The sequence below is a fragment of the Streptomyces sp. NPDC057424 genome (assembly GCF_042803315.1).
Classification (GTDB): Bacteria; Actinomycetota; Actinomycetes; order Streptomycetales; family Streptomycetaceae; genus Streptomyces.
The window spans coordinates 1-57,671 of sequence record NZ_JBHVCP010000003.1; the positions used below are offsets into that span (position 1 = coordinate 1).

31 protein-coding genes (1 of these 31 running past the window's edge) are annotated in these 57,671 nt (G+C 72.2%); 20 read left to right on the top strand and 11 right to left on the bottom strand.

Annotated features, from left to right (window positions below; all coding sequences use genetic code 11):
* Positions 1 to 116 precede the first annotated feature (116 nt).
* Entirely contained in the window at positions 117 to 938 is an 822-nt protein-coding gene (locus ACFU3E_RS04025) for a cytochrome c oxidase assembly protein (protein WP_384151620.1), read from the bottom strand.
* A gap of 11 nt (positions 939 to 949) precedes the next feature.
* Positions 950 to 1,513, bottom strand: a complete 564-nt coding sequence (locus ACFU3E_RS04030; protein WP_384151623.1) for a DUF2243 domain-containing protein — start codon at positions 1,511 to 1,513, stop codon at positions 950 to 952.
* Between the two features lie 541 nt (positions 1,514 to 2,054).
* Here ACFU3E_RS04030 and ACFU3E_RS04035 point away from each other — a divergent pair.
* The 11 genes from ACFU3E_RS04035 to ACFU3E_RS04085 all read left to right on the top strand — a co-directional run bounded on the left by ACFU3E_RS04035 (position 2,055) and on the right by ACFU3E_RS04085 (position 17,211).
* Complete coding sequence (locus tag ACFU3E_RS04035; protein ID WP_384151626.1) at positions 2,055 to 2,405, top strand: NADH-quinone oxidoreductase subunit A; 351 nt, start codon at positions 2,055 to 2,057, stop codon at positions 2,403 to 2,405.
* Entirely contained in the window at positions 2,396 to 3,826 is a 1,431-nt protein-coding gene (locus ACFU3E_RS04040) for a hypothetical protein (protein ID WP_384151629.1), read from the top strand. The genes ACFU3E_RS04035 and ACFU3E_RS04040 overlap by 10 nt, the downstream gene beginning before the upstream one ends.
* Positions 3,819 to 4,742 carry an NADH-quinone oxidoreductase subunit H gene (locus ACFU3E_RS04045; protein ID WP_384151632.1) on the top strand — a complete coding sequence of 308 codons (924 nt, stop codon included), beginning with the start codon at positions 3,819 to 3,821 and terminating at the stop codon, positions 4,740 to 4,742. Before ACFU3E_RS04040 ends, ACFU3E_RS04045 begins: the two co-directional genes overlap by 8 nt.
* A 14-nt stretch (positions 4,743 to 4,756) precedes the next feature.
* Entirely contained in the window at positions 4,757 to 5,326 is a 570-nt protein-coding gene (locus tag ACFU3E_RS04050) for an NADH-quinone oxidoreductase subunit J (RefSeq protein WP_384151636.1), read from the top strand.
* A complete protein-coding gene (locus tag ACFU3E_RS04055) occupies positions 5,323 to 5,628 on the top strand; it encodes an NADH-quinone oxidoreductase subunit NuoK (protein WP_384151640.1) in 306 nt (101 codons plus the stop codon). The genes ACFU3E_RS04050 and ACFU3E_RS04055 overlap by 4 nt, the downstream gene beginning before the upstream one ends.
* Positions 5,625 to 7,574, top strand: a complete 1,950-nt coding sequence (locus ACFU3E_RS04060) for a proton-conducting transporter membrane subunit (RefSeq protein ID WP_384151643.1) — start codon at positions 5,625 to 5,627, stop codon at positions 7,572 to 7,574. The genes ACFU3E_RS04055 and ACFU3E_RS04060 overlap by 4 nt, the downstream gene beginning before the upstream one ends.
* A gap of 5 nt (positions 7,575 to 7,579) precedes the next feature.
* Positions 7,580 to 9,085: a NuoM family protein gene (locus ACFU3E_RS04065; protein ID WP_384151646.1), complete on the top strand. Its 1,506-nt coding sequence runs from the start codon at positions 7,580 to 7,582 to the stop codon at positions 9,083 to 9,085.
* Positions 9,082 to 10,506: an NADH-quinone oxidoreductase subunit N gene (locus tag ACFU3E_RS04070; protein WP_384151649.1), complete on the top strand. Its 1,425-nt coding sequence runs from the start codon at positions 9,082 to 9,084 to the stop codon at positions 10,504 to 10,506. The genes ACFU3E_RS04065 and ACFU3E_RS04070 overlap by 4 nt, the downstream gene beginning before the upstream one ends.
* A gap of 182 nt (positions 10,507 to 10,688) precedes the next feature.
* Positions 10,689 to 12,347, top strand: a complete 1,659-nt coding sequence (betA, locus tag ACFU3E_RS04075) for a choline dehydrogenase (protein ID WP_384151652.1) — start codon at positions 10,689 to 10,691, stop codon at positions 12,345 to 12,347.
* Between the two features lie 4 nt (positions 12,348 to 12,351).
* The gene (betT, locus tag ACFU3E_RS04080; protein ID WP_384151655.1) at positions 12,352 to 14,487 is read left to right on the top strand and encodes a choline BCCT transporter BetT; all 2,136 of its coding nucleotides are present in this window, start codon (positions 12,352 to 12,354) and stop codon (positions 14,485 to 14,487) included.
* Positions 14,488 to 14,898: 411 nt separating this feature from the next.
* Positions 14,899 to 17,211 carry an ATP-binding cassette domain-containing protein gene (locus ACFU3E_RS04085; RefSeq protein WP_384151658.1) on the top strand — a complete coding sequence of 771 codons (2,313 nt, stop codon included), beginning with the start codon at positions 14,899 to 14,901 and terminating at the stop codon, positions 17,209 to 17,211.
* 33 nt (positions 17,212 to 17,244) lie between these two features.
* Here ACFU3E_RS04085 and ACFU3E_RS04090 read toward each other — a convergent pair whose 3' ends face one another.
* Complete coding sequence (locus ACFU3E_RS04090) at positions 17,245 to 18,015, bottom strand: thioesterase II family protein (RefSeq protein WP_384151661.1); 771 nt, start codon at positions 18,013 to 18,015, stop codon at positions 17,245 to 17,247.
* 266 nt (positions 18,016 to 18,281) lie between these two features.
* On the opposite strand from ACFU3E_RS04090, the gene ACFU3E_RS04095 reads away from it, so the two are divergent.
* The 3 genes from ACFU3E_RS04095 (at position 18,282) to ACFU3E_RS04105 (ending at position 20,876) form a co-directional block, all read left to right on the top strand.
* Entirely contained in the window at positions 18,282 to 18,926 is a 645-nt protein-coding gene (locus tag ACFU3E_RS04095) for a DUF6875 domain-containing protein (protein ID WP_384151664.1), read from the top strand.
* Positions 18,904 to 19,764 carry a tryptophan 2,3-dioxygenase gene (locus ACFU3E_RS04100; RefSeq protein ID WP_384151667.1) on the top strand — a complete coding sequence of 287 codons (861 nt, stop codon included), beginning with the start codon at positions 18,904 to 18,906 and terminating at the stop codon, positions 19,762 to 19,764. Before ACFU3E_RS04095 ends, ACFU3E_RS04100 begins: the two co-directional genes overlap by 23 nt.
* A 71-nt stretch (positions 19,765 to 19,835) precedes the next feature.
* Complete coding sequence (locus tag ACFU3E_RS04105; RefSeq protein ID WP_384151670.1) at positions 19,836 to 20,876, top strand: methyltransferase; 1,041 nt, start codon at positions 19,836 to 19,838, stop codon at positions 20,874 to 20,876.
* Between the two features lie 53 nt (positions 20,877 to 20,929).
* Here the strand turns inward: ACFU3E_RS04105 and ACFU3E_RS04110 are convergent, their stop codons facing one another.
* The 4 genes from ACFU3E_RS04110 to ACFU3E_RS04125 all read right to left on the bottom strand — a co-directional run bounded on the left by ACFU3E_RS04110 (position 20,930) and on the right by ACFU3E_RS04125 (position 43,754).
* The gene (locus ACFU3E_RS04110) at positions 20,930 to 21,571 is read right to left on the bottom strand and encodes an LmbU family transcriptional regulator (protein ID WP_384151673.1); all 642 of its coding nucleotides are present in this window, start codon (positions 21,569 to 21,571) and stop codon (positions 20,930 to 20,932) included.
* A gap of 549 nt (positions 21,572 to 22,120) precedes the next feature.
* Positions 22,121 to 23,002 carry a siderophore-interacting protein gene (locus ACFU3E_RS04115; protein ID WP_384151676.1) on the bottom strand — a complete coding sequence of 294 codons (882 nt, stop codon included), beginning with the start codon at positions 23,000 to 23,002 and terminating at the stop codon, positions 22,121 to 22,123.
* 149 nt (positions 23,003 to 23,151) lie between these two features.
* The gene (locus tag ACFU3E_RS04120) at positions 23,152 to 35,886 is read right to left on the bottom strand and encodes an amino acid adenylation domain-containing protein (RefSeq protein ID WP_384151679.1); all 12,735 of its coding nucleotides are present in this window, start codon (positions 35,884 to 35,886) and stop codon (positions 23,152 to 23,154) included.
* Positions 35,886 to 43,754: an amino acid adenylation domain-containing protein gene (locus ACFU3E_RS04125; protein ID WP_384151682.1), complete on the bottom strand. Its 7,869-nt coding sequence runs from the start codon at positions 43,752 to 43,754 to the stop codon at positions 35,886 to 35,888. The genes ACFU3E_RS04120 and ACFU3E_RS04125 overlap by 1 nt, the downstream gene beginning before the upstream one ends.
* Before the next feature lie 254 nt (positions 43,755 to 44,008).
* Between ACFU3E_RS04125 and ACFU3E_RS04130 the strand changes: the two genes are divergently transcribed.
* From ACFU3E_RS04130 to ACFU3E_RS04150, 5 genes are all read left to right on the top strand, one after another.
* A complete protein-coding gene (locus ACFU3E_RS04130; RefSeq protein WP_384151684.1) occupies positions 44,009 to 45,376 on the top strand; it encodes a class I adenylate-forming enzyme family protein in 1,368 nt (455 codons plus the stop codon).
* Between the two features lie 22 nt (positions 45,377 to 45,398).
* Entirely contained in the window at positions 45,399 to 45,644 is a 246-nt protein-coding gene (locus tag ACFU3E_RS04135; RefSeq protein ID WP_384151688.1) for an acyl carrier protein, read from the top strand.
* A 165-nt stretch (positions 45,645 to 45,809) separates the two neighbouring features.
* Positions 45,810 to 46,724 carry an ABC transporter ATP-binding protein gene (locus ACFU3E_RS04140; RefSeq protein WP_384152247.1) on the top strand — a complete coding sequence of 305 codons (915 nt, stop codon included), beginning with the start codon at positions 45,810 to 45,812 and terminating at the stop codon, positions 46,722 to 46,724.
* Positions 46,721 to 47,569 (top strand): ABC transporter permease, encoded by an 849-nt coding sequence (locus tag ACFU3E_RS04145; RefSeq protein WP_384151691.1) that lies wholly within the window; start codon positions 46,721 to 46,723, stop codon positions 47,567 to 47,569. Before ACFU3E_RS04140 ends, ACFU3E_RS04145 begins: the two co-directional genes overlap by 4 nt.
* A gap of 112 nt (positions 47,570 to 47,681) precedes the next feature.
* Positions 47,682 to 48,503, top strand: a complete 822-nt coding sequence (locus ACFU3E_RS04150; RefSeq protein WP_384151694.1) for a TetR/AcrR family transcriptional regulator — start codon at positions 47,682 to 47,684, stop codon at positions 48,501 to 48,503.
* Between the two features lie 78 nt (positions 48,504 to 48,581).
* Here ACFU3E_RS04150 and ACFU3E_RS04155 read toward each other — a convergent pair whose 3' ends face one another.
* The 4 genes from ACFU3E_RS04155 to ACFU3E_RS04170 all read right to left on the bottom strand — a co-directional run bounded on the left by ACFU3E_RS04155 (position 48,582) and on the right by ACFU3E_RS04170 (position 52,826).
* On the bottom strand, positions 48,582 to 49,697 hold the full coding sequence (locus tag ACFU3E_RS04155; RefSeq protein WP_384151698.1) for an SIS domain-containing protein: 1,116 nt from the start codon (positions 49,695 to 49,697) through the stop codon (positions 48,582 to 48,584).
* Positions 49,698 to 49,732: 35 nt separating this feature from the next.
* On the bottom strand, positions 49,733 to 50,476 hold the full coding sequence (locus ACFU3E_RS04160; RefSeq protein WP_384151701.1) for an SDR family NAD(P)-dependent oxidoreductase: 744 nt from the start codon (positions 50,474 to 50,476) through the stop codon (positions 49,733 to 49,735).
* A gap of 63 nt (positions 50,477 to 50,539) precedes the next feature.
* The gene (locus ACFU3E_RS04165; protein ID WP_384151704.1) at positions 50,540 to 51,772 is read right to left on the bottom strand and encodes a cytochrome P450; all 1,233 of its coding nucleotides are present in this window, start codon (positions 51,770 to 51,772) and stop codon (positions 50,540 to 50,542) included.
* 100 nt (positions 51,773 to 51,872) lie between these two features.
* Positions 51,873 to 52,826, bottom strand: a complete 954-nt coding sequence (locus ACFU3E_RS04170; RefSeq protein WP_384151707.1) for a chlorinating enzyme — start codon at positions 52,824 to 52,826, stop codon at positions 51,873 to 51,875.
* Positions 52,827 to 53,279: 453 nt separating this feature from the next.
* Here ACFU3E_RS04170 and ACFU3E_RS04175 point away from each other — a divergent pair, with 453 nt between their 5' ends.
* Positions 53,280 to 57,671, top strand: the 5' portion of a protein-coding gene (locus ACFU3E_RS04175; protein WP_384151710.1) for an amino acid adenylation domain-containing protein. The gene runs 3,411 nt beyond the window's last position; only the first 4,392 of its 7,803 coding nucleotides appear in the window; it begins with the start codon at positions 53,280 to 53,282; its stop codon lies beyond the right edge, outside the window.

The window sequence follows — 57,671 nt, forward strand, 5'->3', positions numbered from 1 at the left end:
CCAAGCACCTCGACGTCGGCGACCGCCGCGAACTGTACGTCCACACCCGCCCGGCAGGCCGGCGCGAAGCCGGCCAGACCGAATAGGCGTCACCTCCGGCATCCGGAACGCTCGTGTCACGGTGCGGACGTCTGCCGCTCGGCAAAGGCGCTGCGGGGTGACTGGCGGCGCCGTTCGGGGTGCCAGGTGGCGACCAGGGCGGCGGCCAGCAGCAGTTCGGCGATGTCACCGCCGTAGTACATGATCTCCGCGCCTGCCTGCACCTGGTAGATCGGTGCGTGGATGTCGACCCAGAAGCCGCCGTACATCAACTGGGAGATCACCGCGTGCGCCGCGATCGCGACGCCGAGGTACACCAGCCGGGCTCGCACTCCAGGACGGGAGGGGGCGGGGTCGGGGCCGGCGATGACGTGGGCGAACAGGCATCCGGACAGCAGGAAGTGTGCGTGCAGCAGCCAGTGGGCTGCGGGGTCGCCGGCGGTCGCGTTGTAGAGGGGGGTGAAGTAGAGGACCGCGAGGCTGCCCGTGGACAGCGCCAGCGCGACCGCGGGGTGGACGATCACGCGGACGGGCGGGCTGTGCAGCAGGCCGGTCAGCTGCCGTCCCCGGACCGCGGGCAGGGTGCGCAACAGGAGGGTGACAGGCGCCGCGAGGACGAGCGCGAGCGGCGTGTACATGCCGATGAGCATGTGCTGGACCATGTGGCCGCGGAAGTCCTCGTGCGCGAAGCCGGCCACGGGCGGTAGCAGCGCGACGCCGAGCAGGACGGTTCCGGTCAGGAAGCCGGTGGTCCGCCACCGGCTCCAGCCCAGGGCCGGGTTGCGGAGGCGTGCCCGGCGTGCGAGCAGCAGATAGGCGCCGGCAGCGGTCAGGAGGACGAGCGCGGGCGGGAGCGTCTCCGGGAGGCTGCTGCCCGCGTCGTGCCCGTGTGCGGGCATGTCGTGGTCCATCAGGCTTGCCGGTTCTCACTCCGCCCTGCCGGGGCGTTCGGGTCGAAGGGCCGGCCGCTGCGCTGGAGCAGGTAGCCGCCGGCGACCAGCAGGGCGCCCAGGACGAGGAAGCCGATGTCCCACCAGACTTGGCCGTCTCCGGCGTAGACGTGGTGGATACCCAGGATGTGGTGGTCCAGGGCGCCTTCGACGAGGTTGAACAGGCCCCAGCCGACGAACATCCATCCCCACAGCACCCGGGAGGTCCACACCCGCATCCGGTTGTGGGTGACCCGCGCGTACAGGATGGCGAGCCCGAGGAGGACCGACAGCCAGCACACGGTGTGGAAGACGCCGTCCCACAGTGTGTTCATCTCCAGGCCGGAGACGGTGTGCGGGTCGTAGTACTTCACCCCGATGTGGTCCTGGTTGGTGCTGGAGAGCATGTGGTGCCACTGCAGCAGCTGATGCAGCAGGATGCCGTCGACGAACCCGCCCATCCCCACCCCGAGCACGATGCCCGGCAACTGGATACTCCTCGGCTGTGAGAGGCCGACCTGCGCGTCGCCCATCGTCGTGGCCATCGCTTGTCTCCGCTCCTGCTTCTGCACTCTGCCGGACGTTGCCTCAGCCGCAGGTTGCCCTCCCTGCGGCATCTGACGCGTGCGGATCCTCCGTCCGGCCCCGTCGGCGCGCAGTTCCAGACAGCCGGCGCGCGGGGACAGGTGCCTCCCGGCCCTGGGTGACCTCATGCTCTGCCGGGCCCGCCCGCTGCCGCTCGTCGGCTGTGCACCGGCGAAAGGGTCCCGGCGTCCGTGCCAGGATCCTGACCGAACGGGCTCACCCTTCGGGAGGTGGTCCACCAGCCCTCCCGCGCGGCGGACCCGCATCAGGCGCCGCAGCCGTGATGCTCGGACGGATCGCAGGTGAGGCGGCCGGGTGGGCGCTGACCACCGTCGGCTCATGGTCCTCCGGAATGCTCATGCCCCCTGCGGGTACGCGGCGGATCACTGTGGAGCGAAGGGAGCGGCCGGAGATGGCATGGGCGGAGGACGCGCAGAGCGACAGTTCGGCGAGGTGCGTGACGCCTCACGTGACAGGTGCCGTCGTGGCTGGTGAACTCGGGTGAGTGGCTTCACCGCTGCGCTGTCCCTGCTGGGCGTGGCCGTGGTGGCTGTCGTCGGTGTGTATGGAGCTGCCTGGGCGCTCCGGATCTCGCAAGCCCCCTTGTCCGTACAGCCGTTCGGGTCGGGTCTGGAGCCCGTCGAGCACGCGGTGAGCCGGTTCCATGTGCGCTGGTACACGGTGACGATGCTCTTCCTCGCCTTCGACATGGAGATGGTCTTCATGTACCCGTGGACGCTCGTGATCTCCGTGATGGGGCCCAGCGCGGTGATCGAGATGTTCGTCTTCCTCGCCGTCCTGCTCGCCGGGGTCGTCTACGCGTGGCGGGAGGGGGCGCTGCGATGGACCTGACAGCCCTTCTGATGCGTGCGGCTGCGGCCCGGCCGCGCGTGCTGCTGGTGACCACGCCGGGCGGGACGGCGGTGCGGATGGCCGCCGAGAGCGAGTTGCGGTCGCGGGACTGGCCGCGGGCCTCCACTCCTGCCGGGGCGGACTTGCTGGTCGTCGCCGGCCCTGACTGCTCGCGGCTGCAGTCGGCGCTGGAGCGGCTGTGGCAGGACATGCCGCAGCCGCGTGCCCGCGTGCGGGTCACGACGGCTGACGAAGTGCCCTCGTCGCTCGATGCCGGCCGCGCCTGGCTGAGCTCGTTCGACCGTCAGCGCGCCGACGCCCGCCGGGCCGCCCGTGAAGACGAGCACCGAGAACCCGAGCAGCCCGGTGACATGGGCGCGGACGGCGAGGCACAGGAGGAACAAGCCGAGCCCGGTCGAGGGGGGAACGACAGCGGCCCTCGGGGCGGCGAGCACGGAGGGCACCGTGAAGACGGCTCCGGGGGCGGTGGTCATGGCGGGGAGCCCAGGAACGGAGACGCCAACCACGAAGGTCACCCAGGCGGCCACGAGGAACACGCGGGTCACGGTGGCGGCCATGGCGGCCACGAGGAGCACACCGGCCATGGCGGCCACGGGAGTGGGGAGATGGAGATGCCGGGCGGGCTGCCGATGGCCGAGCGGGGTGAGGACCGCGACGGCCTGACGCTGGACCGTCTGCACGTGCCGCTGGGCCCGATTCTGGCTGACTGGCCCGCGGGACTGACCATCCGTGTGGTGCTGCAGGGTGACGTCATCCAGCAGGCCGACCTCGACGACGTGCCCGTCGGCAGGTTGGCTGATCCCTTCTGGAGCCGACCGTGGATCCGGGCCGCGGCAGGCGAACCGGTGGCCATGAGGGAGGCCGCCCGTCGGCGGGCTGCGGCGCATCTGGACAGTCTGGGCCGGCTGCTGTCGGTGGCGGGCTGGCCCGCCGAAGCGGTGACGGCCCGGCGCCTGCGCGACGACCTGCTCGAGGAGGCGCCCGCTTCGGTGGTCCTGCCCCGAGTGGAGCGCTTCGCCCGGCGGGTCGGACGGTCACGGACCCTGTACTGGCTGACGCGCGGCATCGGCCCGGTGAGCGTTGCCGACGCGCGGGCCGCGGGTGTGAGCGGACCGGCTGCCCGGGCGGGCGGGGACGTGCCGGCCCGCTACCGGCAGTGGCTCACCGATGTCCTGCACGACGTACGGAAGTTGGGCAGCACAACCTCTCTCGACCCGGTGGCACAGGAGAGTCCGCGGGGCCGGTGGGACGCCGAGCGCCGGCCGTCGGCCGCCCTGGCCGGGCTGCTTCCCCGGCTGCTGGTGGGGGCCGAGCTGGGCGCGGCACGTCTCGTCGTCGCCAGTCTCGACCCGGACCCGGACGAACTGGCCGCCTGCTCGCCGGAGGTGGCCCGTGGTTGAGGCGGGGGCGTGGTGGACGCTGCTGGCCGCCCCGGCGATGCTGCTCGGCTTCGCGGTGCTGGCGGTGGCCGGCAACGCGGCGCTGGACGCCCGTGGCGCCGGTCGGCCGGTCACCCCGAGTACCGCGGTACGGCCGCTGCTCGCCGTGCCGCGGGCTCTGGTGTCGCAGCCACGGCGGCTGCCCGCGCAGGACCGGCTGCTGTGGCGGGCGGGCGTGGTCACCGTGCCGGTGGCCGCGGTGCTGGCCACGCTGGTCATCCCGTTCGGTGACCACGTCGTCGCCGACCTGTCGGTCGGGGTGGTGTGGTTCAACGCCATGGAGGTGCTGACCTGGGCCGGACTGTGGCTGGCCGGCTGGGGCCCCAACGCGGCGTTCTCCCTGATCGGCGGCTACCGCTTCCTCGCCCAGGGCCTGGCCTACGAGTTGCCGCTGATGTTCGCGCTGATCTCGGCCGGCGCCGGTGCCCAGTCGCTGCGGGTCGCGGATATCGCCGGTGCCCAGCACGGCCTGTGGTACGCGGTGTGGATGCCCTTCGCCTTCGTCGTCTACCTGGCCGGTGTGCTCGCCTTCAGCTTTCTGGGTCCGTTCGCCTATCCGGCCGGCCGTGACGTCGCCGGCGGTGTGCTGGGGGAGACGTCCGGGGTGGACCGGCTGCTGCTGCAGGCCGGGCGGTGGCTGTGGCTGGCGGCCGGAGCGGCGATGGCGGTGCCGCTGTTCCTGGGCGGCGGTGCCGGGCCGGGGCTGCCGGCCTGGGCCTGGTCGCTGGTCAAGACGCTGCTGGTGCTGGGGCTGCTGGTGGGGGTGCTGCGACGGCTGCCGATGATCCGCGCCGACCGGTATGTGGAGCTGGCCTGGGTGTTTCTCCTCCCGCTGGCCATCGTCCAGGCGCTGGTGCCGGCGCTCGTCAATCTCTAGGAAGGGAAAGCTCCATGGGCACGATGGGCACGGTGCTGTGGTCGGTGCTGGGGATCCTCGCCCTGGTCTTCGGTGTTCTGGTGTTCACGCTGGACTCGATGGCCCGGGTCACCTTCGCCCTGCTGGCGTCGCTGGTCTGCGTGGGGGGCGTGGTGACCGTGTTGGGGCTGCCGTACCTGGGTGTGGTCATCGTGCTGATGATGGTCATGGAGATGGTGATCATGGCCGTGTTCATGATCGCTTACATGATGAATCCGGCCGGTCTGATGCCGATGTCGATGCTGCACAACAGGCGCGGTGCGCTGGCCGTCAGTGGCGCCGTCTTCGCCGCCCTGGTGGTCGGGATCTTCCTGGTGCCCTGGCCGGACCGCACGGGTGACCGGCCGAAGGACACCACCTTCCAGCTCGGCATGGCCCTGATGGAAGAGCAGATGCTGACCATGGTCACCCTCGGATTCGTACTGCTGGCCACCATGGTCGGTGCCACCGTGCTCGCCACCCGGCGAGGCCGCTACGACCGCTTCGGCGACGACCTGGATCAGCGCCCCGCCGGGGACCCGGCCGGTGGGGGAGTGGGCCGGTGACGTTCGAACTTCTGCTGGTCCTCGCCGCGGGACTGTTCTGCACCGGCCTGTTCGGCGCGCTCTCCCAGCAGTCCATCGTCATGATCATGATGGGCATCGAGCTGATGATCGGCGGGATCATCGTCGCCGCCGCCGACTTCTGGCACTTCCTCGCACCGGCCTCGGCGGGCGGCCAGGTGGTGATCGTGGCCGCCGTGGTGGCGATGGCCGTCGAGATGGCCATGGGGTTCGCCGTGACGACCGCCATCTACCGCGCCCGCCAGGTCGACATGACCGACATGGCCGAAGAGCTGAAGGGATGAACGGCTTGGTCTGGCTGCTGATCGCGCTTCCCCTGGGCGGGGGAGTGGTGCTCGCGCTGGCGGGACCCCGCTGCCGGCACCTGGTTCCCGTAATCGGTGTGGTGGTGGCCGTGGCGACGCTGGGCGTGGCCGTGACCGCCGCGGTGAGCCGGCCGACAGCAAGCGCTCCGCTGTTCGCCGGGATGCGGGCCGGGCTGGCGGTGGATGGTCTGTCCGCGATGATGGTGGTCACCGTCGCCGCCGTCACGACGGCCGTCCTCGCCTTCGCCGTGGGTGAGTTCGCCGCTGACGAGAACCCGGGTCGCTTCTTCGGGCTGATGCTGGTCTTCGCCGGCGCCATGCTTGTCACCGTCACGGCGACCACGCTGCCGCTGCTGCTGATGGCCTGGGAGGTGATGGGCGCCACCAGCTGGGCACTGATCGGCTACTGGTGGCAGCAGCCCGAGCGGGCGAAGGCCGCCGACGTCGCGTTCGTCACCACCCGCACCGCCGACCTCGGCCTCTATCTGGCCGCCGGTGCCGCCCTGGCCGCCGGCATCGGCTCACTGAGCCTGGACGCCCTCTCGCACGCGAGTTCGCCGTGGCTGCACCTGATCACGGCGGGCGTCGTCGTGGCCGCCCTGGGCAAGTCCGCACAACTGCCGTTCTCCTTCTGGCTGTCGCGGGCCATGGAGGGCCCGAGCCCGGTCTCCGCGCTGCTGCACTCGGCGACGATGGTCGCCGCCGGCGCCTACCTGCTGCTGCGCCTTCACCCGCTGCTGGCCGTCACCGGCTGGGGCGGCCCGCTGGTCGCCTGGACCGGCGCCCTCACCGCCCTGGCCCTGGGGGTGGTCGCCGTGGCCCAGACCGATCTCAAGCAACTCCTCGCGGCGTCCACCTCCGCACAGGTCGGCTTCATGGTGCTGGCCGCCGGCAGCGGCGGAGTCGCCGCCGGTACCACCCAGCTGGTCGCGCACGCCGCCACCAAGTCGAGCCTGTTCCTTGCCGCAGGCGCCTGGCTGACGGCGCTGGGCACCAAACGGCTGCCCGCCCTGCGCGGCGCGGCCGGCTCCTACCGGCTGGTCGGCGTGGCCTTCACCGTCGGTGCGCTCACCCTGGCCGGTCTGCCACCGCTGTCGCTGTGGGCGGCCAAGGACGAGGTGCTCGCCGCCGCCCGCGCCGAGGGAACCGGGCTCTACACCGTGGGGCTGGCGGCGGCGGCCGTGGCGGCCGTCTACAGCGTCAAGGCCGTCTGGTACGTCACCCGCCCCCTGCCCGAGGACCCGGCGACCGGATACGACACCGAGCGGCACGGCACCCGGCGCGTCGCCGGCACGACGCGGTTGCCCCTGCTCGCTCTCACCCTGGCCGCGGCCGTCCTGGGCGTGCTGGCCCTGCCCGGCCCCGCATCCTGGCTGAAGCGTCTGGTCGGTGCCACGGGGGAGCCGTCCCCCGAGCCGTGGGAGCTGGGCCTTTCCGCCGCTGTCGCGCTCGCCGCCGCCGGCCTGGCCTGGTGGCGGATGTCGCGCCCGGCGTCCGTGCCCGGCGCCGCCGCGCGATGGGCGCAAGGCTGGCTGCATCTGGAGCGAGCCGCGCAGGCCGTCGTGGTCCGTCCCGTGCTGGGCCTGGCGCGGGCGCTGGCCGTCTTCGACGACCGCGTCGTCGACGGTGCCGTGCGGCACACGGTCCGCGGCGGTCTCGCGGCGGCCCGCTTCGCCTGCCGCCTGGACGACGGCGTCGTCGACGGTGCCGTGCGCGGGACCGCCCGCGGGGGTCTCGGCGCCGCCCGGCTCGCAGGCCGCCTGGATGACGGCGGCATCGACTCGGCCGTCCGCGCGGTCGCCTCGGGCGCCCGGAACCTGGGCCGATGGGCGCGCCGTCCGCAGACCGGACTGCTCCACCAGTACTACGCGCAGGCCGCCGTCGGCTTCGCCGTGCTGGTCCTGATCATCCTGTTGGTGAGGTAATCCCTGTGCTGAGTGTCGTCACCTTCCTGCCGCTGCTGGTGTGCGCGGCGCTGCTGCTCCTGCCACGCGTCCTGCCCGACCGGGTGTACGTCTGGACCTGGATCGCCACCGCCGCCGCGGACCTCGCTCTGGTCGTCGCGCTGTGGGTGGGCTTCGACACCGGCGGCGGGATGCAGTACGAGCAGCGGGCGCGCTGGATCCCCAGTGCCGGGGTCGGCTACCACGTGGGTGTCGACGGCCTGTCGCTGCCGCTCGTCGCACTCACCTGTCTGCTGTTCCTCGCCGTGGCCGTGTACTCGCTGCGCGAGTCCCGGCAGGTGCGCTCCTACGTCTGCCTGTTCCTGTTCCTGCAGACCGTCAGTACGGGCCTGTTCGTCGCCCTCGACCTGATCCTGTTCTTCGTCTTCTTCGACCTGTCGATCGTCGGCATGTTCTTCGTCATCGCCGGGTGGGGGCACGGTGAACGCGCCCGGGCGGCGGCGCTGAAGTTCTTCCTCTACACCTTCGTCGGCTCCCTCGCCCTGCTGCTCGGCTTCATCGGCCTGTACCTGGCGGCCGACCCGCACACCTTCGACATCACCGAACTCACCAGCGCCAACCCGCTCGCCGGGAGCGGCCTGTACGCCGGACTGGTGCTCCTCGCGATCGGCGTCGGCCTGGCGGTCAAGACGCCTACCGTGCCCTTCCACACCTGGCTGCCGCCCGCCCACACCGACGCCCCGGCCGCCGGCTCGGCGATCCTCGCCGGCGTCCTGCTGAAGATGGGCACGTACGGTTTCGTCCGCATCGCCATGCCCCTGCTGCCCGGCAGCTGGCGCGACTACTCTCTGGTCATCGTGGTCGTCGGCGTCGTGTCGGTGGTGTACGGCGCCCTGGTCGCCCTGGCACAGACCGACTTCAAACGCATGATCGCCTACACCTCCGTGAATCACATGGGCTACATCGTCCTCGCCGTCGGAGCCGCCGGAACCCTGGCCGGCACCGACGCCCAGGCCCGCTCCCTCGCCGTGACCGGCGCGGTCACCCAGATGGTCAGTCACGGCCTCATCACCGGAGCCCTGTTCCTGCTCACCGGCGTGCTGTACGACCGCGGCGGGACGAACGCGATGGACGCCTATTCCGGCCTGGCCACCCACACCCCGCGCTTCGCGGCGGTCACCGCCGTAGCCGCGTTCGCCAGCCTCGGCATCCCCGGCTTCTCCGGCTTCATCGCCGAGTTCCAGATCTTCACCGGCTCCCTGGCCTCCCGGACGACCGCCACCGCCATCGCCGTGACCGGCATCCTCATCACCGCGGTCCTGTTCCTGACCGCGCTGCGGCGCATGTTCCTCGGCGTCCCCCGTCTGCCGCGGACCATCCCTTCCCACGGCGTGGCGGACCTGCACCGCCACGAGGCACTGCCCACCGTCGCCCTGCTCGCCCTCGCGCTGGTGATCGGCGTCCTGCCCCGCTGGCTCCTGGACGTCATCGAACCGGCCGGCCGCACCCTGAGCGGACTGGTTGCCAGGTGAACGAGAACCTGGCCGCCCTGATCCCCGAACTCGCCCTGCTCGGGGCCGCCGTCATCGGCCTGCTCGCCGGCTCCTGGCTGCCCCGTCGCCGCCAGTGGGCCGTCGCCGTCCTGGCCGTCGCCGCCTGCGTGGCAGGCCTGGTGGCCACCGCCGTCACCATGGCCACCGACCGCGAACAGACCGTCTTCTCCCACGCTTTCGCCGTCGACACCGCGACCGGCATCGGCCGCCTCGTCGTCCTGGTCGCCCTGCTGCTGATCATCGGCATGTCCGTGCAGCCCGTGCGGGGCCACAAGCGCGAGACCGAGTACTGGGTCCTCCTGCTGATGACCGGCGCAGGCACCCTCGCCCTGACCGGCGCGAACGACCTGCTGATGCTCTTCGCCGCCTACCTCCTGGCCGGCATCCCCGCCTACGCGCTCGCCGGCTTCGCCAAGGACGCCTCCGGCACCGAGGCCGCTCTGAAGTACTACCTGATGGGCGCCCTGCTCGGCACCACCATGCTGGCAGGCACCGCTCTCGTCTACGCGGCCGGCCACGCCACTCTCTACCGCGAACTGAACGCCACCCTGGTCGGAGCGCCCTACGGACTTGTCGCCGTCGGGCTCATCGGCGTCCTCGCCGGCCTGCTCTTCAAGACCGGCGCGGTGCCCGCCCACTTCTGGGTGCCCGACGTCACCGACGGTGCCCCCACCCCCGTCGCCGCCTACGTCACCACCCTCCCGAAGATCGGCGGCCTGATCGCCGGTTACCGCCTGCTCCACCAAGCCCTGCCCGGCAGCGACGTCAACTGGCCCCTGCTGCTGGCGATCCTCGCCGCCGTCACCATGACACTGGGAAACCTCGCGGCCTTCTTCCAGACCTCGGTCAAACGCCTGCTCGCCTACTCCACCATCAGCCAGGTCGGATACCTCCTCATGGCCCTCGCCGTCGCCACCCGCACCGACCTGGCCCAGAAGAGCCTGCTGTTCTACCTGGCCGCCTACGCCGTCACCAACCTGGGCGCCTTCGCCGTCGTCACCGAACTGCCCCGGGCCCGCACCCTCGACGACTACCGGGGCCTCGCCCGCCGTCACCCCGGCCTCGCCGGCGTCCTCGTCGTCTGCCTCCTCGGTCTGGTCGGCACCCCGCCCACCGGCGTCTTCCTCGGGAAACTGGAGATCTTCAGCGCGACCATCGACGGCGGCTACACCTGGCTGGCGGCCCTCGCCGTCGCCAACACCGTCGCCTCCCTCTTCTACTACCTGCGCTGGCTCGCGCCCCTCTTCTTCATCACCGCCGCTGTCGCGCCCACCACAGCCCAGGCCACCGCGGGACGCTGGGCCGCCGGCACCGCCTACGCGGCAGCCGCCCTTTCCCTGGCGCTCGGCATCGCCGGGCAGGCCGTCCTCACGCTCGCGGAGGGCCCCCTGCTGCCGTGACGTGGCAGTCGGCTTCAAGGTCGTGATACGCGGTGTCGTGGGCCCTTTCCGCCGATAAACGGACCGGACGTAGTGGTCCCTCCCCGGTTGAGCCGAATGCAGCTGCATTATTGTGCACCGGAATTCCCGGCCGCTTAGGTTTGTGCGTAACACAGGGTGGTGCAACGAATCCGAGGAGCGGCATGGGCCGGACGGAGTACGACTACATCATCGTCGGCGGGGGCTCGGCCGGATGCGCGCTGGCCAATCGGCTCAGCGCGGACCGGGAGAACAAGGTCCTCGTGCTGGAGGCCGGCCGCCCCGACTGGATCTGGGACATCTTCACGCACATGCCCGCCGCGCTGACGATGGTCATCGGTCATCGTTTCTACGACTGGTGCTACGAATCGGAGCCTGAGCCGTTCATGGACGGCCGGCGCGTCACCCAGGGCCGAGGGAAACTGCTCGGCGGATCGAGTTCCATCAATGGGATGATTTTCCAGCGTGGAAATCCCATGGACCTGGAACGCTGGGCGGCCGACCCGGGCATGGAGACCTGGGACTACGCGCACTGCCTGCCGTATTACAAGCGCATGGAGCACTGCGTGGCCGGGGCCGACGAGTGGCGCGGCCAGGGCGGCCCGCTGTGGCTGGAGCGCGGGCCGGCGAAGAACCCGCTGTTCTCCGCGTTCCTCGAGGCGGCGCAGCAGGCCGGCTACCCGCTGACCTCCGATGTCAACGGCTACCGCCAGGAGGGCTTCGCCCGCTTCGACCGCAACATCCGGCGGGGCAGGCGCTGGTCGGCCGCCCGTGCCTACCTCCACCCGGTGAAGAAGAGGCCGAACCTGACGGTGCAGTGCTTCTCGCAGGTGGACCGCGTGCTGTTCAAGGGCAAGCGCGCGGTGGGTGTGGACTACCGCAGGTGGGGCCGGGAACGCCGGCGGGCCTTCGGCGGCGAGGTGATCCTCTGCGGAGGCGCCATCAACACACCGCAGCTGCTGCAACTGTCCGGGATCGGCAACCCCGACGAACTACGGCCGCTGGGTGTCGACATGGTGCACGAGCTGCGCGGTGTCGGTGAGAACCTCCAGGACCACCTCGAGGTCTATGTGCAGCACGCCTGCAAGCTGCCGATCTCGTACAACCCGTCACTCAAATGGTCCCGGCGGCCCGCGATCGGTCTCCAGTGGCTGCTCTTCCGCACCGGACCGGCGGCGACCAACCATTTCGAGGCAGGCGGGTTCGTACGCGGCAACGACGTCGTGCGCTATCCCAATCTGATGTTCCACTTCCTGCCCATCGCGGTGCGCTACGACGGCACACCGGTTGACGCCGAGCACGGCTATCAGGTGCACATCGGACCCATGTATTCGGATGTGCGCGGATCGGTGAAAATCAAGTCCCGGGATCCGAGGACGTATCCGGCGCTGAGGTTCAATTATCTGTCCACCCCCAACGACCGGAAGGAATGGGTGGAGGCGATCCGCGTCGCGCGCGACATCCTGTCCCAGCCGGCCTTCGCCCTGTACGACGGGGGCGAGTTGTCACCGGGCCCCGGGGTCGAGACGGACGAGGAGATCCTGGAGTGGGTCGCCCGTGACGCCGAGACCGCGTACCACCCGTCCTGCACCGCCCGCATGGGCGTCGACGAGATGTCGGTGCTGGACCCCACCTCCATGCGGGTGCACGGCGTCGAGGGGCTGCGCGTCGTCGACGCGTCCGCGATGCCGTATCTCACCAACGGAAACATCTATGCGCCGGTGATGATGCTCGCCGAGAAGTCGGCCGACCTCATCCTCGGCAACACCCCTCTGCCCCCTGCTACAGCCGACTTCCATCGGCACAGCACACAGGAGAGCTGACACCGTGTCGATCGACGGAGGAAGCGGCGGCCTGCCGGAGCCGCAGACCCCGGCAGAAACTGTCACCGGCCCGGGAAGGGAGAGCAGGCTCAAGCCCGTCGTGTTCTTCGGGTCGTCCGTGCTTATTCTTGCCATCTCGATCTGGGCGATGATCACCCCGTCGGGCGCCGAGGACACCATCGGCGTCGTGGTGGACTGGATCTCCTCGGTGTTCGGCTGGTACTACTTCCTCGCCGCCACCCTGTATCTGCTGTTCGTCGTCTTCGTCGCGGCGTCCCGGTACGGAGCCATCAAACTGGGACCGCAGCACTCCACCCCCGACTACGGGTTGTTCGCCTGGGCCACCATGCTGTTCGCGGCGGGTATCGGCATCGACCTGATGTTCTTCTCCGTCGCCGGGCCGGTCAGCCACTACCTGGCCCCGCCGGAGGGCGACCCGGAGACCGTCGGGGCAGCGCGGCAGGCGGTCGTGTGGACCCTGTTCCACTACGGCATCACCGGGTGGGCGATGTACGCGCTGATGGGCATGACGCTCGGATACTTCGCCTTCCGCTACAACCTTCCGCTGGCGATCCGGTCCGCGCTGTACCCCATCATCGGCAAGCGCATCCACGGCGGGATCGGCGACGCGGTCGACCTCGCGGCCATCATCGGCACGGTGTTCGGCATCTCCGTGTCGCTCGGCATCGGCGTCGTGCAGTTGAACTACGGGCTGACGTTCCTCTTCGACATCCCGCAGGGAACCGCCGCGCAGATCGGCCTGATCGCCGTCGCCGTGGTCCTGTCCACGGTGTCTGCCGTGGCCGGTGTGGACCGGGGCATCAGGCGTCTGTCCGAGCTCAACGTCGTCCTCGCCATCATCCTGATGCTCTACATGCTGTTCGTCGACAGCCCGATCCGGATCCTCAACAGCCTCATCCTCAACATCGGCGACTACGTCAGCCGCTTCCCGTCGATGACGCTGAACACCTTCGCCTACGACCAGCCGACCGACTGGCTCAATGCCTGGACGCTGTTCTTCTGGGCCTGGTGGGTAGCCTGGGCGCCGTTCGTCGGGCTGTTCCTGGCGAGGATCTCGCGCGGCCGCACCATCCGGCAGTTCGTGGCGGCGACGCTGGTCATCCCGTTCCTGTTCACGCTCACCTTCCTGTCCGTCTTCGGCAACAGCGCGCTGGGCCTGGTGCGGGCAGGCAACGCCGAATTCGGCGAGACCGCCGCCAACGCCCCCGAACAGGGCTTCTACGAACTGCTCGCACAGTTCCCCGGAGCCACGTTCAGCGCCGGACTGGCCACCTTCGTCGGGCTGCTGCTCTACGTCACCTCGGCGGACTCCGGCGCCCTGGTGATGAGCAACCTCAGCTCGCATCTGCGCACCCCGCTCACCGACGCGCCTGCCGTGCTGCGCATCTTCTGGGCGGGAGCGACCGGCCTGCTGACCCTGGCCATGCTCCTCGTCGGGGGTGTGGCGGCGCTGACCGACGCGACGATCATCATGGGCCTGCCGTTCTCGTTCGTGATGTTCCTGATCATCTGGGGCCTGTACAAGGCGCTGCGCGTCGAACGCATGCGGGAGGACGCGCTCACCACCACCCTGCCGTCGTCGCTGTCCGGGCGGATGGTGCAGGCCGGCCGGGGTACCGAATGGACCTGGCGGCAGCGCCTGGCCAGGGCGATGAGCTTCCCCAGCCACCGGACGGCGGTGAGGTTCGTCGAGGAGGCATGCCGCCCCGCGTTCGAGGACGTCGCCGAGGAGCTGAGCCGGCAGGGCGCGGAGGCGACGATCGTCGAGGGGACCGACGAGGCGAACGGCCTCCCGCACTTGGAGCTTCGGGTCCCGATGGGCGGCAACGAGGTCTTCACCTACCACGTGCGGCCGGTCGAGGTGCCCACCCCGACGTTCGCCCACCGAGTGGTCACCGAACACGACACCTATGTGCGGTACGAAGTGCACCTCGCCGAGGGCAGCCAGGGCTACGACGTGATGGGCTACAGCAAGGAGCAGCTCATCGGCAATATCCTCGACCAGTACGAGCGGTACCTGGAGTTCCTGCGGCTGCACCGGGAGGCCACCGCGCGCTCGGCGCTGCCCGACCACCGGCCCGACACGGCCGAGGTGCAGCTGCCCGACAAGGACGTCTGACGGCGGGCAACGGGCACTCCGAAGCCGGACGGACGCCAGAGGCCGGCCGGACACGGCCGCTGCGGGCCGCGGCGAGGGCGTTCCCCGGCGTGCCCGGAGCAGGCCGGCGGCGGCGCGGGCCGCACCCATCCTCCGGAACGGGTCCAGGCAGGGGCCGCCCGGTGGGCTGGTGACCTGGCCCGGCGGCGGGGGCCACGGCCCCCCTTCGCCGGTAGAGCCTTCGCCGCGTACCGCGTTTCGGCCCGTCCGTACGCCGTCATGTTCAGGGCACGGGAGTGGTCGCCCACCGCCCCGGGCATCCATGTCGTCAACTCTCCTTTTCACACGCACTCCTGATAGCTGGTTAGATCGATTCGGGAGACCGGGGCGGAGGCCGTGACGGTGGCCCGGGCGTGACGGAGGGAGACAACCATGAGCATGGCCGCGAGGACGGACACGACGTCGTGCGCGCCGCGCATCGCCGACAGCCACGACATGATCCGCGTGCAGGGGGCGCGGGTGAACAACCTCAAGGACGTCAGCGTCGACATCCCGAAGCGGCGGCTGACGGTGCTGACCGGCGTCTCCGGCTCCGGCAAGAGTTCGCTGGTGTTCGACACGATCGCCGCGGAGTCGCAGCGGCTGATCAACGAGACGTACAGCGCCTTCGTACAGACCTTCATGCCGACGCTGGCGCGGCCCGAGGTCGACGTGCTGGAGGGGCTGACCACGGCCATCATCGTCGACCAGGAGCGGATGGGCGCCAACGCCCGCTCCACGGTCGGCACCGCGACCGACGCCAACGCGATGCTGCGGATCGTCTTCAGCCGGCTCGGCGAGCCGAGCGCCGGGCCGCCGTTCCACTACAGCTTCAACCAGCCCGCCGGCGCGTGCCCCCGGTGCCAGGGCACGGGCCATGCGACCGACCTCGATCTGACGCAGTTCTACGACGAGAGCAAGTCGCTCGCGGACGGCGCGATCACCGTCCCCGGCTACAAGGCGGGCAGCTGGTTCGTGCGGATCTTCGCCGGGTCGGGGTTCGTCGACCCCGACAAGCCGATCCGTGACTACACCGAGACGGAACTCCACGACTTCCTGCACCGCGAGCCGACCAAGGTGAAGATCGACGGCATCAACGTCACCTACGAGGGCCTGGTCCCCAAGGTGCGCAAGTCGATACTGGCCAAGGACACCGACGGGTTGCAGCCGCACGTCCGGGCGTTCGTGGAGCGGGCGGTCACCTTCATCACCTGCCCCGAGTGCGACGGTACCCGGCTGAACGAGGCGGCCAGGGCGTCGCGGATCAAGGGGATCAACATCGCCGAGGCGTGCGCGATGGAGGTCCGCGACCTGGCCGCGTGGGTCCGCGGCCTCGACCGGCCCTCGGTCGCGCCCCTGCTGACCGCGCTGCTGCAGACCCTCGACTCGTTCGTGGAGATCGGGCTCGGCTACCTCTCGCTCGACCGGCCGGCGGGCACCTTGTCGGGCGGTGAGGCGCAGCGCGTGAAGATGGTGCGGCATCTCGGCTCGGCGCTCACCGACGTCACCTACGTGTTCGACGAGCCCAGCACGGGGCTGCACCCCCATGACATCCAGCGCATGAACGAGTTGCTGCTGCGGCTGCGGGACAAGGGCAACACCGTGCTGGTGGTGGAGCACAAGCCCGAGGTCATCGCGTTCGCCGACCATGTGATCGATCTGGGGCCCGGCGCGGGGACGGCGGGCGGCACCGTCTGTTTCGAGGGCGGTGTCGAGGGGCTGCGGAAGAGCGGCACGCTGACCGGGCGGCACCTGGACGACCGGGCGTCGCTGAAGGAGTCGGTGCGCAAGCCGGAGGGTGCGCTCAAGATCCGCGGGGCGCGGGCGAACAACCTCCAGGGCGTCGACGTGGACATCCCGCTCGGGGTGCTGACCGCGGTGACCGGGGTCGCCGGGTCCGGCAAGAGTTCACTGCTGCACGGGTCGATCCCGGCGCATGCGGGAGCGGTGTCGGTCGGCCAGGCGCCCATCCGCGGCTCGCGGCGCAGCAACCCCGCCACGTACACCGGGTTGCTCGACCCGGTCCGCAAAGCCTTCGCCAAGGCCAACGGCGTCAAGCCCGCCCTGTTCAGCGCCAACTCCGAGGGCGCCTGCCCCACGTGCAACGGTGCCGGGGTCGTCTACACCGACCTGGCGATGATGGCCGGGGTCGCCACCCCTTGCGAAGAGTGCGGGGGCAAGCGGTTCCAGGCCGCGGTGCTGGAGTACCGGCTCGGCGGGCGGGACATCAGCGAGGTGCTGGCGATGCCGGTGACGGAGGCCGAGGAGTTCTTCCGCGCCGGTGCGGCGCGCGTCCCCGCGGCCCATGCCGTCCTCGGCCGGCTCGCGGACGTCGGGCTGGGCTACCTGACCCTGGGCCAGCCGCTGACCACGCTGTCCGGCGGCGAGCGGCAGCGGCTGAAGCTGGCCACGCACATGGCCGAGAAGGGCGGGATCTACGTCCTCGACGAGCCGACCACGGGTCTGCACCTCGCCGACGTCGAGCAACTGCTCGGGCTGCTGGACCGGCTGGTCGACTCCGGGAAGTCCGTCATCGTCATCGAGCACCACCAGGCGGTGATGGCGCACGCGGACTGGATCATCGACCTCGGCCCCGGTGCCGGTCACGACGGCGGCCGTGTCGTCTTCGAGGGCACTCCGGCCGACCTGGTCCGCGCCCGCTCCACCCTCACCGGCGAGCACCTGGCGGCCTACGTCGGCACCTGACCGGCAGGGCCCCGGCGCGGACCGCCGTCGGATTCAGCGGCGGCCAGCCCTGTCCGCCGTGGGGGAGCGGGCGAGGTGCCCGCGCAGAATCCCGCACACGCGGTCGCGCTCGGTGTCCAGGAAGAAGTGGCCGCCGGGCAGTTCGTGGAACGCGAAGTCGTGGCGGGTGAGCCGGGACCAGGCGGCGGCCTCCGCGACCCGCACATAGGGGTCGGCGGTACCGGTGAGGGCCACGACCGGGCAGTCGAGGACGGGCTCGTCGCTCCGGCGGTACGTCTCGATGGCCCGGTAGTCGGCACGGATGGCGGGCAGCAGGACGTCGAGCAGCTCAGGGTCGGCGAGGATGGCCGGGTCCGTCGCGCCCAGGCGTTCCAGTTCCGCGGCCAGCCGGTCGTCGGGGAGGGCGTGGACGCCACGGTCGCGCCGGGCCGAGGGGGTGCTCTGCCCGGAGGCGAAGAAGGTCCGCAACCGGTGGCCCCGGGCCTGGAGCCGGAGCGCCACCTCGTAGGCCACGGCGGCTCCCATGCTGTGGCCGAAGAGGGACAGGGGCTGGTGCAGGAGCGGACGCACCGCGTCGGCCACACGGTCGGCCAGCTCGCCGACACTGCCGACGGGCCGTTCCCCGAAGCGTTCTTGTCGGCCCGGGTACTGGACGGCGAGGATGTCGACGCCCGGAGCGAGCGCCGCCGCCATCGGACGGTAGTAGCCCGCGGTGCCCCCGGCATGGGGGAAGCACAGGAGCCGCACGGGCGCGGCCGGCGCGAGGCCGAAGCCGCGGATCCAGGGATCGACCGGAAAGAGCACGTGTTCTCCGAGGAGTTTCGGGACATGGTGGGTCCTGCAATTCCATGATTGCGGCCGATGCATTCCGTGTCCCGCCGGCGGGACACCCACCGTATTTCCGCCCGCAGGCCGGAGATGCGCTCGGACGCTCTTGCCTTGATTCGTCTTTCCGGACGCCGATATGGTTTTGCGAGCCAATAAGTCGGTGCGGGACACGTCGGCGAACGCCTGCGTTCATTTCTGATGATGCCGTCGGAGGGGAATCGACAGTAATGTCAATCGATGTGTTGGCAGTCGACGTGAGGAAAGCCCTCGACAGCGTCGAAGAATGGCTGAACTCCTATATCACCCGGCCTCACGAGCAGCTCGGCCGGTCCGGCGCGGTGTGTCCGTTCGTGGCGCCCGCCCGCCGGGTCGACGCGGTCGAGACAACGGTCCGGCTGGTGGGCCCCGCCGCCAGTCTCCCGCTGCTCAAAGAGGTCATTCGCTGCGGGCTGGACGAGTTCGAGCAGCGCGGCTGGCGGACGTCGAACCCGGCCCTGCGGTCGCTGCTCATCGTGCTGCCGGACCTCCCGCCCGAGACGTTCGGGCTGCTCGACGAGGCGCACGCACAGGTCAAGACCGAGAGCGTGGAACGCGGCCTGATGATCGGCCAGTTCCATCCGGACTGTGACGAACCCGCGGCCCGCAACCCGGCGTTCAAGGTCAGCCGGGCACCGGTACCGCTGGTCGCGGTGCGGGCGATGGCGGTGCACGACATCCTCTTCCTGGGCGAACGGGCGGACTGGTTCGCCCAGTACGACCGCCGTTTCGGCGAGCGGTACCGGTCCCGGCCGGCCGGTATCGGCCCGCTGCTCACGACGCTGTACCACAAGGCTCTGACGCTGCACGCACCCGGAGGGACACCGGATGACCGCCGCGCGGCCGGGTGACGAGCGGGACAGCGCTGTGGTGACGCGCTGCCCCTACGGCGGCGCGGTGGACGCGCCCCCGACGGCGTACGCCGAGTACGCGGAGATGGACGCGCTTCTGGCATTGCAGCGTCCCCGTACGACGGCGGCCACCGAGCCCGGCTTCATCATCATGAGCCAGGTCATGGAACTCCTCTTCAAGTTGCTGCACACCGAATTCACGGCGGCCCGCGACCGGCTGGCCGACGACGACGTGGACGCCGCGCTGTGGGTGTTGCGCCGGGCCGCTCGGGTGCAGCAGACGGCGCTGTCGTCCTGGGACTTCTTCAGCGCGATGACGCCGGGCGAATTCGCCGAGTTCCGCGAGGTTCTGGGCACGGCCTCGGGTTTCCAGTCCGCCTCGTACCGGAGGCTGGAATTCCTGCTCGGGAACAAGGATCCGCGGATGGTCGGGCCGCATCGCGACGCGTCGAGCCATGAGGCGGTGGTGAGGCAGCTGCGCGAGCCGAGCCTGTACGACGCCGTGCTGGCCCTGCTGCGCCGTCGCGGCCTCCCCGTCGCGGACGCGGTGCTGACGCGCCCGTGCGCGGCGCCGTACGAACCTCACGACAGTGTCGAGCGGGCGTGGCGCGAGGTGTACGACCAGGGCGCCGGGCACGGCTCGCTGTTCCTCCTCGGAGAGGCGCTGACCGATGCCGCCGACTCCTTCGCCCGATGGCGCTACACGCACCTGACGGTGGTGCAGCGCGTGCTCGGGGGCAAACCCGGCACGGGCGGCACCGACGGCGTGTCGTGGCTGGAGCGCATCGCCGGCCACCGGTTCTTCCCGGAACTGTGGTCCGTGCGGTCGCTCCTGTAGGCGGGCCGCCCGGCCGCCCGTCCTTCCCCGCTGTCTCCTCATCGATCACCGACCCCACGAGGGAGCCCATCATGGCCACAGCCGGTTCCGTGGACCACGAAGACCTGACCCGGATCCTCTTCGGCGCCTCCGCCTTCCACCTGCTGCACGCAGGGTGTGAACTGGGCCTGTTCACACGGTTGTCCGAGGAGGGGCCGCTGACCGCGGAGCAGGTGTGCGCCGGTCTGAAGCTGGAGCCGCGGGCGGCACAGATCCTGCTGCTGGGCACGACCTCGCTGGGTCTGACCGTCCGCCGCGGCCACCGGTACGCCAACGCCGAGCTGATCGACTCGATGATCTCCGACGGCACGTGGAGCATCATCGAGGACATCGTGCGGTTCGAGGAGCGGATCGCCATGCCGGCCGCCGCCGACCTGGTGGAGGCGCTGCGGCAGAACACCAACGTCGGACTGCGCCGCATCCCGGGCGAGGGCGGCGACCTGTACCACCGGCTGGCGTCACAGCCGGAACTGGAGGCGCTGTTCTACCGCTGCATGCGCTCGTGGTCGCGGCTGTCCAACCCGGTCCTGGTGGACCGGGCCGATCTGAGCGGGGTGTCCCGGGTGCTGGACGTCGGTGGCGGTGACGGCGTGAACGCGATCGCGCTGGCGGAGGCGAACCCGGGGACGTCCTTCACGGTGGTCGACATGCCCGGGGCCCTCGGTATCGCCGAGCGCAGGATCGCCGAGCGCGGACTCGGCGACCGCGTCTCCGTGCGGGCGGGTGACATCTTCGCCGACGGCTTCCCGGCGGGACACGACTGCGTGCTGTTCGCCAACCAGCTCGTCATCTGGTCGCCCGAGCAGAACGCGGCCCTGCTGCAGAAGGCGTTCGACTGCCTGCCGCCGGGCGGGCAGGTGCTCATCTTCAACGCGTTTTCCGACGACACCGGGGACGGGCCGCTGTACGCAGCGCTCGACAACGTCTACTTCGCCACGCTGCCGGCGCCGGACAGCACCCTCTACCACTGGGGGCAGTACGAGGAGTGGCTGCGAGGCGCCGGGTTCCAGCGGGTCGAGCGGCTGCCGGGCGAGACGTGGACGCCGCACGGAGTGCTGCGCGCGTGGAAGTAGGGAAGAGCCGGGGAGGGTGAGGCGGCGAGGCACCTCACCCGCCCCGGCGGGCGTCAGCCGGGGAGGCTGGCCAGCGCCGCCTCGTCGAGGGCCCGGAGCACCCACTGCTCGAACTTGTCACCGGAGAGTTCGGCGGCCTGGCGCCACCGTTGCACCCGCTCGGCCGGGGCGCTGAGCTTCGGCAGATAGTCCGTCGGTGGTTCGCTCTTGCCCTCGCGCTGCCGGTGGGAGCGTATGTTGCGGCGCAGTTCGTTGCGTGACCAGTTGAACTCGTCGGCCAGGTCCAGCCACTTGTCCTGCTCGCCGGGCGGCAGGGAACTCACCTCGGCGTGGTGTTGGAAGCTCAGCGTCTCGCGGCGGCGACTCAGTTCGAACTTGCGGGCGACCCAGGCGTAGTTGCGCAGCGTCTGGTAGTCCAGGCCGCAGGCCTCGATCGCCCGCAGATACCGGTCCGAGAACTCCTCCTGTCCGTACACCAGCCAGTCGCCGAGGCACCAGGACGAGGAGTCGACGATGCGTGAGATCTGCGAACCGACGTGCTGCCATCGTTCGAAGGTGAGGGCCTCGGGGATCCTCAGGCCGACGCGTGTCGTGAGGATGTCCTTGCCTTGCCGCTCTCCGTCGGTTCTGTTTCTCCGAAGGGGCGCGCTGGTACGCGGGCGGCTGCGCTGAGCGCGGTCCACGGAGTGCTGCATACGAACCTCTCTTCCGGCGTTGTTCATGCCTCTGGGGTGCAGAAGCCGCATGGTTGAGGTGATTCGGGCGACGGACGCGACAAAGCGTCGGCTGGGCGCAGGATGCCGACTGCGGCCGTGCGCCGGAGCAGCCGAACGCTGAGAAGGGGCGTTCGGCTCGTATGGGGGGCTTCGCGAGGGCGGCTGAACGGGGGCGATGTGGAGGTCCGACCCCGCCGCTGCGAAATATGCGTTAGAGACCGCGATATCTCGGACGGTTCTGATTTCCGAAGATGATCAATACCAAAGGAAACACCCCCGTTGAAATTTTGACCAGGCAAACGAGCCAGGGAAACCGTGTCGCCACCTGCGGGGCGACACGAACTGGCTATGCCACGCACATATTATCCGATCAGTGCCGACGACGGGGGTGAGCGTAGCAAGAAAATTGCGCTCACCCGCGTGAGGAGAATCGTTTGGCTCGATAGGGATCCGCGGTCTTGACGGCGCAGGCAAACGAACGACCGGGACGCGCCGGCGGGCGGCGCGTCCCGGTCGGGGAGCGGTGGTTCAGGAGGCCTGGGTCTGCGCCTCCGCCAGGCGCTCCTGCGCCTCGGCGAGGTCCTCCGCGGTGGGGGCGTCGTCCTGGGTGAGCTTCAGGCGCCAGCAGCCGGAGAACTCGATCCGGCTCTTGGCCATGCCGCGGTCGTCCACCAGGTGCCGCCGCATCCGGCGTACCAGACCGGCCTCGCCGGCGATCCAGGCGAACCCCTCGCCGTCGGGCAGCGAGGCGGCCCGCAGGGCGTCGGCCAGCGCCTCGCTGTGCCCCGGCTCGGTCGCACCTCGGTGCAGCCACGTCGTGCTCAGCTCGGCCTCGGTGCGGAACGACTGCTCGTCGGCCGCCTCCTGGACCTCGACGAACGCCAGCGCCCGCTTGCCGGCCGGCAGGCTTTCGATGATGGTCGCCATGCCGGGGACGGCGGTGTCGTCACCGGCCAGCAGCACCCAGTCGGCCTCCGCGAGCGAGGCGGACAGGGGCTTGGGGCGGGCGAAGTAGTCGCTGGGCCCGAACACACCCAGACAGTCGCCCTCCTGTGCCTCCATCGCCCACCGCGTGGCCGGTCCGGCGTGCCGGTGCAGGACGAAGTCGAAGGTGAGGGAGTCCGTGGCCGGGTCGTGCGCGCGGATCGTGTAACTGCGCATCCACGGCCGCTCGTCCTCGGGGGTGGCGCTGAAGGCCTGGTACCACGACGTGAGGTCGGTGGTCTCGGTGACGTCCGGCAGCACCGGCCGGGACTGTCCGGGGCGCGGGAAGTAGAGCTTGACCTGCTGGTCGGGTTCCGTCAGGGAAAAGCCCCGGACATCGTCGCCGGTGAGAGTGATGCGTGCCATGTGGGGGGTGATCTGCTCTGTCCGGCTGACGTGCAGGAGCCAGATCGGCAAGCTGTTCATGGATTCCTTCGCGCGATCGGGGCGGATGGCGAGGGGGGCATCACCCGTCCGGCGCCGCCGCCCCGGTTGTGACGTCTCCCCCCACCCTCATTTCCCACAACACTTTACGGCATAAGGAGCTAGCGGCGCAGGCCCGCGGGGAGCACCGGTCAGTCCCGGCCATCGGGGTGTGCGGCGAGTTTCTCCCCGACCAGCCGGCCGATCGCCTCCAGCGAGACCTCCCGGTTCAGCAGGGTGCCGTGCTCGCCGGGCAGGCCGTGCCGCTCGATGCGCCCCTCCACCCAGGGCATCCACGCCCGGTGCGTCCGAGCCGGGTCCTGCTGGTCGGCGACGGTCAGCAGCAGCAGGTCGCCGCTCAGGCGCTCGGGGCGGTAGTCGATGAGCAGACGCGTGTTGTTGGCGGAGATCTCCATGATCGCCCGCAGCTGCTCCTCCCCGAGGCTCGCCAGCGCGCTGCCCCGCTGCCGCAGGATCTCCTGGGTGCGCTCGAACGTCAGCCGTTCCCCCTCACCGAGTGCGAACGACTCGTCGACGAGCCCCACGAGATAGGCGAGATGCTCGTGCAGATCCTCCTCGTCCAGTTCGGGCACGTCGTCATGGGTCAGCCCCTTCCAGCCCGGGCAGGCGTCCACGACGGCGAGCACCCCCACCCGCTCCCCCCGCCGCCGCAGCTCCACGGCCACCGCGTGGGCCGCCACCCCGCCGAACGACCAGCCGAGCAGGTGGTAGGGGCCCGCGGGCTGGACCCGCTGGATCTCGTCGGCGTAGTCGGCCGCCATCGCCTCCAGCGTGTCCGGGAGGGGCTCCGGCTTGCCCAGACCGCGCGCCTGGAGCCCGTAGACCGGCCGCTCGGGGTCGAGATGCCTCAGCAGACCGGCGTACGACCAGCTGATGCCGCCGCCGGGATGCACACAGAACAGCGCCTCCCGCTCACCTCGCGGGCGCAGCGGCAGCAGCACCTCGTAGCCGTCGCCGGGGGCGCCGGACCGGAGGCGTCCCGCCATGCCGGACGGGGTCGGCGTCTCGAACAGCGCACGCATCCCCACGTCCACGCCGAAGGCCGCGCGGATCCGGGCCTTGAGCCGGGCCGCCAGCAGCGAGTGGCCGCCCAACTGGAAGAAGTCGTCGTCGACACGGACCCGGGGCAGACCCAGCACCTCGGCGAACAGCGCGCACATCAGCTCCTCCTGCGGCAGCCGCGGTGCACGGCCGTCCGGACCGGAGCCGAGATCCGGGGCGGGCAGCGCCGAACGGTCCAGCTTGCCGTTGCCGGTCAGCGGCAGCCGGCTGAGCGGCACCACCGCGGCGGGCACCATGTACTCCGGCAAGTGCCGCCGGGCGTGGTCGAGCACGCTGCTCACCAGCGCGCCCGCCGCCCGAGCGGTCAGCGGCGCCCACGCCCAACGGGACAGCGGCGTAGCGGTGCCCAGCGGGGACCGCGGCCGGTACAGATCCACCACCGGGTGGGCGGGCTCCGGCTCGGTGAACACCACGTCCAGGCGGCCGGGGTCGGCCGACCAGGTCACGTGCACGGCGAACCCGAGGCGTGCGGCCAGCTCGTCGAACGCCGCGAGCGGCGGGGCGTCGCCCGCGACCACCGGGTCCTGCTCGTGGATCGCGGCCTCGACGGCGGCGTCCTCGACCAGGCGCTCGTTCGGCACCCCGGTGACCCGCAGCGGCACCCGCTCCCGGCGCAGCCTCTCCTCCAGCCCGGCCGCGCCTCCCGCCTCGTCCCAGGCGACGAAGGGCATCTCGCGCGCCGAGGTGAGCGGCTCACCGCCCTCCTTGAAGAGCGTGACGTCGTAGCGGTACCGCGTCAGCTCGTTGTGGAAGGCGCCCCGCTTGACCTCGACGCGGGCTCCCGCGAGGCCGCCGACGTGCTCGCCCAGCGCGGTGAACAGCTCGGGCGCGACGAGCAGTTCCTTCTCCATCACCAGGGCGCGTTCGACAGCCCGCCGCAGGCTCGCGCGGTCGTGCCGGTCGTGCACCTTGTGCGCCAGCGCCGCGGAGGTGAGCATGCGGTGCAGACGCAGGTCGCGTACGTCGCCGAGGAACAGGGCGCCGCCCGGAGCGAGCAGCCGCAGGGCCGACTCGATCACCCGCAGCAGATACTCGCCGCTCGGGAAGTACTGCACGATCGAGTTCAGCACCACCGTGTCGAAGTGCCCCTGCGGCAGATCCCCGACGTCATGGGCGGCCAGCACCCGCAGCCGCACCCGGTCGCGCAGCTCCGGATCACCGGCCACGTGTCCGCGCAGCGTCTCCACGACCGCGGGGGAGAAGTCCGTGGCCCAGTACTCCCGCGCGTCACGGGCGAGCCGCGACAGCAGCAGACCCGTACCGGCGCCGATCTCCAGCACCCGGCGCGGACGCAGCCGCCGGACGCGTGCGACGGTCTCGCGACGCCACTCCCGCATCTCCTCCAGGGGGATGGGCGCGGCGTCGTAGCTGCTGTTCCAGCCGGAGAAGTCCTCGCCGAACGCGGCCGTCGGCGCGGCGTACAGGGACTCGTAGATCCCCTGCCAGGCCTGCACCTGGTCCTGCTCGGCCGACTCGTCGTGCCCCGCGGCGTCCGGGTCGGCGACCACGTACGCCACCAGGCGCGGGTCGGCCGGCCGGTCCTCGCGGACCAGCACCGCCGCCTGCCCCACGCCGGGATGGCGCAGCAGCACGCTCTCCACCTCACCCGGCTCGACCCGGAATCCGCGCAGCTTGACCTGGTCGTCGCCGCGCCCCACGTAGTCCAGCGCGCCGTCCGCCGTCCACCGCACCAGGTCCCCGGTCCGGTACATGCGCGCGCCCGGCTTGCCGAACGGGTCGGCGACGAACCGCCGCGCGGTCAGCTCCGCCCGGCCCGTGTAGCCGCGGGCGAGACCGGTCCCCGCGATGTACAGCTCGCCGACCACCCCGGGCGGGACCGGGCGCAGCTCCGGATCCAGCACGTACAGCCGGGTGTTGGCCATCGGGCGGCCGACCGGCACCGACGTGGCGTCGGCGGGCAGCGCGTCGACCGGCCAGCTCGCGGCGAAGGTGGTCGTCTCCGTCGGCCCGTACCCGTTGACGACGACCAGGCCGGGGCAGACCGCCAGCACCGTGCGCACCGCGTGCGCCGACACCGCCTCGCCGCCCGTCCACACCTGCCGGGCCCCGGCCAGGCACTGGGGCATGCTCTCGGCGACCAGGGTGAACAGGGAACTGGTCAGCCACAGACCGGTGACCCGCTGCCGCACGATCGTGTCGGCGAGCGCGTGCAGGTCGAGTTCGCCGTCCGGGCCGATCACCACGGTGCCGCCGGTGAGCAGCGGCACCCACAGCTCGTACGTCGAGGCGTCGAAGGCCGGTGAGGAGTGCAGCAGCACCCGCCGCTGGGCTCCGGTGCGCCAGCGCGGGTCGGCCGCCAGCTCGGCCACGTTGCGGTGGGTGACCCCGATGCCCTTGGGGCTCCCCGTGGAGCCGGAGGTGTACATGATGTACGCCAGATCGTCCGGGCCCGGCCGGCCGGCCGGGCCCGGGACGGGCGCCCCCTCCTGCGGTACGAACCCGTCACCGAGGTCGGTGCCGACCAGGACGACCGTCGTGCCCTCGGGCAGCGACTCCGGCGCCGGCGTGCGGTCGGTGACCAGGACCCGGGCCCCCGTCTCGGCCAGCACCATACGGGTCCGGGCCGCCGGATAGCGCGGATCCAGCGGCACGTAGGCGGCACCCGCCTTGAGGATGCCGAGGACCGCGGCGACCAGGCCGGGGGAACGTGGCATGAGCAGCGCCACCGTACTCGCCCGGCGCACACCGCGCCGCGCCAGCACCGCCGCCACGTCCCCGGCGGCGTCGCGCAGCGCGCGGTAGCCGATCTCGCGGTCGCCGTGCACCAGGGCCGGTGCGTCCGGGCACTCGGCCGCCTGGGCGTCGAACAGCTCCGGCAGCCCGGCCTCGGCCGCGGGCCGGTCGGTGTCGTTGTGCCGCTCCAGCAGCAGGCTCTCCCGCGCGGTGAGCAGATCGGCCGCACCGATCGTCCGGTGCGGCGCCGCCACCAACGACGTCAGCAGCCGCACCCAGCGGTCGAACAGACCGGTCACCGTGCCGGCGTCGTACAGGTCGCTCGCGTACTCGACGACACCGCTGATGCCCTGCGCGCCGCCCGTGTCGTCGAGATGCTCCGACAGGCTGAAGAACAGGTCGAACTTGGCGGAGCCGGTGCGCCCCGGTTCGATGTCGACGCGCAGCCCGGGCAGCCGGAAGGAACCGGCCGGCGCGTTCTGCAGCGCCAGCATCGTCTGGAACAGCGGGTGCCGGCCGAGGGAGCGCGGCGGGTTGAGCCTCTCCACCAGGTACTCGAACGGCACGTCCTGATGGGCGTACGCGCCCAGGGCGGTGTCGCGCACCCGGGCTATCAGTTCCCGGAAGCTCGGCCGCCCCGAGGTGTCGGTGCGCAGCACCAGCGTGTTGACGAAGAAGCCCACCAGATCGTCGAGTTCCTGGTCGGTGCGCCCGGCGATCGGGCTGCCGATCGGGATGTCCGCGCTGCCGCTCAGGCGGGACAGCAGCGCCGCGAGCCCGGCCTGGAGCACCATGAACACCGTCGCGCCGGACTCCCGGGCCAGTTCCGCGATCCGCCGGTGCAGCTCCGCGTCGATACCGACCCTGACGTAGTCGCCCCGGTAGGAGGCCACGGCCGGCCGCGGACGGTCGGTGGGCAGCCGCAGCTCCTCCGGCAGGGCGCGCAGGCGCCGCACCCAGTAGTCGAGCTGGGTGGCGAAAAGGCTGTCCGCGTCGCCCCGGTCGCCCAGCAACTCGTTCTGCCACAGCGTGTAGTCGGCGTACTGCACCGGCAGCGCCGCCCACGACGGGGCCTCGCCCCGGCACCGCGCGTCGTACGCCCGGGCCAGGTCGCGGGCCAGCGGGTTCAGCGACCAGCCGTCACCGGCGATGTGGTGCACCACCAGCAGCAGCACGTGCTCCTCGGCGGACAGCGCGAACAGGTGCACCCGCAGGGGCGGTTCGGCGGACAGGTCGAAGCCCTGGCGGGCGGCGGAATCGAGCCGCGCGGACAGGCCCTCCTGGTCGGTGCCCACCGCCTCCACCGCGGGAGCCGCCTCCGCCGGGTCCAGCACCCGCTGCCACGGCACCCCGCCGCTCTCCGGGAAGACCGTGCGCAGGCTCTCGTGGCGCGTCACCACGTCGGCCAGGGCCGCCCGCAGTGCGCTCCGGTCCAGGGACCCGGTCAGGCGCAGCGCGAGCGGGATGTTGTACGTCGGGCCGGGCCCCTCCAGCTTGTGGATGAACCACAGCCTGCGCTGGGCGAACGACAGCGGCAGCCGCTCGGGCCGGGCCCGGCGGGCGAGCCGCAGCCGGCTCGGCGCCGCGGTGTCCACCCGGGCGGCCACCGCCGCCGGGGTGGCGTTCTCGAACAGCGCCCGCAGGGCCAGTTCCACGCCGAACGTGGCCCGGATCGCGGCGATCAGCCGGGTGGCGAGCAGCGAGTGCCCGCCCAGCTCGAAGAAGCTGTCGTCGGCACCCACCCGGGGCAGCCCCAGGACCTGCGCGAACAGATCGCACGCGATCTGCTCCTGCGGGGTGCGCGGATCGCGGCCGGTGCCGCCCGCGGTCAGCGTCGGCGCGGGCAGCGCGGCCCGGTTCAGCTTGCCGTTGGCGGTCAGCGGAAGCGCGCTGACCGGCACGAACGCGCTCGGCACCATCGAGGCCGGCAGCGTCCGTTCCACGTGCCGGCGCAGCCGCGCCATCAGCGCGCCGCTGGTGCGCGGCACCATGGGGTCACTGGTGAGAGCCGACAGCCTGGTGCGCGGACCGAGCGCGGACACCGGCGGACAGGTGCCCGTGAGCGGGGCGTCCCCGCGGGCCAGCACGAAGTCGACCAGCCGCGGATGCGTCGACCACGCCGCCGCCGTGCGGTAGCCCAGCTCCGTACCCAGCCGGTGCAGATCCGCCAGGTCCACGGTGCGCGCGGGCACCACCGGGCTGTCACCGGTGCGCATCGCCTCGGCCAGCGCCAGCTCGGCCGCGACCCGGTCGTTCGGGACACCGGTCAGCCGCAGCCGCTCCGGGCGCCGCTCGGCGAGATGCGCGCGGACGGCCGCCAGGTCCCCGAACTCGTCCCAGGGCACCGCGGGGGCGTCGCCGACATCGGTCGTGGGCGCGTCCCGGTGGTGCAGCGTCACGTCGTAGCGGTAGCGGCTCAGCTCGTTGTCGTAGGAACCCTCTTTCAGCGACACGCCCACCGCTGCGATGTCCGGGAGGCGCTCGGCGACCGCGGCGAAGTAGTCCGGGTCGACGAGGAGTTCCTTCTCCGTCATCAGGTCGTGCTCGACCTCGCGGCGCAGCGCGGCGAGGTCCACAGGCCCGGACATCCGGTGCGCGTGGACGCCGGCCTTCAGGGCCCGCAGCAGCCGCACGTTGCGCACGTCGCCGACGAACAGCGTGCCGCCGGGCGCCAGCAGGCGGGCGGCGTTGGTGAGGACCTCGGTCAGGTAGTCGGTGCCGGGGAAGTACTGCACGACGGAGTTCAGCACGATCGTGTCGAAGTGCCCGGCGGGCAGCCCGCTCGCGTCGTGCGCCGCCTGGACCCGCAGTGTGACCCGCTCGCGCAGCGCCGCGTCGGCCGCCACGTGCCGGCCCAGTTCCCCGACGACGTGCTCGGAGAAGTCGGTGCCCCAGTACTCCGCGCAGTGCGGCGCGATCCGGGACAGCAGCAGGCCCGTGCCCACACCGAGTTCCAGCACCCGGCGCGGCCTGAGGCCGAGGATCCGCCCCACCGTGTGCTCCCGCCACTCCCGCATCTCCGGCAGCGGGATGGGCTCACCGGTGTAGCTGCTGTTCCAGCTGGCGAAGTCCTCGCCGAACGGCGCCTCGGCGGCGCCCGCGTACACCGAGTCGTACAGCAGCCGCCAGTCCTCCAGCTGGTGCCGTGGCGCGCCGTCCTCGCGCGACTCCGGCGCGGCGCCGGGCACGACGTACGCCACCAGCCGCCGGTCGCCGGGCCGGTCCTCGCGCACGGTGACGGCGGCCTGCCGCACCCCGGGCTGCCCGTCGAGGACGCGTTCGATCTCGCCGGGCTCGATCCGGAAGCCACGCAGTTTGACCTGGTCGTCGGCGCGGCCGGCGAACTCCAGCTGCCCGTCGCGGGTCCAGCGGGCCCGGTCGCCGGTGCGGTACATCCGCTCACCCGGCGCCCCGTGCCGGCAGGCCACGAAACGGGAGGCCGTCAGGCCCGCCCGGCGCAGATATCCGTGGGCCAGACCGGTCCCGGCGAGATACAGGTCCCCGACCACACCGGGCGGCACCGGCCGCAGGCGCGCGTCGAGCACGTACGCCCGGGTGTTGTCGATCGGCGTGCCGATCAGCGGGGGCCGCGTCCCCGTCGCCCGGGCGGCGGTGGACCAGATCGTCGTCTCGGTCGGCCCGTACAGGTTCAGCACCTCGCCCAGCTCCGCCAGGTCCGCCGCCAGCCGCTCGGGCAGCGCCTCGCCGCCGGTGAGGATGCGCAGGCCCCGCAGCGGCGCCGGGTCGTGCGCCACCAGCGTCTGCCACAGCGACGGCGTCGCCTGCATGACGGTGATCCCCTGCGCCGACAACCGCTCCAGCAGGGCCGACGGCTGCCGCACCACGTCGCGGGGAGCGAGGACGACCCGGGCGCCCCGCAGCAGCGGCAGCCAGATCTCCAGGGCGGCGATGTCGAACGAGACCGTGGTGACGGCCAGCAGCCGGTCCTCCGGGGTGAGCGGCACCAGCCGCCCCATCGCGTGCAGGAAGTTCGCCAGCGCCTCGTGCGGGACGACCACACCCTTGGGGGTGCCGGTCGACCCCGAGGTGTACAGGACGTACGCCGGCTGCCGCGGCGCGACGTGGACCTGGGGCGGGGCGGCCGGGCGCGCCCGCAGGGCCGCGGTCGTCCCCGGGTCGTCCAGCGTGATCCGCGCGAGGCCGCCGGCGTCCGGCACGAGCCTGCCGGCGGCCAGGGTGGTCAGCAGCACCGCCGGCCGGGCGTCGCGCAGCATGAACTCCAGCCGGGACACCGGGTACTCGGTGTCGAGCGGCAGATAGGCCGCGCCGGTCCGCAGCACCGCCAGCAGCGCGACGGGCAGCACCTCCGTGCGCGGCAGCGCCAGCGCGACCACCGTGCCCGGCCCGCCGCCGTGCGCCAGGATCTCCCCGGCCAGCCGGTTCGCCCGCTCGTCCAGCTCGCGGTACGTCAGCGTGGCACCGTCGGCCACCACGGCGACGGCGTCGGGCGCCGCCGCCACCCGCTCCTCCAGCAGCCTCGGCAACGGCTGCGGCGAGACCGGCACCGAGGTGTCGTTCCACCCGCGCAGCACCTGCTCACGCTCGGGGGCCGTCAGCACGTCGACGTCGGCGACCGGCCGGTCCGGGGCGTTCGCCACGGCGACCAGCAGCCGCCGCCAGCGTGCGAACAGGGCGCGGACCGTGGCCGGTTCGTACAGGTCGCCGGCGTACTCGACCGCGCCCTCGATGCCGGCCGGCGCGCCGTCCTCCGTCTTGCGCTCCACCAGGCTGAAGAACAGGTCGAACTTGGCGGTGCCGGTGCGCGCCTGGGAGACGGTGACCTCCAGACCCGGCAGCCCGAACCGGCCCTCCGGCGCGTTCTGCAAGGCCAGCATCACCTGGAACAACGGGTGATGGGCCAGCGAGCGGGCAGGGTTGAGCACCTCCACCAGGTACTCGAACGGCACGTCCTGGTGGGCGTAGGCGTTCAGCGCCGTGTCCCGCACCCGCCGCAGCAGCTGGGTGAACGTCGGGTCGCCGGAGGTGTCGGTGCGCAGCACCAGGGTGTTGACGAAGAATCCGATCAGATCGTCCATGGCCTGGTCGGTGCGCCCGGCGATCGGGCTGCCGACCGGGATGTCCGTGCCGCAGCCCATCCGCGTCATCAGCGCGGCCAGCCCGGCCTGGAGCACCATGAACACGGTGGTGCCGTTGCGCCGGGCCAGCTCGGCGAGGGCGCGGTGCAGATCCGCGTCCAGCCCCACCTCGACATAGTCGCCGGCGTACGACGCGGCCGCCGGGCGCGGCCGGTCGCCCGGCAGCGTCACCTGCTCGGGCAGTCCCTCCAGCGTGGCCCGCCAGTAGGCGACCTGCCGGGCGAGCAGGCTGTCGTCGTTGTCGTGCTCGCCGAGCAGGTCGTTCTGCCAGAGGGTGTAGTCGGCGTACTGGACCGGCAGGGGGCGCCAGGCGGGTTCCCCGCCCTCGGAGCGCGCGGCGTAGGCACGGGTGAGGTCGGCCGCCAGCGGACTCAAGGACCAGCCGTCGCCGGCGATGTGGTGCAGCACCAGGAGCAGCACATGGTCGTGGGGCGCGAGCGCGAACAGCTCGGCCCGCACCGGGCACTCGGCGTCCAGCCGGAACGCGTGCCGGGCCGCCGCGGTGAGCCGGCCCGGCAGGCTCTCCTCGGTGGCCGCCGTGACGGGCAGCGGCGGGACGGCCCGCTCGGGGGCGAGCACACGCTGGGTGGGGACGCCGCCGGTCTCCGGGAAGAGGGTGCGCAGGCTCTCGTGGCGGGCGACGACGTCGCCGAGGGCGGCCCGCAGGGCAGCGTGGTCGAGAGCTCCGGTGAAGCGCAGCGCGAGCGGGATGTTGTACGTCGCGCTCGGCCCCTCCAGCTGGTGCAGGAACCACAGCCGCCGCTGGGCGAACGACAGCGGCAGCACCTCCGGACGGTCCCGCCGGGTCAGGGCCGGGCGGGCCGGGCCGCTGTCGTCCAGCCGCTGCGCCAGGCCGGCCGGGGTGCGGGCCTCGAAGACGGCGCGCACTCCGGGCTCGGCGCCGAAGGTGGCGCGGATCCGGGCGGCGAGCCGGGTGGCGAGCAGTGAGTGGCCGCCCAGGTCGAAGAAGTCGTCGTCGGCCCCGACCCGGGGCAGGCCCAGGACCTGCGCGAAGAGATCGCACAGGATCTGCTCCTGCGGGGTGTGGGGGTCGCGGCCGGCCCCGGTCCGGGTGAGGTCCGGGGCGGGCAGGGCGGCGCGGTCGAGCTTGCCGTTGGGGGTGAGGGGCAGGGCGGGGAGAGCAACGACCGCCGCGGGCACCATGTAGTCGGGCAGCCGGTCGCGCAGGAAGCCGCGCAGGTCGTGCGGGTCCGGCGCGCGGTCCGCGACGGGCACCGCGTAGGCCACCAGCCGCTGGTCGCCGGGCCGGTCCTGACGCACGAGGACGGTGGCCTGCGCCACGTCGGCGTGCTCGGTCAGGGCGGTCTCGATCTCGCCGGGCTCGATGCGGAAGCCGCGGACCTTGAGCTGGTCGTCGGCGCGGCCCAGGAACTCCAGGTGGCCGTCCGGCGTCCAGCGGGCGAGGTCACCGGTGCGGTACATGCGCTGGCCGGGCCGGCCGTACGGGTCGGCGACGAACCGCTGGGCGGTCAGGGCGGGCCGGTTGAGGTAGCCGCGGGCCAGACCGGCGGTGTTGGTGTACAGCTCGCCGGCGGCGCCGGGCGGCACCGGGCGCAGGGCGTGGTCCAGCAGGTAGACGCGCACGTTGTCGACGGGCCGGCCCAGCGGTGCGGCGGCGGGCCAGGCCGCGGGGTCGTCGGGCAGGGTGTGGGCGGTGAGGACCTGGGCCTCGGTGGGCCCGTAGTGGTTGTGCAGACGGCGAGGGGTGCGCTCGTGGAAGGCGCGCATCTGTCGGCTCAGGGGCAGCGCCTCACCGGCCTGCGCGATCTGCCCCAGCGACGGCACGCGCAGTCCCGCCTCGCCGGCCGCCTCGGCGAGGGACTCCAGGACGGTGCTGGGGGCGAAGATCTCGTTCACCCGGTGCTCGGTGAGCCAGGCGGCGAAGCGCCGCGGGTCGCGGCGGGTGTCCTCGTCGGGCACCACCAGCGTCTTGCCGAACAGCAGCGCGGAGAGGACTTCCTGCACCGACACGTCGAAACTGATCGCGGTGAACTGCGCGGTCCGGGTGCCCGGGCCGCCGCCGAGCTGGCCGTGGTGCCAGCGCAGCATGTTCGCCACGCCCAGCCCGGTCATCTGCACCGCCTTCGGCCGGCCCGTCGACCCCGAGGTGTAGATGACGTACGCCGGGCTCGCGAGCGTCAGCGGCCCCGGCCGCTCGGCGGGGCGGGGGTCGCTGTCCGGGCTGTCCGAGATGAGGGCGGCGGTGCGCGGATCGTCCAGGACCAGCAGGGGAGTCGGGTCGTCGTCCGGTATCGCGGACCGGGTGACGGCACTGGTGAGCAGCACGGCCGGGCGGGCGTCGTCAAGCATGTACCGGATGCGCGTGGCCGGGTGGTCCGGGTCGAGCGGCAGATGCGCGGCGCCCGCCTTGACGACGGCCAGCAGCGCGACGATGTGGGCGGGCGAGCGCGGCAGGGCGAGCGCGACGATGCTCTCCGGTCCGACACCGCGCCGGATCAGGGCGTGCGCGAGCCGGTTGGCGCGCCGGTTCAGCTCCGCGTACGAGAGGGTCTCGTCGCCGAAGCGGACGGCGGGCGCGTCCGGGGTCGCGGCGACCTGCGCCTGGAACCAGTCCGGCAACAGCGGCAGTTCACCGCCGCGCCGGGTGTCGTTCCAGGTCTCCAGCAGCAGACGGCGCTCCTCGGCGCTGGTCACGTCGACCCGGCCGGTGAGCGTGCCGGGGTCCTCGGCGACAGCGGTGAGGACCATGCGCAGCCGGTCCAGGAGCGCCTGCGCGGTCGCCCGGTCGAACAGGTCGTCGCGGTAGTCCAGCCGCAGGTACAGCCGCCGGCCCGGTGCGGCGACGAGGGTGAGCGGATAGTGGGTGGCGTCCCGGCCGCGCTCCAGGGCCGGGGAGACCCGCACCTCGGTGCCGAGCCCGGCGGCGACGTCCTGGGCGGGCCCGTCCCACGGGTAGTTCTCGAACACCATCATCGTGTCGAACAACTCCGGCACACCCGCCGACCGCTGGATGTCCGACAGCCCCAGATGGTGGTGTGCGGTCAGCGCGGACTGGGCGCGCTGCACCTCGCCGATCAGTTCCGACAACGACCGCTCCGGCGCGACCCGGACCCGTACCGGAACGATGTTGATGAACAGCCCCACCATCGACTCGACGCCGGGCAGCTGTGGCGTGCGGCCGGAGACGATGGCACCGAACACCACGTCCCGGTGCCCGGTCGTACGGCTCAGCGCGAGCCCCCACGCGGCCTGGAGCAGCGTGTTCACCGTCACCCCGAGCCCCTGCGCCCGCGCCCGCAGCGCCGCGGTCAGCTCCTCCGGCGCCTCGGTCACCACCCGTTCGGGCAGCCGGGGGACGCGCGCCGGATCGGCCGGGGCCAGCCGGGTCGCCTGGTCCACACCGGCCAGCTCCCGCCGCCACGCCTCCTCGGCCGCTGCCTGGTCCTGGCGGCCCAGCCAGGCCAGATAGTCCCGGAACGGCGTCACCCGCGGCAGGGCGGCGGTGTCCCCGCCCCCGGCGTACAGGGTGAACAGCTCCCGCACCACGATCGGCGTCGACCAGCCGTCCAGCAGGATGTGATGGCTGGTCAGCAGCAGGCAGTGCCGCTCCGCCCCGAGCCGGACCAGAGTGAACCGCAGCAGCGGGGGCCGCGACAGGTCGAAGCGGCGGTGGTGGTCCTCCCGGCCCAGCTGGTCCAGTTCGGTGCGCGCCTCCGCCTCAGGCAGCCCGCTCAGGTCCACTTCGGTCCACGGCACGGTCACCTCGGCCGGGATCAACTGCACCGGCTGACCGTCCGTCACCTGCGGGAAGGCCGCGCGCAGGTTGGGATGCCGGGCCACCAGTGCCTGTGCCGCGGCGCGCAGCCGCCGCGCATCCAGCGGACCCGTGAGGTCGAAGACCTGCTGCACCATGTACACATCGGGACCGTCCACGTCGTACAGCGCGTGGAAGAGCATGCCCTCCTGCATCGGAGTCAGCGGGAGGATGTCGACCAGATTGCCGCGGGTCATTACCGAGTCCTCCACATGTCCTCGAGCTGTTCGACGTCGTGCTGAGCGAGTCCGATGAGCGGGAAGTCGGACGGGGTGAAGCCGCCGTCCCCCTGCTCGGAGCCGTGCCGTGCCAGACCGCGCAGGGCCTGGAACCAGTACTCCGCGACGGCCCGGGCGTCGGCCTCGGGCCACATCCCCGGAGCCCACCGCCAGGTCGCCGTCAGGCGTGGCCCGTCCGGGTGGTCGCGCACCGCCGCATCGACCTCCAGGCCGTGTGCCAGGGGGAGGGCGGAGTCGCTGCCGCCGACCAGTCCGATCTCACCGGCCACCCGCCACTCGGGGTGCTCCCGGACGATCGGGGTGCCGGGCGCCGGGAACCGGCCCACGTAGTTGAAGCCGACCTGCGGCACGGCCGCACCGGCCAGCTCCGCCGCGGTGCCGGGGTTCAGGTAGCGCAGCAGGCCGAACCCCCGGCCGTGCGCGGGGACGGCGCGCATCTGTTCCTTGACCCGTTTGACCGCGGCTCCCGTTCCGGGCGCACCGGCGGTCACGTCCTCCCACGCGTGCGTTCCGGGGTCGAGCCGGACCGGGTACAGGCTGGTGAACCAGCCCACCGTGCGGGACAGATCGGCCCCGCTGCCGTCCTCGTCGCGGCCGTGCCCCTCCACGTCGATGAGGACGGCGCCGCCCTCACCGCGGCCCCGCTCGCGGCGGAAGTGGCCGAGCGCCAGGGACAGCGCGGCCAGCAGCACGTCCTGTACCCCGGCGTGGAACGCGGCCGGCACGCTGGTGAGCAGGGGTTCGGTGATGTCGGGCGGCAGGGTGCCGGTGCACTGGGCGGCGGTGCCGGTCACGTCCTGCGCCCGGTCGAGGGCGCGTGCGGTCAGCAGGGGGTCCGGCTCCCCTACCGTCCGTGTCCACCAGGCCAGTTCGCCCACCGTCCCGGGCTGCCGGGCCCGGGTGTGCAGGGTGCGTGACCAGGTGCGCACGGACGTGCCGACGGGGGGCGGCGGGGTCCCGTCCAGCGCGGCCAGCAGGTCCGGCACCAGGATGCGCCAGGAGACCCCGTCGACGGCGAGGTGGTGGATCACCATCAGCAGCCTGCCCTCCCGGCCGGGCCCGGCGTCCAGCCAGACGAACTGGGCCATCCGGCCGTCCCGGGGCGAGAGCCGGTCCGTCGCGGCCTCGGCCTCACGCTCGACGGCCGTCCGCAGGGCGTCGGCGGACCGCTCGTGGGTGCCGGCCGCACGGTCCGGGCCGGTGGAGGGCAGTTCCACCACATGGACCAGGCCGGCCGGGTCGACGTGGTCCGCGGGGCGGATCTCCAGAGCCCAGCGGTCCGTGCCCGGCCCGTCCGTGAGGCGGGCGCGCAGGGCGGCGTGCCGGTCGGTCAGCGCGCCGACGGCGGCGGTGAGCCGTTCCCGGTCCAGCCGGCGGGGTGTCCGCAGCAGCAGGGACTGGGAGAACCGGTCGACCGGCCCGCCGCGGTCCTGGAGCCAGCACATGATCGGGGTGGGCGGGACCGGTCCGTCGCCCGGCCCGGAGTCGTCCTCGGCCGGGGCCGGTGCCGTCAGATCGCCGACGGCTTCCGCCAGGCGCGCGGCCGTCCGGTGCTCGAAGACGTCCCGCACGCCGGCGTCCAGACCGGCGGCGCGGGCCTGGGAGACCAGCCGGATCGAGAGGATGCTGTCGCCCCCGAGGGCGAAGAAGTCGTCGTCGGCGCCGACCGGGTCCAGGCCGAGCACCTGGGAGAACAGCTCGCACAGCAGCTTCTCCCGGGGTGTGCCGGGGTCCCGGCGGCCGGTCACGGGCAGGACGGGGTCAGGCAGGGCGGCCCGGTCGACCTTGCCGTTGGGGGTCAGAGGGAGCGCGGGGAGCGGGACGAAGGCCGCGGGAACCATGTAGTCGGGCAGCCGCTCGGCGGCGTACGCGCGCAGCGCGGCCGGGCCGGCCTCTGTCACCGGGTAGGCGACCAGCCGTACCCCGCCGGTGTGGTCCGGGCGGGCCAGCACGGCGGCGCGGACCACGTCCGGATGCCCGGTGAGCACCGCCTCGATCTCGCCCGGCTCGATGCGGAACCCGCGGATCTTGACCTGGTCGTCCGAGCGCCCCGCGAACTCCAGTACGCCCGCGCCGTTCCAGCGCACCAGGTCGCCGGTGCGGTACATGCGGGCGCCGGGCGGTCCGAACGGGTCGGGGACGAACCGCCCCGCGGTCAGCGCGGGCTGCCCGAGGTAACCGCGGGCCAGCCCCGACCCGGCGATGTACAGCTCGCCGACGACTCCCTCGGGCACCGGGCGCAGACCCGCGTCCAGGACATGAGTCCGGGTACCGGCCAGCGGCCGGCCGATCGGCACCGCCGGGGCGTCCGGGGCGAGCTCGCGCACGGGGTGGCTGGTGGCGAAGGTGGTGGTCTCCGTGGGGCCGTAGCCGTTGACCACCACCGTCCCGGGGCAGGCGGCCGACACCCGGCCGACTGCGGCCGGGGACAGCGCCTCGCCACCCGCCCACACCTGCCGGACCGCCGCGAAGCAGCCGGGGTCGTGCTCGGCCATCACGTCGAACAGGGCCGCGGTCAGCCACAGACCGGTGACCCGTGATCCGGTGATCAGCCCGGCCAGCGCCGGCACGTCCAGGTCGCCGGGCGGCGCCACCACCACCTGGCCGCCGCGCAGCAGCGGCACCCACAGTTCGTAGGTGGACGCGTCGAAGGCCGGCGGCGAGTGGAGCAGCACCCGGTCGTGCGCGGCGTCCGACCAGCAGGGGTCCGAGGCGAGCGCGGCCACGTTGGCGTGGGTGACGACGATGCCCTTGGGCCGTCCCGTCGAGCCCGAGGTGTACATGACGTAGGCGGCGTCGGCGGGTGCCGCCGGGACGCGGGGGTCGGCCGCCGGTCCGGCCGCCAGCCCGGCGACCGTGGCCGGGTCGTCGAGTGCGAGGCGGGGGACGCCGTCGGGCGCGGGTGCGCCCCTGGTGGTGAGCAGCAGCGCGGGCCGGGTGTCGCGCACGATCAGCCCGGTCCGCGCCGCGGGGTGCCGGGGGTCGAGGGGGACGTAGGCGGCGCCCGCCTTGAGTACCGCCAGGATCGCCACCACCGCGTCGACGGACCGCTCCAGGCGCAGCGCGACCGCGTCGCCCCGCCGCACGCCGCGGGCCCGCAGCAGGTGGGCGAGCCGGTTGGCCCGGGCGTTCAGGTCCGAGCGGGTCAGCTCGGTGTCCCCGGCGACCAGCGCCACCGCGTCCGGTTCCGCCGCGGCGCACGCCTCGAACAGCGCGGGCAGCGTCGTCTCCGGCACCGGCTGGTCGGGCCCGGTGCCGTGGCGCAGGATCCGCTGCCGCTGCGCCGGGGTCAGCAGGTCGACGCCGGTGACGGGGGCCTCGGGGTCGGCGACCGCGGCATCGAGCAGCCGGACCCAGCGGTCCCACAGGGTCAGCACCGATTCCGGTTCGAACAGGTCGTCGGCGTACTCGACGAGCCCGTGGATTCCGGCCGGCCGTCCGTCGCCGTCGTACTCCTCGGTGAGGCTGAGGAACAGGTCGAACTTGGCGGTGCCGGTGCGGCCCAGCTCCGAGCGCACCCGGAGGCCGGGCAGGTCGAAGGTGGCGTCCGTGGCGTTCTGGAGTCCCAGCACGACCTGGAAGAGCGGATGGTGGGACAGGGACCGTGACGGGCTGAGGACATCGACCAGGTGCTCGAACGGCACGTCCTGGTGGGCGTGGGCGGCCAGCGCGGTCTCCCGCACCCTGGCCACCAGTTCGGCGAACGACGGGTTGCCCGCGGTGTCGGTGCGGATCACCTGGGTGTTGACGAAGAGCCCCACCAGGTCGTCGAGCGCCTGGTCGGTGCGCCCGGCGATCGGCGTGCCGACGGGGATGTCCGTGCCGGCGCCGAGCCGGGACAGCAGGGCCGCGAGTCCCGCCATGAGCACCATGAAGAGGCTGGCGTTCGCGGCCCGTGCCGTCTTCAGCAGCCGCCGGTGCAGGTCCGCGTCGATCCCGGCGGCGAGGTAGTCGCCCCGGTGCGAGGCGATCGCGGGCCGCGGGCGGTCGGTGGGCAGGGCGAGGCACTCCGGAAGTCCGGCCAACTGCCGCCGCCAGTAGGCGACCTGGGCGGCGAACAGGCTGTCGGCATCCTCCGGGTCGCCGAGCAGGTCGCGCTGCCACAGGGTGTAGTCGGCGTACTGCACCGGCAGTTCGGGCAGTTCGGGCCGCTCGCCCCGGCAGCGGGCGCCGTAGGCGGCCGCCAGGTCCCGGGAGAGCGGGCCCATCGACCAGCCGTCCGCGGCGATGTGGTGCAGGACGAGCAGCAGGACGTGCTCGTCGGCCGGGAGACTGATCAGTTCGGCCCGCAGGGGCGGCTCGGTGGCGAGGTCGAACCGGCGGCGCACCGCCTCGGTCACCTGGTCCGGCAACTCCGCCGGATCAGCGCCGCGTTCGGTGAACGGCGTCTCGACGCTCGGCAGTACGACCTGGTACGGAACGCCGTCCCGCTCGCGGACGACCGTGCGCAGGCTCTCGTGCCGGGCCACGACGTCGCCGAGGGCGGCGCGCAGCGCGGCCCGGTCCAGCGGGCCGGACAGCCGCAGCACGAACGGGGTGTTGTAGGTGGCGTCCGGCCCGTCCAGTCGGTGCAGGAACCACAGCCGCTTCTGCGCGAACGACAGCGGCAGCGGCCGCGGGCGGGTGCGCCGGACCAGCGGCGGGCGGGCCGGTGCGGCGTCGTCCAGCAGCCGGGCGAGCGCGGCCGGTGTCGCCGCCTCGAACAGGGCGCGCAGGCTCAGCTCGACGCCGTACGCCGTGCGCAGCCGGGCGGTCAGCCGGGTGGCCAGCACCGAATGGCCGCCCAGGTCGAAGAAGTTGTCGTCGGCCCCGACCCGGTCCACGCCGAGGACCTCGGCGAACAGATCGCACACGACCTGCTCGCGCGGGGTCCGGGCCGGCCGGTGCGGGCCGCGCGCCGACGCCCGGTCCGGGGTGGGCAGCGCGGCCCGGTCCAGCTTCCCGTTCGGGGTGAGGGGCAGCCGGTCGAGCGGGACCACGGCGGCCGGCACCATGTGTTCCGGCAGCCGGTCACGGACGAACGCGCGCAGTTCCTCCGGCCGCCCCCCGGCTCCCGCGGCGGGCACCACATAGGCGACCAGCCGGTCGTCGTCGAGGCGGTCCCGGCGCACCAGCACGGCGACCTGGGCGACGCCCTCGTGCTCGGCCAGGACCGCCTCGATCTCGCCGGGTTCGATGCGGAACCCGCGGACCTTCACCTGGTCGTCGGACCGGCCCAGGTACTCCAGCAGCCCGTCGTCGGTCCGGCGGGCGATGTCCCCGGTGCGGTACATCCGGGTGCCGGGCGGCCCGTAGGGGTCGGCGACGAAACGCTGCCCGGTCAGGCCCGGGCGGCGCAGATAGCCGCGGGCCAGTCCGGCGCCGGCCACGTACAGTTCGCCGGGCACACCGGGCGGCACGGGGCGCAGACCCGGGTCCAGCACGTAGGTGCGCAGGTCGCCCAGGCCGGTGCCGATGACGCTCGTCTCCGTGGCGGCCGCCCGGTCGCGGTCCAGGTCCAGCCGGGTGACGTGCACGGTGGTCTCGGTGATGCCGTACATGTTGACCAGCGCCGGCGCGGTGTCGGGGTGACGCTCGTACCAGGGGCGCAGCCGGTCCGGGCGCAGTGCCTCACCGCCGAAGACGACCGTGCGCAGGGAGAGGCGGTCGCCGACCCCGGGCTCCTCGCGGTCGGCCTGCATCAGCTGGTAGAAGGCGGACGGCGTCTGGTTGAGCACGGTCACGCCCTCGTCGGCCAGCAGCCGCAGGAGCCGCGCCGGTGTACGGCTGACGTCGTACGGGACGACGACCAGGCGGCCCCCGTGCAGCAGCGCCCCCCAGATCTCCCAGGTGGAGAAGTCGAACGCGGCGGAGTGGAACAGGGTCCACACGTCCCGCTCGTCGAAGGCGAACCGCTCCCGGGTGGTGTCGAACAGGCGGGCCACGTTCTGGTGGGTGACCACGACGCCTTTGGGCCGGCCGGTGGAGCCCGAGGTGTAGATGACGTACGCGGGATGCTCGGGTGTCAGCGGGTGGGCCCGGTCGCCGTCGGCGGGGTCGGTCGCCGGCTGCGCGCCGAGCAGCGTGGCCGTGGCGGTCTCGTCCAGGACGAGCGCGGGCGCGCCGGACGGCAGCGAGGGCGCGGTGTCCTGGTCGGTGACCACCAGTACCGGGGCGGCATCCGCCACCATGAACGCCAGCCGGGCGGCCGGATAGGCCGGATCCAGCGGCAGGTAGGCGGCGCCCGTCTTGGTGACGGCGAGCAGCGCGACGATCAGTTCGACGGACCGGGGCAGGGCCACCGCGACGGTCTTCTCCGGCCCGGCGCCCCGGGCGATCAGCAGGCGCGCGAGCCGGTTGGCCCGGTTGTTCAGCTCCGCGTAGGACAGCCGGGTGCCGCCCAGGGAGACGGCGGTGGCGTCCGGGCCCAGCGCCGCTCGCGCCTGGAACAGCTCCGGCAGGGTGGCGCGGCGCTCCGGGGCCGCGGCGGCCGGGGCCGGCAGGAGGGTGCGGCGCTCCGCGGCGGTCAGCAGGTCGAACCGGCCGACCGGGGAGTCCGGGTCGGCCTCGGTCACCGCGTTCAGCAGGGACACGAACCGGTCCCGGTGGGCCGTCAGCGTCTGCCGGTCGCAGACCTCGGGGTGGGCGGTCAGGTCGATCTGCAGGCCTGAGCCGTCCCGCCGGTCCCACACGGCGATCGCCAGGTCGCCCACCAGACCGGAGGACAGGTTGTGCACGGTCGCGGGATGTACGCCGAACCGCAGGTCGTAGTCGAACGACATGACGTTGACCAGCGGCGCGTACCGGGAGGCGGCCGCGTCCGGCAGCGCGATGTCCCGGTGCACGTCCTCGCCCCGGTAGCGCTGGTGGGCCACCACGTCACGGACCCGGTCGCTCACCTCGCGCAGCAGCCCGGCGACGCTCAGGTCCGGCCGCACCGGCACCCGCAGCGGCAGGACGTTGGAGGTCATGCCGGGGGTCTGGCGCACGACGACATCCGTGCGCGCGGCGACGGGCAGGCCCACCACCACGTCATCGGCACCCGTCATCCGGTGCACGTACGCCGTGGCCGCCGCGATCGCCAGCTGGGACCACGGCACCCTGGCCCGGCGGGTGATCTCCCGGATGCGCTCCAGACGGTCCTGGCCGAGCCGGGTGGTGCTGCGCAGCAGCCCGGCCGGCGTGCTCCGCGACGGCACCACGAGCCGGGGCGTCTGCGGCCGGTCGGCGAACAGGCCGGTCCAGAACGCCCGGTCCCGGGCGAACTGTTCGGAGGAGCGGTAGACGGTGTCGCTGTGGACCAGCCGGCGCAGGGAGCCGAACGGCGACGGGTCGCACGGCCGCCCCTCGGCGAACGCGGTGTACACCGCCGCCACCCGCCGGGCGATGAGCTGGGCGCCGAACGCGTCCATGACGATGTGGTGGTAACTGTGGTACCAGATGTGGCAGTCGTCCCCGAGCCCGATCAACGCGTGCCGGAACAGCGGCCCGCGGGCGAGGTCCATCGGCCTGCGGATGTCCTCGCGCATCCACGCCGTCGCCGCGCCCGACGGGTCCGGCCGGCCGGCGACGTCGACGTACGGCAGCGGCCAGTCGGCCACCCGCCCTGCGGTCTGCCGGGCGTCGTCGCCGGATTCGGCGAACCGGACGTGCAGTGCGTCGGCTTCGCCGACCGTCTGCCGCAGCGCCCGTTCGAAGAGGGTGGTGTCGAGCGGGCCGTCGATCCGCACGTATTCCCCGACCCGGTAGACGCTGTTCGTCGATTCGAGGCGCTGCTCGGCGAACCAGATCTCACGCTGTGCGGCCGACAGGGGCAGAATCGCACCATCGGGCTCACGACCAGACAATGTTCAGCCTCCGGTTGCGTAGCGCCGCCTTATTTCGATACGTCGGCGGGAAGAATGCAAACGGTTGTTGTGCGAATCGGTGTTCCCGCTGTCCGGGCACCGCCCGAACCTAACACGGCGGTTCACGGAGTCAATGTGGTGAGCAGGGCCGCGGGCAGCTCGGCTGTCCCGCCGGCGGGACACTGAATTTGTGCCTGGTGCGCCCATAATCACCCTGCTAACTTCCCGATTCTTCCAGCCGGTGAGGGAGAGGCATGGCAATCGCATCCTGGTGGGGTGAATCGCTGCTGGGCGCCGGTTCGGACCGGCAGCCCTGGGCTATTTCACGCACTGCGGAATCCAGATCCGAACTGCGGTCCGCGGTGGCCGGACTCGGCCGTACCTTCCGCGATCATGGAATAGGTGAGAACAGTACCGTTCTGCTCCGCATGAGGCCGAGCCTCACCTATGTCCGTGTGCTGCTCGCCCTGTGGAGCCGGGGCGCGCAGGTACTCCTGGTCGACTTCCGGTCGACACCCGCCGAGTACGAGCCGCAGGCCGAGCTGCTCCGTCCCCAGCACGTGATCGACTCCGACGGACACTCCGGGCCGGTGACCGGCTTCGAGGAGGAGGTCGCCTTCCGCGTCGCCGCCCGGCCGTCCGGGCGCCCCGCCTCCTCCGGTGACTGCCTCGTCCAGTTCAGCTCCGGCTCCACCGGCCGGCCCAAGGTCATCGGCCGCGACCCCGCCTCGCTCCTCGCCGAACTCGACCGCCATGCCGCCCTGCCGGAACTGCCCGGCGCCGGCGACCGCGTGGTGCTGCTCAACTCCCTCGTGCACACGATGGGCCTGGTTACCGGCGTACTGCACGCCCTGCGGCAGGGCGCGACCGTGGTGCTGCCGCCCCTGCCCACGCCGGCCGACGTGCTGCGGGTGGCCCAGGACACGGAGGCGATGGCGATCTACGGGGTGCCGGCCCACTTCGAGCTGCTGACCAGGACCCCGCGGGTGCCCCCGTTGCCCGCGCTCCGGCTGGCCGTCACCGGCGGCGAACGGCTGCCCGTCGAGGTGTACGAGGAGTTCCACCGCAGGTACGGGGTCCGCGTGAGCCAGGTGTACGGCGTGACCGAGACGGGCCTGCTCGCGGCAGGGCTGCACGGGCCGCGCCCGCCGGTGCTCGGCGACACGGTGCCCGGGGTCGAGACGAAGATCGTCGACCAGGAGCTGTACGTACGTCTGGACCGGTCGCCGTACGTGCTCGACGACCAGCCCGACCGCTACGTCGACGGGTGGCTGCGCACCTTCGACCGCTTCGCCGTGGACGACGCCACCGGTGAGCTGAGCATCCTCGGCCGGCTGGACTCCCTCGTCACCATCGGCGGCCTCAAGGTCGACCTCGCCGAGGTCGAGACCGTGCTGCGCTCGCACCCCGCGGTCGAGGAGGCGGTGGTGCTCCACCACGAGGTGATCGAGGCGTACGTCGGGGGCGAGGCGGCGCCGGAGGCGGGCGAGCTGATCGCCTGGTGCCGGGAACGGCTGAGCGCCGTCAAGGCCCCCAAGCGGTTCTTCGTCGCCCGCGCCCTGCCGCGGAACAAGACCGGCAAGCTCGTCCGCGACCGGAACGCGATCCGCTCCACCCTGTGACCCGACCCGGAGGAGAACGTCAGTGATCAGCAAGGACGAGATCAGGGAGATCCTCTCCGAGAGCCGTTCGTTGGCGCTGTCCGCCGACGTCGGCGACGACGCGGAGTTCGTCATGGACTCCTTCACCATGGTCACCCTCCAGGCGTCACTGGAGGACCGGTACGGCATCCGCCTCGACCCCCGGTTCGAGGAGCTGCAGTCGCTGAACTCGGTCGACGAGATCCACGCGTACCTGCTCGACCGCTTCCCCGGACACGTGGCCCGCTGAGGCGGCCGTCCCTCCCCTCCGCCCCTCCCCGGCCCGGCGCGCGACCGGTGCCGGGGAGGGGCGGCGTGCTAACGTTTTACGCTGTAATGAGATAGCGGAAGGAGGGGAGTGGCGTTGAGTGCCAATGAGGCGGCGCAGCCCGCCATCGAGGTCACCGACCTGCGCATGAACTACGGATCCACGACGGTCCTGCACGGGGTGACCTTCCGGGTCGCCAGGGGCGAGGTCGTCGCACTGCTCGGTCCCAACGGTGCCGGGAAGACCACGACGATCGAGATCCTGGAGGGTTTCCGGCTGCGCTCCGCCGGCGACGTGCGGGTCCTCGGTGCGGATCCGGCGCACGGCGACGAAGGGTGGCGGGCCCGTCTGGGCGTGGTCCTCCAGTCCTGGCGGGACCACGCGAAGTGGCCGGTCCGCGAGTTCCTGGCGCACTACGGCTCCCTGTACGCGCCCTACTCCACCGACCACATCGCCCGTCCGCGTGACGTGGACGAACTCCTCGAGGCCGTCGGGCTCGCCGGGCAGGCCGGCCGCCGCGTCGGACAGCTCTCCGGCGGTCAGCGGCGCCGGCTCGACGTGGCGATCGGCATCGTCGGCCGCCCCGAGGTGCTGTTCCTCGACGAGCCGACCGTGGGCTTCGACCCCGAAGCGCGCCAGGAGTTCCACGCGCTGGTACGCCGGCTCGCCGAGGTCGAGGGCACCACGATCCTGCTGACCACCCACGACCTGGACGAGGCCGAGAAGCTGGCCGACCGCATCGTGATCCTGGCCCAGGGACGGATCGTGGCCGACGCCGCCCCCGAGGAACTGGCCCGTCAGGTGGAGACCGGCGCCGAGGTGCGCTGGGTCCGCGACGGCGAACGCTTCACCACCTCGACCAGGACTCCGACCCGGTTCGTCCGTGAGCTGTTCGCCGAGCACGGCGCCGACGTCGACAAGCTGGAGGTCCGCCGGGCCACCCTGGAGGACACCTATCTGGCCATGGTGCACGCCGCCGAATCCGGCCGGGACGGTACCGGGCTGCCAGTGCTGGGCGCCCCGCGGGCCGCCGACGAGCGGGTGGCGGAGGTGTCGTCATGAGCGTGACCACGACCGCGACCGCCGTCCGCAGCGGACTGGCGGCGGGCCGGATCGAGACCCGGCAGTCGCTCGCCAGCGTCCAGGACGTCCTCGGCATGCTGTTCATCCCGGTCGTCCTGCTCGTCGTCGCCCTGCTCCGGCGCGGCTCCGACATTGGCGGCACCGGCTTCTCGCTCGGCTCCACCACCCTGGCCGGCCTGCTCGGGCTGACCCTGGCCTTCAACGGATTCCAGGCCGTGGCCTTCAACCTGCTGATGGAACGGGAGGACGGCACCCTGCTGCGGGCGAAGGCCGCCCCCAACGGCATGACCGCCTACCTGATCAGCAAGATCGTCCACTCGGCGGCGACGACCCTGATCACCACCGCTCTGCTGCTGGTGCCCGGCGTGCTGCTCTTCGACGGCGTGCGCCTGGACGGTGTCGGCGCCTGGCTCACGCTGGCCTGGGTGCTCGTGCTCGGGATGCTCGCCACGATGCCGATCGGCGCCGTCCTCGGCTCGGTGCTCACCAGCCCGCGCAACATCGGCGTCGTCATGTTCCCGCTTCTGGCACTCTTCGGCGTCTCGGGCATTTTCTTCCCGGTCACCGAGGCACCGGAATGGCTTCAGTGGGTCGCCCAGGTGTTCCCGGTGTACTGGCTCGGGCTCGGAATGCGTGCCGCATTGCTGCCGGACGAGTTCGCCGCTGTGGAGATCGGGAATTCCTGGCGGTACGTAGAGACATTCTGCGCGCTCGGCGCATGGTCCGTCCTCGGTCTTCTGCTGGCTCCTGTCGTGCTGCGCCGAATGGCACGCAAGGAATCCGGCTCGGTTATCGAGGAGCGCCGGAAGGCGGCCATGCAGTAGAAATAGGTGCGGGGCTGTCACTGATTTCTGCGGCCCCACACGAAGGACGGCCGCCGAGGGGCCGTGCGGTAAGGTCATGACCATCCGGTTCGGTACCAGTCAAGGGGATGTGGTGGTGGTTTTCGCCGGCCAAGGAGATTTCCGTCGTTCCTTGGCCCTGCTGTGGCGTACCCCCGGCGAGGCGGTCACCCGGAGCGGTCCGGGCCCCCGGCCGGGACTGACCGTGGACGCCATCGTGGACGCCGGGATCGCCATCGCCGACGCCTCCGGGATCTCCGCGGTCTCCATGCGTGAGGTGGGAAAGCGCGTCGGGCGGACCGGAATGGCGCTGTACACCTACGTGCCCAGCAAGGACGAGCTGGTCGACCTCATGTACGACCGCGCACTCGCCGAACTCCGCACCGACTACGACCTCACGGACGGCTGGCGCGCCGCCCTCTCGGCCTGGGCGCACGACCACTGGGCGTTCTGTCTGCGCCACCCCTGGACCCTCCAGGTCTCCCAGGCGCGCCCGGTCCTCGGGCCGAACGAGAACGCCATGCTGGAGAGCGTCCTGCGCATCCTCTTCGCGACCGGGCTGGGCGCGCCGGTGCTGCGGCGGGTCGTCGGCACGCTGATCAACCACGTCCGGGGCGCCGCGCAGACGGTGGTCGACTCCCGGCAGGCCGCGGCGGCGACCGGGGTCTCCGACGAGGACTGGTGGACCGCCCGCTCCGCGGCCTTCGAGGAGGCCGTGCCCGACTTCGCCGAGCGTTTCCCGACGGTCGTCCGGCTCGCCAGGGAGGCGGCGGCCGCCCCGCCCGATCCGGAAGGGCCGTATCTGGAACGGGAGGCGACCGAGACGTTCGACGCCGGACTGGCGGTTCTCCTGGACGGGATCGAGGCCGTCGTCCGCCGCGGCGCGCAGGACGCGCCACAGACGCGGGTGCCGTGAGGCCGCCATGGGCCCGCCGTCCGGATCGCGCCGGAACGGCGGGCCCCTCCCCGGGGGCGCACCGGCCCTCCCGGGCCGTCAGCCCGGTGTCTTCGCCGTCGCCGTCTCGGCCAGGATGGAGGTCGTGTGGTACCACGGGTTGCCGGCGGCCTCGGAGATCAGGTCACGGGACTTGGTGTCGTAGAGGCGCCCCAGGTGCAGCGCCGTGTGCTGCACGAACTCCAGCGCGGTGAAGTACTTGCGCATGAACGTCGGCTGGTCGAGGGTGAACTCGGTCATTGCGACGTTCCGGTTCTGCGGGATGTCCCGGGTGAGCAACCGGACGAGGTTGTCCATCTTCTGCCGCGTGTAGGCGTCGTCGTCGCTGTCCCGGAACAGCAGGACGCTGTGCAGGCGGTCCGGGTCGGACAGCGTGGCGACCTCGCTGTGGCAGAACTCGTGGAAGAAGTTCCGGGTCGCCGGTGCCATCGCCATCTCGTTGAAGTGCATCTTGGCCAGCTTCAGCAGGCTCATGTACCACTTCGGCGACGCCAGCATGATGATGTTCGCGTCCCGGGAACGCAGCGCGGTCGCGCGGGCCAGCTCCTCCAGCGCCGGTGTGAAGTCCGAGGCCAGGTGGCCCGCCAGGGCCGCGACCTCCGCCCGGTGGTCGTCCTTGATCAGGCCCAGCCGCGGGAACATGTCGAGCAGGATCGCGAAGTACTGGCCGACGTGGAAGAGCGGGTACTCCCGGTCCGGTTCGCTCAGTTCCCACCGCGCCACCGACACCCCGGCCCGCCGGCCGAGCTCGGCCAGCCGGCCGCCGGAGGTCAGCAGCAGGGTGCGGTGGTAGCGGCCCGCGAGCTGCTGGAAGACCCGCACCGGCTCCTCGGAGTGGCCGCTGTAGGAGCTGATGACGAACAGCGTCCCCTCGTCGTCGACCACCGACCGGGGGACCAGGTACGGGAAGTCGTAGTCGTTGAAGACCAGCACCTCCACGCCCGCACCCGAGGCGTTGAGGAACGTGCCGATGACATCGGAGACGATGGCGGAGCAGCCCATACCGGAGAAGACGATGCGGTGGAACTGCCCGCTCTCGATGCGCTCGCGCAGTTCGGGAGTCACCTCGGCGAGGGAGTACTCGCCGGACTTGAGGAAGTCGGAGCGATACCTGATCTTGAGGAAATCGGCGTACCGGTCGAGGCGTGCGAACATGAAGGGCTCTTCTCTCTCGAACAGGGCGGTGACCGCTACCACATGAACTGGCCACCGTCGACGATGAGTTTCTGGCCGGTGATGTAGCGGGCCCCGTCGCCGACGAGGAACTCCAGGGCGTCCGCCATCTCCTCGGGCGAGCCGATCCGCCCCTGCGGGATCCCGGCGAGCAGCTCGGCTCGCGCCGTCGGATCGGCGACCTTGAACCGGGTGCGCATCTCCTCGGTGTCGATCATCCCCGGAATCAGGCAGTTGACCCTGACGGCCGGGGCCAGTTCCAGCGCGAGGCACTTGGTGAGGTGCAGCAGCCCCGCCTTGCTGGCGCAGTAGTTGACGCCGTTCAGGCGGGGCCGGATCGCGGTCGTCGCCCCGACGTTGACGACGGCGGCGCCTCCCTCCAGGCCGAGCATGGCCGGGGCGAAGGCCTTGGTCAGATAGAACGGCCCGGACAGGTTGGCGTCGAGCACCTGCCGCCAGTCGCCGTCCGACATCCCGAGGAACGGGCCGTCGATGTTGCGGCCCGCGTTGTTGACCAGCACACGGGGCGCGCCGTGCGTGGTCAGCACCCGCTCCGCGAAGGCGGCCACCGCCTCCGGGTCGGCCACGTCCAGGCGGACCGTCTCGACCTGATCGCCGAGTTCCTCGCTCAGCAGGTCCGCGGCGGCCTTGTCGGTGCGGTACACGGCGACCACGTGGTGCCCCAGCCGGGCCAGGCGCCGGCTGAGTGCGACCCCGATCCCCTTGGTTCCTCCGGTGACGACAGCGATGCGGTTCGGCATGGTCCTCTCACGGTCTCCTCGGCGCGTCGGCGGACAGCTGGGCGTGCGGGACCCCCGCCCCGGTCATCCGAGGACGACCGGCAGTTCGCGGAAGCGGGTCCACAACGGCATCGGCTCCAGGGCGAGTTCGGCGCGGTCGACGGCGAGGGCGAGACCGGGGTGCCGCCCGAACAGCACCTGGAGAGCCACCCGGGCCTCCATCCGGGCCAGGTTGGCACCCAGGCAGAAGTGGACGCCGTGACCGAAGCCGAGGTGGGGGTTGGGGGAGCGGGTGATGTCGAAGCGCTCCGGCTCCTCGAACACGTCCGGGTCCCGGTTGGCGGCCGCGAGCAACGGGAGCACCGACGCCCCCGCGGGTACGGTCTGCCCGTGCCACTCGATGTCCTCGATCGCGGTGGCCGGCCGGGTGCCGGTGATCGGCGGGAGGTAGCGCGCCACCTCGTCGACCGCCGACCGCCACAGCGCCTCGTCGTCCGGCGCCGCGCGCAGCAGCCCGAGCTGGTCCGGGTGGTCCAGGAGTGCGGCCACCGCGTTCGTGATCAGGTTGTACGTCGTCTCATAACCCGCCGTCACCAGGCTGAACACCATGGCCACCAGCTCGGTGTCGTTCAGCCGGTCGCCCGCCTCCTCGGCCTCGATCAAGCCCGTGACGAGGTCGTCCCCGGGCTCGGTCCGCTTGCGGGCGACCAGGTCGCGGGTGACGGCGACGAGGTCACGCACATGGGCCTCCCAGTCCTCCCGGGAGCCGCTGAACCCGCTCATCAGGGCCGTGACCCCCTGCTGGAAGCGGACGCGGTCCTGCTCGCCGACCCCGACCAGGTCGGCGATGACGGTGTAGGTCACCGGGAGCGCGAAGTCCTGCCGCAGGTCGATCGGGCCGCCGTCACCGTCGCCCAGTGCGTCCAGGCGCCGCTCGGCGAGCACCCGCACCTGCTCGCCGAGATGCTCGATGCGCTTCGGTGTGAAGGGAGCGGCCACCAGGGAGCGCAGCCGGCGGTGCTCGTCGCCGTCCTTCATGTCCAGCGTGGAGCTGACCAGCCGGATGTGCTCGGGGATCTCCACGCCCGGCGGAGCCCCGTACGGGGACCGCAGCAGGCGGGGGTCGGTGAGCATCGCCTTGCAGTCCGCGTAGCGGGAGACCACCCAGACGTCCTGGGCGAACGCCCCGAAGTCCAGCCGGACCTGCCCCAGCGGGGCCTTCTCCCGCAGCCAGGTGTAGTGGGCGGGCGGATCGGCGGCGAACTCCGCACCCCCCATGACGATCGGCAGGGTGACGGAGCTTGGGGTGACGGTCATGCGGGTGCCCTCCTCCAGGCAGGGGTGCGCGGCACAGGCCGGCTGGAGCCACGCCCGTGCGGGGCACCCCTTCAGTCGGCCGGGTGTGCGGGGATCCGGCTCAGCGCAGGAACTCGGAGATCGCGGTGCCGCGCAGCGACTCGCGCAGGATCTTGTTGTGGCCGGTGTCGTCCTCACCGCTGACGAGGACCGCGCCCCACTTGTCCAGCGGGATGCTGCCGCCGTACTCCTCGACCCGGTCGGTGTCCGGGTAGACCCGCACGCTGGTCGGGACGTAGCGGGTGGCGAAGCCCATCCGGTGGCTCTTCGCCGTGACGTTGGGAAGCGAGGCGTGCATCAGAGTGGACCAGAAGATCACGCACTGGCCGCGTCGCATCACCAGGTCGAAGGCGTCCTCCTCGGACGGCCTCCAGTCCGGGTCGATCTGGAGCTCACGGTAGTCGTAGCCGAAGAAGCCGCGCGGAACGCCGTCCTTGACCTTGGAGTTGATCTGCGCGGTGTCGTAGCTCATCCGCTTGGTCTCGTCGTAGTTCATGCGGTGGTGCGAGCCGGGGATGACCTGGAGACAGCCGTTCTCCCGGGTGGCGTCGGTGAACGCCGTCCACACCGTGAGGGTGCCCTTGCCGAACTCGGTGTCGGTCTCGCCGGGCCACAGGATCTGCGGCTTGCCGCTGGCGTTGGCGAAGGTGTCCGCCTGGTGCCAGTCGGTTCCCTCGTCGCCCGGGTACTTCGGGAAGAACTCCGTGCGCCAGCACAGGACGTTGGGCCCCAGGATGGAAGCGGCCCGGTCGGTGATCTTCCGGTTGCACACGTGCTGCATGAGCAGGTCGACGTCGAGATGGCGGTCGTAGTTCGCGATGTTGGTCGCGCCGGACAGCGCCTCGTCGACGGGGTAGGCCGCGTGCGAGCGGTCGAGGACCTCGCGACGGGCCCGGCGCCACAACGCGTCCATCTCTTCCGGGGTGTAAATCGTGAGCGGCCCGATGTAGCCGTTCTCCCGGAAGAACTCGAGCTCGGTTTCCGAGAGCTGCCACTGCTGAGTGTCAAGTGTCATGCTGGATTCTCTCCGGATGCGTCCTCGAATTACTGGCGGACGAGAGCGGGACGCGTCGGCCAAGCCGTGGCGGAAGGGGAAAGGAGTTTCGACGTCCCGGATGCGCTCGAAGTTCGGCGTGATCGGAACCTAGCCGAGCACCCGAAGCATTGTCGACGCGTCAGCCGCCCGGCAACAGCGTCGTCCTGTCCCGCCGGCGGGACACCGCAGCCCGCTTCCCGCACCCCGGGTGACCTGCTCATCGAGGTCCGGCGCGGCCGGCCGCCGCCCACCGCCCCAGCGCGATCGCCGGGCTTGTAGCGGGCCCGGAGCGCAGTTACGTTCGGCCGGAGCGAATTCGCTGTCCTGATTTCTCATTCCCCGGCCCGCCCGTCCCGGCATGACGCGCCGGCTGATTCGGTTCCCGGGTGGTTCCGCGCTTCCAGTAGGAAATCTCGGAGGTCGTCGATCTTGTTGAACGCCGACACAATGCTGCCCCTGCTGGCAGCGCAGCGTGAGATCTGGTTCGCCGAACAGCGGCTGAGCGACGGCAACTCGGTGTATCAAGTCGGCGAGTACGTCGATGTGCAGGGTGCGTTCGACACGGGAGTCTTCGAGCGTGCGTTGCGGTCGGTCGTCGCAGGACTGGACACCGTGCACAGCCGGTTCCACCAGGACCGCGGCCGGGTCGGGCAGACCATCGACCCGGACCGCCCGTGGGAGCTGCGCGCCGTCGACCTCTCCGATGCCGCGGACCCGCAGGCCGGGGCCGACGCGTGGATGCGACGGGAGCTGGCCCGCCCGACCGATCTCACCGACGGTCCGCTGTTCCGCTTCGCGGTGCTGCGCCTCGGCCCGGAACGGCACCTGTGGTACCAGAACTACCACCACATCGCCATGGACGCCTACGGCTCCTACCTGGTCTCGCGCCGGGTCGCCGAGGTCTACACGGCGCTCGTCGAGGGGCGCGATCCAGGCCCGAACCCGTTCGGCTCGCTGCGCGAACTCGCCGACGAGGACGTCGCGTACCGCTCCGCCCCGGACTTCCGGCAGGACCGCGACTTCTGGCTCGGGCAGCTCGGCGGACGTCCCGCGCCCTCTCCGCTCGTCAGCCGGTCCCGGGGGGCGGCCGCCGAGTTCCGCGGTGTGACGCGCTGGCTGTCCGAGGAGCGGTTCGACGCCGTGCGCGGGACCGCCCACGGCGCCCGGGTGCCCTGGCCGGTGGTCGTCACGGCCGCCGCGGCGCTGCACGTCCACCGGCAGACCGGGGACGAGAACGTCCTCCTCGCGTTCCCGCTCTCCGCCCGGGCGAGCCAACTCGCCCGGCAGACGCCCGCGAACCTCGCCAACGTCCTGCCGCTGCCGCTCACCGTCCGCCCGGACATGACCGTCACCGCCCTGCTGGAGCACGTGGCCGAACAGATGGCCGCGGCCGTCGCGCACCAGCGCTATCGCGGGGTGGACCTCCAGCGGGACCTCGGCACGGCCCATGCCACGTCCCTGCTGCCGGTCGTCAACGTCATCTCGCACCCCTACGCCCTGCGGTTCGGCGCGGCACACGGCACGATGCGCAATCTCTCCTCCGGTCTGGTGGGCCACCTGCTCTTCATGATCTGGGACCGCCAGGACGGACAGGGCCTCCAGATCGACGTCAACGGCCGGGACGACCTCGGACTGGCCCACCACCGCGACGCGTTCGCCGCGACGCTGGAGGCCCTCACCGCCACCGGCCCCGACCAGCCGGTGAGCGGTGTCGCAGGCCCCGCCCCGGCGCCCGAGGCCACCGCCCCGGCGCCCGAGGCCACCGCCGCCCCCGGTGCGGCCACCCTCCCCGAGCTGTTCGCGGCGCAGGCCGCCGCCACTCCCGACGCCCCGGCGCTCACCGCGGACGGCACCACCTGGTCGTACCGGGAACTCGACGAGCGGTCGAACCGGCTCGCGCGCGCCCTCGTCGCTCGCGGCATCGGGCCGGAGGACGTCGTAGCGGTCGCCCTGCCCCGCTCCGCGGACCTCGTCCTCGCCCTGCTGGGCGTGCTCAAGTCCGGCGCGGCCTATGTCGCCGTCGACCCCGACTACCCGCCCGCCCGCATCACGTACATGCTCGACGACGCGGCACCCGGGCTGCTGATCACCTCCACGGCGGCCGGGATCGCCACGGACCGGGACCGCCTCCTCATCGACGCACCCGAGTTCCTCGCCGACGCGGCAGGCCGTGACCCGGGCCCCGTGACCGCCGGCGAACGGCTCCGGCCGCTGGAGCCCGGCTGCCCCGCCTACCTCACCTACACCTCGGGGTCCACGGGCCGCCCGAAGGGCGTGCTCACCTCCCACGAGAACGTCGTCCGCCTCTTCGCCGCCACCCGCGACCAGCTCGGCCACGGCCGCGACGACGTCTGGACGCTGTTCCACTCGGCCGCCTTCGACTTCTCCGTCTGGGAGATCTGGGGTGCCCTGCTGCACGGCGGCCGGCTGGTCGTCGTCCCCTTCGAGGTGAGCCGCGCTCCGCAGCGGTTCCTGCGGCTGCTCGCCGACGAGCGGGTGACCGTGCTCAGCCAGACGCCCTCGGCGTTCTACCAGCTCATGGCCGCCGACCAGGAGCTGCCCGACGTGAGCCGCCGGCTGCGGCTGCGCACCGTGGTCTTCGGCGGTGAGGCGCTCCAGCCCGCCCGCCTCGCCGACTGGCGCCGCCGGCACGGCACCACCGGGCCGGCGCTGGTGAACATGTACGGCATCACCGAGACCACGGTGCACGTCACCCACGTCACACTGGGCCCCGAGCCCGGCCCGGACAGCGTCATCGGTGTCCCGCTCGCCCATCTGACGGTCCATCTGCTCGACGAGCGGCTGCGGCCGGTCCCGGTCGGCGCGATCGGCGAGATGTACGTCTCCGGACCCGGTCTGGCCCGCGGCTACCTCGGCCGCCCGGGGCTCACCGCGCAGCGGTTCGTCGCCGACCCGCACGGGCGGCCCGGTGAGCGGATGTACCGCACCGGCGACCTGGCCCGCCGCGACCCGGCCGGCCGGCTCACCTTCGTCGGACGCTCGGACGACCAGCTCAAGGTCCGCGGCTTCCGCATCGAGCCCGGCGAGATCGAGGCCGCGCTCACCGAGCGCCCCGGCGTGGCGCTCGCGGCGGTCGCCGTGACCGAGGAACGGGAGGACGACCAGCGCCTGGTCGCCTTCGTCGTCGCCGAGGACGGCGCCGACCCCGCGCCGGAGGAGATCAGGGAGGCGGTCCGCGCCCGCCTGCCCGAGTACATGGTGCCCAGCCGGATCGTCCGGACCGACGCGCTGCCGCTCACCGCTCACGGCAAGCTCGACCGCGCCGCCCTGACCGCGTCCGCGGACCCCGCGCCCACCTCCGACGGCGGCGGGCTCTCCTCCCGGCTCGACATCATGTGCGCGCTCTTCGCGCTCGTGCTCGACGAACCCGAGGTCGGGCCCGACGACGACTTCTTCGACCTCGGCGGCCACTCCGTGCTCGCCACGTCACTGATCACCCGCATCCGGTCGACGTTCTCCGTCGAGGTTGACCTGCGCGTCCTGTTCGACGACCCGACCCCGCGCGCGGTGACGGCCGCCCTGGACGAGGCGGGACTGGCCCGCCCGCGCCTGGTCCGGCGCGAGCGGCCCGCCGAGCTGGAGGCTTCCTGCGCCCAGCGCCGGATGTGGTTCCTCCAGCAGATGGACGGTCCCGGCGGCGCCTACAACATCCCCTCGGTGCTGCGCATCGACGGCCCTCTGGACGTCACCGCGCTCAGCACCGCCCTCGGGGACGTCCTCGCCCGCCACGAGAGCCTGCGCACCGTCCTTCCGTACCTCGACGGCCGCCTCCTCCAGCAGGTACTGACGCCCGCCGCGCCCGTCCTGCACGCGACCTCCGTCACCGAGGCGTCACTCGGCGAACGCCTCGCCGCGGGCGCCCGCCGCCCCTTCGACCTCGCCGTCGAACCGCCGCTGCGCGCCGAGCTGTTCACCACCGGTGCCGACACGCACGTGCTTCTGCTCGTCCTGCACCACTCCGCCTGCGACGCGCTGTCGATGCGGCTGATCGCCCGTGACCTCGAGCGCGCCTACGCCGCCCGCGCCGCCGGCCGCGCGCCGCGGCTCGACCCGGTGCCGGTGCGCTACAGCGACTACACGCTCTGGCAGAACGAACTGCTCGCCGCGGACGGCACCGGCGGCGGCCTGCTGCAGACGCAGGTGGCGTACTGGCGGGAGCAGCTGGCCGGACTGCCCGAGCAGATCGAGCTGCCCACGGACCGGCCCCGGCCCGCCGTCGCCTCCCACACCGGCGACCACATCACCGTCTCCCTCGACGCCGCACTGCACCGCCGCCTCGTCCACCTGGGCCGGGCCTCGGGGGCCAGCCTGTTCATGGTGCTGCACGCAGGCCTCGCGGCCCTGCTGTCCCGCCTCGGCGCCGGTGACGACATCGCCGTCGGCAGTCCCGTCGCGGGCCGTCTCGACCAGGCGCTGGACGACGTGGTCGGTGCCTTCGTCAACACCCTCGTCCTGCGCACCGACGTGTCCGGCCGCCCTGCCTTCACCGACCTGCTCCAGCGGGTCCGCGAGACGGCCCTGGCCGCCTACGCCCACCAGGACGTGCCGTTCGAGTACCTCACGGATGTCCTCGCGCCCGAGCGGTCGCTGGCCCGCCACCCCCTGTTCCAGGTGATGCTGGGGCTCCAGGACACCGCCTCCGCCGGTGAGTTCACCCTGCCCGGCCTCACCGTCTCCACCGAGCTGGGCCGCACCGGGACCGCCAAGTTCGACCTCTTCCTCAGCCTGGTCGAACGGCACTCGGCCGACGGCACCCCGGCCGGGCTCGACGGCCATGTCGAGTACGCCGCCGACCTGTTCGAA

Excerpts from the sequence above, each read along its gene's own strand:
- ACFU3E_RS04025 (WP_384151620.1), bottom strand. The coding sequence starts at position 938 with ATGCCCGCACACGGGCACGACGCGGGCAGCAGCCTCCCGGAGACGCTC.
- ACFU3E_RS04030 (WP_384151623.1), bottom strand. The coding sequence starts at position 1,513 with ATGGCCACGACGATGGGCGACGCGCAGGTCGGCCTCTCACAGCCGAGG.
- ACFU3E_RS04040 (WP_384151629.1), top strand. The coding sequence starts at position 2,396 with ATGGACCTGACAGCCCTTCTGATGCGTGCGGCTGCGGCCCGGCCGCGC.
- ACFU3E_RS04050 (WP_384151636.1), top strand. The coding sequence starts at position 4,757 with ATGGGCACGATGGGCACGGTGCTGTGGTCGGTGCTGGGGATCCTCGCC.
- ACFU3E_RS04060 (WP_384151643.1), top strand. The coding sequence starts at position 5,625 with ATGAACGGCTTGGTCTGGCTGCTGATCGCGCTTCCCCTGGGCGGGGGA.
- betA (WP_384151652.1), top strand. The coding sequence starts at position 10,689 with ATGGGCCGGACGGAGTACGACTACATCATCGTCGGCGGGGGCTCGGCC.
- ACFU3E_RS04085 (WP_384151658.1), top strand. The coding sequence starts at position 14,899 with ATGAGCATGGCCGCGAGGACGGACACGACGTCGTGCGCGCCGCGCATC.
- ACFU3E_RS04100 (WP_384151667.1), top strand. The coding sequence starts at position 18,904 with ATGACCGCCGCGCGGCCGGGTGACGAGCGGGACAGCGCTGTGGTGACG.
- ACFU3E_RS04105 (WP_384151670.1), top strand. The coding sequence starts at position 19,836 with ATGGCCACAGCCGGTTCCGTGGACCACGAAGACCTGACCCGGATCCTC.
- ACFU3E_RS04110 (WP_384151673.1), bottom strand. The coding sequence starts at position 21,571 with ATGCAGCACTCCGTGGACCGCGCTCAGCGCAGCCGCCCGCGTACCAGC.
- ACFU3E_RS04115 (WP_384151676.1), bottom strand. The coding sequence starts at position 23,002 with ATGAACAGCTTGCCGATCTGGCTCCTGCACGTCAGCCGGACAGAGCAG.
- ACFU3E_RS04120 (WP_384151679.1), bottom strand. The coding sequence starts at position 35,886 with ATGACCCGCGGCAATCTGGTCGACATCCTCCCGCTGACTCCGATGCAG.
- ACFU3E_RS04130 (WP_384151684.1), top strand. The coding sequence starts at position 44,009 with ATGGCAATCGCATCCTGGTGGGGTGAATCGCTGCTGGGCGCCGGTTCG.
- ACFU3E_RS04140 (WP_384152247.1), top strand. The coding sequence starts at position 45,810 with ATGAACTACGGATCCACGACGGTCCTGCACGGGGTGACCTTCCGGGTC.
- ACFU3E_RS04145 (WP_384151691.1), top strand. The coding sequence starts at position 46,721 with ATGAGCGTGACCACGACCGCGACCGCCGTCCGCAGCGGACTGGCGGCG.
- ACFU3E_RS04155 (WP_384151698.1), bottom strand. The coding sequence starts at position 49,697 with ATGTTCGCACGCCTCGACCGGTACGCCGATTTCCTCAAGATCAGGTAT.
- ACFU3E_RS04160 (WP_384151701.1), bottom strand. The coding sequence starts at position 50,476 with ATGCCGAACCGCATCGCTGTCGTCACCGGAGGAACCAAGGGGATCGGG.
- ACFU3E_RS04165 (WP_384151704.1), bottom strand. The coding sequence starts at position 51,772 with ATGACCGTCACCCCAAGCTCCGTCACCCTGCCGATCGTCATGGGGGGT.
- ACFU3E_RS04170 (WP_384151707.1), bottom strand. The coding sequence starts at position 52,826 with ATGACACTTGACACTCAGCAGTGGCAGCTCTCGGAAACCGAGCTCGAG.